This is a genomic window from Mesorhizobium sp. P2_B11, from assembly GCF_056404855.1.
Genome location: NZ_JBFUDF010000009.1, coordinates 1 through 53,842 on the forward strand (window position 1 = coordinate 1; position 53,842 = coordinate 53,842).

Below are 53,842 nucleotides of genomic sequence, written 5' to 3' on the forward strand. Positions count from 1 at the left end.
GAGCGCTTCCATCGTTCGCTCAAGGCCGAGACCCTGCAGGGACCACCCTTCGAAGATCTCGCCGAGGCCCAGGACGCATTCGACCAGTGGCGCCACGTCTACAACGCCCAGCGTCCCCACGATGCGCTTACCGGCGGCGTGCCGCTCGATCGCTATCAGGTCTCGCCGCGTCAGTATCGCGAAACGGTCGAGCCGTTCGAATACGCCAAGGACGATCTCATCTGCCGTGTCGAGCAGCAAGGCTTCGTCTCGATCCTCGGTCGCAAAACCCACGTGTGCAAAGCCTTCGCGGGAAAGTCCGTCGCCTTCAGGCCTACCGCCACAGACGACGTCTTCGACGCATGGTTCAGACATCAGAAAATAGAAACAATCGACCTCAACACTCTGGCTCGATAGCATGCAAAACTGTTCGCGATGTCCTCGCACACCTGTTCGCGATGTCTCCGGTCCAAACACCCACAAGGGGGAGGGACGCTGCCGCGCGCTACCCGTTCTTTGGCGTCGAAACGTCGGCGGTTTATTTGGATCAACGCCTACCAAATCTCCCTCCCCCTTGTGGGGAGGGATTAAGGGTGGGGGTAAGTGCCGCGCAAACGCTTCAGGGTTTGTCGGCTGCTTCGGCTAGACGCTTGACGGGTCTAGCGCCGGCTGCCCCTTGCGGCGGGCGACGATCGCTTTGAAATCGGCGGTCCGGAACGCATCGCGCAACACGTCGAAGGACGGCAGCACGAAATAGGCGCGCTGGAACTTGTCGATCTCGTAGCCGGTGCGCATCACCGTTTCGAGGTCGAAGGGCACGTGGTGCGCATCCGGGCTCGCGACGGCGAACTGCAATTCGGTGAAGGACGACATCAGCCCGGCGCCGAAAGCTTTCAGCGGCTGGCCCTTCTCCTGCATCAGCCCGTATTCGGCGGTGTACCAGTAGAGCCGGGTGATCATCTCGTCGCCCCCCAGCGCAATCACGCTCTCGGCCTTCTCGCCATACATCTGCATGAAATCGGCAAACACCGGCTGCGTCAGGATCGGCACATGGCCGAAGAAGTCGTGGAACATGTCCGGCTCGACGATGTAGTCGAGCTCTTCCTTGGTGCGCAGCCAGTTGGTCACCGGAAAGCGCCGGTTGGCGAGATGGTCGAAGAAGGGTGCCGCCGGAATGAGGCCGGGCACTGCAACAATTTCCCAGCCGGTCAGCTTGCGCAATTTCTCGCTGACCGCGCCGAAATCCGGGATCCGGTCGAGCAGGCCAAGCGCGGCGACGCCATCGAGATAGGAGTGATGCGCCAGCTTTTGGGTCAGCTTGGTCTGGCGGTCGCACAGCGTGCGCCACACCGACTGTTCCTCGGCGCTGTAGTCGTAGCCTTGCGCCACGGTGAAATCGGAACGGCACACCGAATAGTCGCCACGCAGGCCCTGCGCCGCGCAATCACGGGCATATTCGGCAACGCTCATCGTCGTCATGGTTCTTCTCCCCTGATCATGTGACTTCGAATCTGTTCGCCAAATCTAGCGGCAGCCGGCGAGGCAATTCAGCTTTGATGATAGCTTGGAGGTGGGATTTGAGGTAAAAGTCACCACACAAAAGCTGAAGGAGAGTGAAAATGCCTCAGTTTGACGATTTCGAGATCAAGATGCTCGACATCCTGCAACGCGACGGGCGCAAGCCCGTGTCAGAGCTCGCGCAGGAGATCGGCCTGTCGACGACGCCGTGCGCCCGCCGCTTCGAGGCGCTGCAGGAGGCCGGCATCATCAAGGGGTTTGCCGCCGTGCTCAGCCGCCGCGCCGTCGGCCTGATGGTAGAAGTGTTCATCGAAGTGCGGCTGGTCAGCCACAGCGACGGTTCGCCCGAAACCTTCATTGCCGCCGTGCAGCGCATGGACGAAGTGTCGTCCTGCTGGACGATGACCGGCGACCACGATTTCCTGCTGCATGTCATGGTGCCCTCGGTCGACGAGCTCAACGCCTTCGTCATGCACCGGCTGATGCGGCTTGCCGGCGTGCGCGATGTCCACACCCAACTGGTGCTGCAGAACATCAAAGGTCCAGGCCACGTGCCGCTCGCCCATCTCAGGCGCTGAGCGCGGGCGTCGCCATTTCTGCCGAAAAGCTGCACGCAAACTGCTGAACGGAGCCCAATTGCCGATCTGAAACGCCGGCTACGCCATGCGGACCGATTTACTGAGGTCCGTCATGAAAATCGTGCTGATCAATCCGCCGCACACGGCAATAGGCAGCCGCGTGCCCGACGACCATCTGCCGCCGCTTGGCCTCTTGGCAATTGGCGGCCCGCTGCTAGACGCCGGCCATGAAGTGCGCCTGGTCGATGCCGAGTTCGGGCCGATGCCGTTGGACACGCTTGTGCGCGACGCCTTGAGCAGCCAGCCCGACTGCATCCTGATAGGCCATTCCGGCTCGACCTCGGCGCATCCCACCGCGCTTGCCATAGCCCGCATGGTCAAGGCGCTGGAGCCCGCGACGCTGCTGATCTATGGCGGGGTGTTTCCGACCTATCACTGGCGCGACATACTGGCGACAGATGTTTTCGACTTCATCGTGCGCGGCGAGGGCGAGGCGACCATCGTTGCCCTGATCGAGGCGCTGGACAAGCGCCGGCCGCTGGCCGACGTCGCCGGCATCGCCTATCGCGATGATCTTGGCCGACCCTTCGCCACACAGCCGGCCGGCACCATCGCCACTCTCGATGAGTATCGTGTCGGCTGGGAGCTGATCGACCATAGCCGCTACAGCTATTGGGGCGGCAAGCGCGCCGTGGTCATGCAGTTTTCGCGCGGTTGTCCGCATTTGTGCAATTATTGCGGCCAGCGCGGTTTCTGGACCCGCTGGCGGCATCGCGATCCCAAGAAATTCGCGCAGGAGATTGCCTGGCTGCATCGCGAGCACGGAGTCGAGCTGATCAACCTCGCCGACGAGAACCCGACCGTGTCCAAGAAAGCATGGCGCGCCTTCCTCGACGCTTTGATCGCCGAAAACGTGCCGGTGCTGATCGTCGGTTCGACCCGCGCCGACGACATCGTGCGCGACGCCGACATTCTGCATCTCTACCGCAAGGCCGGCGTCATCCGCTGGCTGCTCGGCATGGAAAACACCGACGAACAGACGCTTCAATTGATCCGCAAGGGTGGCAGCACCTCATCCGACCGCGAGGCAATAAGACTGCTGCGCCAGCACGGCATATTGTCGATGGCGACCTGGGTGGCTGGCTTCGAGGACGAGACCTTTCGCGATTTGTGGCGCGGCTTCCGCCAGCTGCTTGCCTATGACCCCGATCAGATCCAGGCGCTTTACGTCACCCCGCACCGCTGGACACCGTTCTTCCGCATCGCCAAGGACCGCAAGGTCATCCAGACGGACGCCAGGCTGTGGGACTACAAACATCAGGTGCTGCAGATGACCCGGCTGAAACCGTGGATGCTGTTCTTCTCGGTCAAGCTGATCGAGGTCGCGGTGCAGTCGCGGCCGAAGGCGCTGGCGCGCATTCTTTTCCATCCCGATCCCGAGCAGCGCCATTCGATGCGCTGGTACACGAAAATGGGCCGCCGCGTCTGGTTCCGCGAGGTCTGGGGCTTCTTGGCGTGGGACCGCCGCCTGAAGGACGGCCCGACGCTCGCCGAATTTTGGGGCGCCCCGCAGGATGCTGAAGAGGAATCGATGGTCGTCGTGCGGCCAACGCGCAAGCCGGCCGAAGCGGCCGTCGTGATCTCGCCGGGCGTCTGACCGGCTTGCTGTCATTTTCATAGACATACGCAACGTATGCATATTGACATACGCAGCGTATGTACCCATCTCGAGTATACGGGGCGTATGTAAGCGGTCCGGAGCGCAGGCCGAGCTCGTCGGGAGCCTGCCTTGTCCAGATGGAGTGAACATGAACAAACGTGACGCGATCTTCCCTGCGGGACGGCAGGCTCTCTACGAGATCAACCGCTATTCGGCGGCAATCCGCTCTGGCGATCTCCTGTTCGTCTCCGGCCAGGTCGGCAGCCGCGAGGACGGGTCGCCGGAGCCGGTCTTCGAGAAGCAGGTCCAGCTCGCTTTCGAAAATCTCGCGGCGGTGCTGAAGGCCGCCGGCTGCACATTCGACGACATTGTCGACGTGACCACCTTCCACACCGATCCGGCTGCCCAGTGGGGCGCGATCGATGCCGTCCGGCTGAAGGTGTTCGGGGAGCCGCCCTACACCAACTGGACCGCGGTCGGCGTCAACTGGTTAGCCGGCTTCGATTTCGAAATAAAGGTCATTGCGCGCTTGCCCCAATCCGCCTGATAGACTGGCAGCCTGATCGGCGGGCCGCGGCCAGCAGTCGCTCAGGGCACGATCAGCGTGCCGGCGCCGTGTTCGGTGAACAGTTCCAGCAGCACCGAATGCGGCGTCTTGCCGTTGAGGATGACCACGCCTTCGACGCCGCGTTCGATCGCCTCGATGCAGGTCTCGACCTTGGGGATCATGCCGCCCGACACCGTCCCGTCCTTGATCAGCGCCTTGGCCTCGGCCACCGTCAGTTCGTCGATCAGCTTCTTGTTCTTGTCCAGCACGCCGGGCACGTCGGTCAGGAACAAAAGCCGCGTCGCCTGGCAGGCGCCGGCAATGGCGCCGGCAAACGTGTCGGCATTGATGTTGTAGGTGTGGCCGTCGCGTCCCGGTGCCACCGGCGCCAGCACCGGGATCATCTCCGAGCGAGCCAGAAGGTCGAGCAGCGTGCGGTCGACCTCGACCGGCTCGCCGACGAAGCCGAGATCGAGCACGCGCTCGATGTTGGAATCCGGATCGATCATGGTCTTGCGCGCCTTTTCGGCGAACACCATGTTGCCGTCCTTGCCGCACAGGCCGATCGCCCATTCGCCTTCGGCGTTGATCAGCGCTACGATCTCCTTGTTGATCGAGCCGGCCAGCACCATCTCGACGATCTCGACCGTCTTCTGGTCGGTGACGCGCAGGCCGCCTTCGAACTTGGATTCGATGCCCATCTTGGCCAGCATGGCGCCGATCTGCGGGCCGCCGCCATGGACGACGATCGGGTTGACGCCGGACTGTTTCAGCAGCGCGATGTCGCGGGCAAAAGCCTTGCCGAGCTCGATATCGCCCATGGCATGGCCGCCATACTTCACCACGACGGTCTTGTGCTCGTAGCGCTGCATATAGGGCAGGGCCCGCGAAAGCAGTGCGGCCTGCATTTCGGCGGTGGCGGTGATCTCCGTCATCGGCTTGGTTCCCTGGATGTGGGTAAGGACGGCGGCGTCTTAGCGGGAATTGGCGCAGGCCGCAAACGGCTTTGCTGTCACAATCACGAAATCGCAAAGACGGCGCGATCTAGCCCGGCACTTTCAGCGGCGCCCGCCGCGTCAGCCAGCCCGAAATCTTTTCCATCTGCGCGGCCAGCGACAAAAGCGTCTCCTCGTCGCCGGGGCGGCCGACGGCCTGGATGCCGAGCGGCAGGCCGGCATCGGTGACATGGACAGGCAGCGCGATCGACGGCTGCCCGCTGACGTTCTGGATCGCTGGCCAGTGGGTGAACCACAGGCTCTTGTCCATCAATTGCCCGAGCAGTGGCTTGAGCTTCAGCAGCCGGGTGAGGTGCAGTTTGTCGAGCAGATTTTCGATCAGCTCGTCGGCGCCCTTCGGGTCCATGGCGCCGCAGGCGAGCGGCGGATGGGCAATGATCGGCATCAGCACGGCGTCATAGTGCGCGGTCTCGGTAATCAGCCGGCGCGAGACGGCGTTTAGCCGCTGCAGGCCGGCATAAATCTCGCCGGCCGAGACGATCTCGCCGAAGCGCGCAATGACACGCGTGGAACGCTCGATATCGCCCAGGACCGGGCGGCCGACGCGCAGCGCCTCGCCGCGCATCGTGCCGGCCACCGCCGAGGCGACGGTTTTGGCGAAATCAGCCATGAAATCGCGATCGACATAGGGCAGGTCGATCTCCTCCACCGTGTGGCCGCCTTCGCGCGCCAGCGCCACTGCAATGTCGAGCGCAGCGAGCGTCTCGGCCGATATCGGCAGTCCGAGCGGCGATTTCCGGTAGACGGCGAGCTTGAGCTTGCCTGGATCGCGCGCCGCAGCGGCGGCAAAGGTCCCTTTCGGTGCCGGCGCGGCGTAGGGCGCCAGCAGGTCCGGTCCATGCGTCAGGTCGAGCAGCAGCGCGCAGTCGCGCACCGAGCGGGTGACGGCGTGGTCGACCACCATGCCGTACCAGGCTTCGCTGATCAGCGGCGTTTGCGGCACGCGGCCACGCGAGGGTTTCAGGCCGACCAGCCCGGTGCAGGCCGAGGGCACCCGGATCGAGCCGCCGCCATCCGAGGCATGCGCCGCAGGCACCACGCCGGCCGCCACCAGTGCCGCCGCACCGCCCGACGAACCGCCGCTGGTATGGCCTGTATTCCACGGATTGCGGGTGATGCCGAAGGCGGCCGATTCGGTCATCAGCCGCAGCCCTTGTTCGGGCGAGGTGCTGGTGGCGATAGGGATGAGGCCGGCCGCGAGATAGCGCTCGGTCATCACCGAATTGAAGTCGGCGGTGAAAGCCGGGATGCGGCTGCCGGTGTGCGTCGGCACGCCCTTGATGGCGATGCCGAGATCCTTCACCGCAAACGGCACGCCGGCCAAAGGCAGCTTGCGGTCGATGGACTTCGCCCGTGTCCGCGCCGCATCGTAGAGCGGTTCGGCAATGGCGTTGATGTCGGGGCGGGTGGCCTCGGCGCGCGCGATCGCTGCGGCGACCAGGTCCTGTGGCGAGATTTCGCCCTTGTGCACCAGCTCTGCCAGGCCGGTTGCATCGTTGTCCCACAGCATCCGTTCGGCCGACATTGCTGTTCCCCTTTCCGCGAGAGGCTAACGACAGCCGATTTCCTTGGCAACCGACCGACGATTACTGGCGGTCCAGCCGGGATGACGTTTGCGTGGAGAACAACATTTCTGCCTTTGCAAATAAACCGCAATCGCCTAGCTTGTGCACATGACGCCGCAGGATATCTCAACCCTGATTGTCCGGACCTCAATGAAGGACCGGACTGCGTTCGATCTGCTTTACCGGCAAACCAGCGCGAAACTTTTCGGCGTGTGCCTTCGTGTATTGAAGGATCGCGGAGATGCGGAAGAAGCGCTGCAAGAGGTCTTCGTCAAAGTATGGACGAAGGCGGATCGTTTCGCCGTTTCGGATCTCAGCCCAATCTCCTGGCTGGTGGCCATAGCCCGCAATCATGCGATTGATCGCATCCGGTCGCGGCGCAAGCCTGCTGCCGATATCGATGCCGCGCTCGACGTGGCGGACCCGGGGCCGGGGCCGGAGGCTATGGTTGTTGCGGGCGGTGAATCCGAGCGCATCTACCAGTGCCTCGAAGAGTTGGAACAAGACCGGGCGCAAGCCGTCCGGGGTGCCTATTTGAACGGCGAGAGTTACGCCGAGCTGGCGGACCGTCACAAGGTTCCGCTCAACACGATGCGGACATGGCTGCGACGCAGCCTGTTGAAACTTAGAGAATGTCTGGAAAGATGACCCTGGCAGAAGAAAATGGACCGGAACGTGGAGGCGACGACCTGCTCGCAGCCGAATACGTTCTCGGCGTTCTGGCAGCGGACGAACGCCAGATAGCTTCCGGACGTATCGACGCGGAGACCGGCTTTGCCCGTCTCGTCGATTCCTGGCACGTTCACCTTTCGCCGTTCGACGCCGCCTATGCGGAAGTCGAGCCGCCGGCCACCATCAAGCCGGCTATCGATCGCCGGCTGTTCTCGTCCACCGCAGCGTCGACCACCGCGGCGCCGAGCGGCAGCCTGTGGGCGAGCCTCGCCTTCTGGCGCGGCCTCACCGCGGCGGCTCTCGCAGCGCTGGTGCTCTACACTGCCGTGCCGCTATTCAGGGCTCCGCCGGTTGTTGCGCCGCAGGAGCGCCTGGTCGCCTCGCTGGCTGCAGATGGAAGCGACGTCAAATACCTCGTAGTCTACGACGCCGCGCGCAAGGATGTCGGCCTGTCTCTGGTTTCGGGCGAACGCGCCGCCGGCAAGGACTTCGAGCTGTGGATGATCGAAGGCAAGAATGCGCCGGTCTCGATGGGCGTCATTCCCGCCGGCCAGGTCGCGCATATCCCGGTTACCCCGGCCGTGCAGCAGAAGCTGGCGCAAGGTGCCGTGCTCGCCGTCAGCGTCGAGCCGACGGGCGGTTCGACAACCGGACAGCCGACCGGACCGGTCGTTGCCGCGGGCGACCTGAAGGGCATCTGAAAGATCTCAAGGTCATGGCCTGACTAAGAAGAACAGCGGAAGTATATCTTCCGCTGTTTTCGTTTTGGCTGCGGTGATGAAAATTAAAATTCGACCTCCGCAGAAATTCAATTCGTCGACAAAATAAAGAATAATTTTTGCCGGTGCGAGGAAACTCAAGCAGTTCTATTCCGTATCTCCTCATGTTCCCGAAAGAGGAACCAATAACCCGAGGAGTCCGAACACTATGCGTAAACTCGCCACCCTTTTGCTCGCCGGTACCATTGCCGCCTCCGCCCTCGCCGCCGCTGCCTATGCCGAAAATCCGATGGTTGGCGGCGCCGCCATGTTCGCCAACAAGAACATCGTTGAGAACGCCGTCAATTCGAAGGACCACACGACCCTGGTCGCGGCCGTTAAGGCTGCCGGCCTGGTCGAGACGCTGCAAGGCGCCGGACCGTTCACCGTCTTCGCGCCGACCAATGAGGCCTTCGCCGCCCTTCCGGCCGGCACGGTCGAGATGCTGGTCAAGCCCGAGAACAAGGACAAGCTCACCAAGATCCTGACCTGCCATGTCATCGGTGCCAAGGCGATGGGCGCGGATGTCGCCGCAATGGCCAAGGCCGACGGCGGCGCCCACAAGGTCAAGACGGTCGGCGGCTGCGAGCTGACGCTCAAGGCCGAAGGCGGCAAGGTCACCGTCACCGACGAGAACGGCAATGTCGCCAATGTGACGATCGCCGATGTCGAGCAGTCCAACGGCGTCATCCACGTCATCGACAAGGTTCTGCTGCCGAAGATGTAACAAAGCGCCTGCCGCCGACGAACAGTTGGTCAAGGCTCCTGCAGATTGCGCGGCTCGCGCCCCCGTGGGCCGCGCAAACGACCGAGCGCTCCATCCCGTCCGCAGCAAGTGCGGAGCCGGTGTGGAGCGTTCGTTTGCAGGGCCACCGTCACCGGCTTTTGATTTTCCAGTGGCGGCCAGATCTGGCAAAACGACCTGCAGGAGGATTTCTGTCATGAACCGTCGCGATTTACTTCTCAGCGGCGTCGCCTTTGCGGCGGTTGCCGGCGCTGCGGCAACGCTGCGGATGGGCGGGCCTCAAGCCGCCAAAGCTGCCGAAACTTTCGAGGTCACCAAGACCGACGCCGAGTGGCACGCCATCCTGTCGGACGAAGCCTTCAACGTGCTGCGCAAGGAAGGCACCGAATATCCCGGCACCAGCCCGCTGCTCAATGAGCACCGCAAGGGCATCTTTGCTTGCGCCGGCTGCGACCTGCCGGTCTATTCCTCGGAGACCAAGTTCGATTCCGGCACCGGCTGGCCGAGCTTCTGGCAGGAGATTGCCAACGCCGTCGGCAAGACCGAGGACCGTTCGCTCGGCATGACCCGCACCGAGGTCCACTGCCGCCGCTGCGGCGGCCATCTCGGCCATGTCTTCGACGACGGCCCGGCGCCGACCGGCCTGCGCCACTGCATCAACGGCGTCGCCCTGACCTTCAAGCCAGCCGCAGCCTGAGCGTCCAGCGTCTCTTGGTGATGTCGGGTATTTGGGAGGCGGCGTGACAACCGCCTCTTACCTATGAAATGGGGCCAAAACTCTTAAAATCAAGAATTGGCAGACGGCTTTTTATGCGTAGATTCCGCAGCCCTTAACGAGAGGGCAAGGACCTATGCAACCAACTGAAGAACGCGCTCGCCGAGGCGAGCGCACATCGACCGATCGTGCTGAGGCAGACCGGTCGCAAATTTCTCATCCCGTGGTGATCGTCGGAGGCGGGCCGACCGGACTGATGCTGGCCGGCGAGCTTTCCCTGGCCGGCGTCGATGCCGCTATCGTGGAGCGGCGCGTTGGACAAGAGCTCGACGGGCTGCGCTCCGGCGGCCTGCACGCACGAACCATCGAGATCTTCGACCAGCGCGGCATTGCCGACCGGTTTCTGGCGCAAGGGCGGACTGCCCAGGTCGCGGGCTTTGCCGGCGTTTCGCTTGATATCAGCGACTTTCCCACCCGCCACAATTACGGGCTCGCTTTGTGGCAGAAGCATATCGAGCGCATCCTTACCGACTGGGTCGAGGAGCTTGGCGTCACGATCTACCGTCGCTGCGAGGTCACGGCTTTCGTGCAGGATGAGAGCGGCGTCGATGTCGCGCTCAGCGATGGCCGCTCGCTTCGCGCCGATTACCTCGTCGGTTGCGACGGCGGCAGAAGCCTCGTGCGCAAGGCATCGGGCATCGAGTTCCCGGGTTCGGATCCGACGACCAGCAACCTGATTGGCGAGGTCGAGGTAGCAGAGGAGCCGAATTGGGGCATCCACCGCGATGCAACAGGCATTCATGGTCTCAGCAAACTGGACGACGGGACCGTGCGGGTGATGGTGACCGAGCGCGAGGTCGGGGCTGTCGCGCCGCCCACGTTGCGCGATCTGAGCTACGCGCTCATTGCCGTCTTCGGCACCGATTATGGCGTCCACAATCCGGCATCGCTGTCCCGCTTCACCGATATGGTCCGGCAGGCAGCGTCATACCGCAAGGGACGGGTGCTGCTGGCGGGCGACGCTGCCCACGTGCATCCGCCGGACGGCGGACAGGGCATGCAGCTTGGCGTGCAGGACGCTGTCAATCTGGGCTGGAAGCTCGCCCAGGTGGTCAGGAAAACAGCGCCGGAAAGCCTGCTCGATACCTACCAGGCCGAGCGCCACCCGGTTGCCGCGCGCGTGTTGAAAAACACCATGGCGGCGGTCGTGCTGCGCCGTGAAGACGAGCGCATAAAGGCGCTGCGAGACATGGTGTCCGGGCTCCTTGCCATGGAGGAGCCGCGCAAGTGCTTTGCCGGCATGATGTCCGGTCTGGACATCCACTACGACCTTGGCGAGGGGCATCCGCTGCTGGGGCGTCGCATGCCGGATCTCGACCTCGTCACCGCTGATGGCCCACAGCGGGTCTTTGCGCTGCTGCACGGTGCGCGGCCGCTGCTGCTCAACTTTGGAAAACCTGGCGCTTTCGACATCGGCCCATGGGCGGATCGGGTTCGCTCGGTCGACGCTCGATATGATGGTGCATGGGAGCTGCCGGTGCTGGGTGCGGTCGAAGCTCCCGGCGCCGTACTGGTTCGGCCCGACGGTTATGTGGCCTGGGTCGGTGGTCCGCCATCGGAAAGGCTGACCGACGCGCTGACCAGATGGTTCGGGCCGCCTGCGGCGTCGTGAAATCTCGGTAGCGGTCGATGCTTAAGCGTGACCCCGGAAATCGGGGGTTGATTTCCGGGGTCACACATGAGGGCGCCAAGCGGGGGAACCGGCGCGCTCAATGGCCTCCGCCGCCACCGCCCGCAGGCGGCGCCGGCTTGGAGATGACCATGGTGAAAACAGCCATGATCGCGAACAGGGCGGTCAGCATGGTGAACACGTCCATGAACGACAGCAGCGACGCCTGCTGCTGGACCATGCCCGACAGTTTGGAGATCGCCGCCTTGCTGGCGTCGAGCCCGGGCGTCTGCTGGAAGTCGAGCGTCATGTTCTGCAGCTTCTGCTGGGCCGCGGCACTGCCCCATTCGACATGCTCGGCCAGCCTTGCGTAGTGGAAGGCGCTGCGATCGATCAGCACGGTGTTGATGACGGCCAGGCCGACGGCGCCGCCGAGGTTGCGGGTCAGGTTGAACAGGCCCGACGCGTTCTTCAGCCGATCCGGCGGCAAGGTGCCGAGCGCGATGTTGTTGATCGGCACCATGCACAGCATCATCGAACAGCCGCGCAGGATCTGCGGGATGAGCAGTTCATAGAAATCCCAGTCGGCCGTCAGATGCGTCATCCACCAGGTGCCGGCGGCAAAGCCGAGCAGCCCGATCATCATCATGACGCGCAAATCCATCTTGCTCGACAGGATGCCGGAAATAGGCGCGGTGACGAACATCGCCAGGCCGCTGACGAACAGCGCTTCGCCGATCATCAAGGAATCGTAGCCGCGGATGCGCCCGAGGAACACCGGATAGAGATAGGTCAGGCCGTAGAGGCCGATGCCGATGACGAAGGAGAACAGCGAGCCGAAGGCGAAATTGATGTTGGTGAAGGCTGTGAGATCGACGATCGGCTCCTCGGCGGTGAAGGCGCGCCAGAAGAACAGCACCGCGCCGACAACCATGATGATGGCGCAGATGAAGACGGCCTGTTCCTGCAGCCAGTCATGGTTCGGACCTTCCTCGAGCACATACTCCATACAGCCGAGGAAAGCCGCCATGCCGGCAAGGCCCCACCAGTCGAACTTGCTGAACAGGCCGAGATTGGGCTTGTCGAAGTCGATCAGCGTCCAGGTCGTGGCCGTCACCAGAATGCCGGGGATAACATTGATCAGGAACAGCCAGTGCCACGACAGGGCATGGCTGATATAGCCGCCGACAGTCGGGCCGATGGTCGGCGCGAGCGTCGCCACCAGGCCGATCATCGGCGACACCATGGCGCGGCGCGACGGCGGGAAGATGGTGAAGGCAGCGGCGAAGACGCTCGGGATCATGCCGCCGCCGATAAAGCCCTGGATGGCGCGGTAGACGATCATCTGGTCGATGTTGGTGGCGGTCGCGGCCAGCGCGCTCGCCGCCGTGAAGCCGGCCGCCGCACCCGCAAACAGCACCCGCGTCGACAGCATCCGGCTGAGGAAGCCCGACAGCGGGATCATCACCACTTCGGCGATCAGATAGGCGGTCTGCACCCACGGGATTTCGTCGGAACTGGCGCTCAAGCCTGCCTGGATCTCGGCCAGCGAGGCCGAGACGATCTGGATGTCGAGGATCGCCATGAACATGCCGAACACCATCGCCAGGAAGGCGATGAGGCGGCGCGTCGAGATGGTCGTCGGCACCGCCGGCATGGCAGGCGCCGGCGCCGCTCCTGCTGTTAGGGTTGCGGTTGCCATGGCGTTATCCCCTTGCGCCCGCTCAGTTCGTCGCGGCCGGAGCCGTGCGGCTGTCGACGGCGACGACGACGCTCAAGCCCGCGCGCAGCCTGCCTGCCTTCAAAACATCGGCCGGCACTTCGATGCGAACCGGCACGCGCTGCACCACCTTGGTGAAATTGCCGGTGGCGTTTTCCGGCGGCAGCAGCGAGAACACCGCGCCCGAAGCCGGCGCCAGCGATGACACCGTGCCTTCGAAGTCATGGCCGTCCGTGGCGTCGACCGAGACCCGCACCTTCTCGCCGGCCACCAGCTTGGCCAGCTGCGTCTCCTTGAAGTTGGCAACGATGTAGAGCTTGTCCATCGGCACCACGACGGCGAGCTTCTGGCCGGGACTGACGAGGTCGCCCTGCTCGACCGAGCGGTTGCCGACGACGCCGTCATAAGGCGCCTTGAGCACGGTGAAGGACAGATCGCGCGCGGCCTTGTCGCGGCTCAGCTGCAGCGAGGCCAGCGTGCTGGCGGATTCGGCGCGCTGCGCCTCGAACACGCCGATATTGGCCTGTGCGGCGGCGATCTGCGCATCGGCGCCGACAAGCGCTGCATTGGCCTGGTCGAGGGCGGTCTGGGCGTCGTCGAGCTGTGCCTGCGTGCCGACACGCGTCTTGACCAATTGCGCGGCGCGCTGCTGGGCACGCACCGCGTTGTCGGCGGCTGCCTGGTCGGCGACCTTCTGCGCCTGCGCCTGTTGCAGCGAAGCCTGCGCCGCCTTGGTCTGCGCGTCGATGCGATCGAGCGTCTTGGCCAGCGTGGCGATCTGCGCCTCGGCCTGGGCGACGGCAATCTTGTAGTCGCCGGCGTCGATGGTCACCAGCGGGTCGCCGGCCTTGACCTGCTGGTTCTCTGCGACGTTGACCTGGTCGACATAGCCGGAAATCTTCGGCGACACGAATGACATGTCGGCCTGGACATAGGCGTCGTCGGTCGAGATCAGGAACCGGCCGTCGGTCCAGTAGTTATAGCCATACCAGGCGCCGGCGCTGAGCAGCGCGAGCCCGATAATCGGCAGCATCAGCGAACGCGCCGACCGCTTCTTCTTGGCCGGCGCCTCGGCCGGAACCTCAGTAGTGGGCCTCGGAAGCGCTTCCGGCGCTTCGATCGCCGGCGAGACCTTGGCGGTGGGGAAGGGCCGGACTTCGGCGGTCGTGGTTGGGGTGTTCGAGGACATGATATCTCGCTACTGTCGCTATATAAGGAAATCGTGTTATACTGAACCGTTCGGTTCGATCTGGACGTTGACATAGCGTTAAAGTGGGCCCATATCAAGGGCAATCGAACCGCTCGGTTCGAATTATTTTGCGAGGTGTGACTTTTATGGCCGACACGTTAGCCGATGCCGAAAATGATCTGTGCGATGTGCTGGACAGCGCGCGTCGCGGCCGCCCGGCTGCGGGCCAGGATCCGGTCAAGCGGAGCCAGATCATCGAGGGTGCGCGGCGTGTGTTCATCGACAAGGGCTTCGAAGCGGCGTCGATGAACGACATCACCCGCGAGGCCGGCGTTTCGAAGGGCACGATCTATGTCTACTTCGCCAACAAGGAAGAGCTGTTCGAGGCGCTGATCGAGGAAGAGCGCGGCACCATCTTCAAGAATATGTATGACGTGCTCGACCGCACTGACGATTTGCGCCAGACAATGGTGAAGTTCGGCAAGGTGCTGTCGGTGAAGATCACCTCGGCCAAGGTGATCCAGGCGCAACGCACGGTAATCGGCGCTTCCGACAGGATACCCGACATGGGTGCGCGTTTTTACGAACGCGGTCCCAAACGCGGCCACGACAAGATGGTCGAGTTCCTCAATGCCGCCATCGACCGTGGCCTGCTCAAGGTCGACGACGTCGATCTTGCCGCCTATCAGTTCACCGAACTGTGCCTGGCCGGACTGTTTCGCCAGTGCATCTTCGCCTACCGCACCAAGGCGCCGAGCCAGGACGAGATCGACCACATCGTTCGGTCGGGCGTCAGCCTGTTCCTGAAGTTTTACGGCACCGAAAAGCTTGCCGAGGAAGAAAGCCACCAGTTGATCGCGCTGGAGGCGAAGGCCAAGGCAACGGCCTAACCGACCTCTCAGCCGCCATTGGCGGCCAGCACGATCGCCGCGCGCAGTTCGTCGAGACCCTCGCCCTTTTCCGACGATGTGGCGAGCACGAACGGAAACGCCGCCGGCCGCTTCTTGATCTTGGCAAGCGTCTCTTCGATCAGCCGCGGCACGCCCGCCGCCTTGATCTTGTCGGTCTTGGTCAGCACGATCTGGTAGGAAACCGCCGCCTTGTCGAGCAGCGACAGCACCTCATCGTCCTTGGCCTTGATGCCATGGCGGGCATCGATCAGCACATAGACCCGCTTCAGCGTCACGCGGCCCTTGAGATAGTCGAAGACCAGCTTGGTCCAGTCGTCGACCTTTTCCTTCGGCGCGCTGGCATAGCCGTAGCCCGGCATGTCGACCAGAGCCATTGGCGGCAGGTCGGTGCCTTCGCCGGAAAACCCGCCCGGCACGAAATAGTTGAGTTCCTGCGTGCGCCCGGGCGTGTTGGAGGTGCGCGCCAGCCCGTTATGGCCGACCAGCGCATTGATCAGCGATGACTTGCCGACATTCGAACGCCCCGCGAAAGCGATTTCCGGTGGTCCCTCCGGCGGCAGGAATTTCATCGCCGGCACGCCGCGGATGAAGATCCACCCTTTGGTGAACAGCTCGACGCCGATAACCGTATTGCCCAACGCGTTCAAACCGCTGCCTCCAGCCTGGAAATATCGGCGCCCCGGATGGCGTTGAGGTTACGGCCGATCTTGTCCACCGGCCAATTCCACCACGCCACGGAAAGCAGTCGCCGCACCGTCCTGTCGTCGAAGCGCATCTTCACCACCTTTGCCGCGTTGCCGGCGACGATCGCATAGGCCGGCACGTCATGTGTCACCACCGATTTCGCCGCCACGATGGCGCCATGGCCGATCGACACGCCGGGCATGATCACCGCATCCATGCCGATCCATACATCATTGCCGACCATCGTGTCGCCGCGCACTTCCTGCGACCACGTTTTCGGATCGAAGCCCTGTTCCCAGCCATGGCCGAAAATGTTGAACGGATAGGTCGAGAAGCCGGACATCGCATGGTTGGCGCCGTTCATGATGAAACGCGCGCCCTCGGCGATGGCGCAGAACTTGCCGATAATGAGCTTGTCGCCGATGAAGGGGTAGTGATGCAGCACGCACCGCTCGGCGAATTTGTCCGGCCCGTCCGGATCGTCATAATAGGTGAAGTCGCCGATCTCGATGTTGGGTGCGGTGACCAGCGGCTTCAGGAAGCCGACCCGGCTGTGCATCGGGATCGGGTGCTTGATGTCTGGGTTGGGTCCGTCCATGGCGAGGTCCGTCGAAGAGTGGCAGCCGGGCGCAGGCGCAATCCGCGTGCGCCGTTCAAAATAGCGTGATCCGCCCTATAGCACCAATCGCCCGATGAGCGAGTCTTGACTGGCTTCGACGGTCACTTGGTGCCGCGGCAAATCACGATCGGATCGGACATCGAGCGGTCGAAACCGGCACCCTGATAGACTTGGACGTTCGCGGCCCCGGGCGGCAACAGGAAGCTGCCTTCGACGATCTTCTGGTCGCCGGTCGCCATGTGCAAAGCCCAGCTGAAGCTGCAGAATTGCGGCGGCGCCTTGGGTTCGACATGGCTGCAGTTCAATTGCGCCCCGCCCAGCATCGCGGCCCCGCCGCAGCTGACAGCCTCCTTGGCGGCGGCCGGAAATGCGCATGCCGAAAGCACAGCCACAGCTGCGATCCGAAGCCAATTCATCGTCATTTCCAAACCGACGGGTGCCGGTCCTCCTGTTGCGCCAGCGCAATGGGACATTTGCTCCAGGCGGCCTAAGCCATCTTGCGCAGGAGGTCCAGCAGGATTATGTGCATGATGATAATAAGCATGCTCACAAAAAGTTGCTAGCCGACTCCGATATCCCCCAATGTCCCCCTCACCCACCATCAGCTTCGTGCTGCACGATGTCGCGCGCCTGCCTCGCAAGCGGTTTGAGCAGCGTTCGCGCGCATCCTCTGTGACCCGCATCAAACCCAATCTGTTCGAGGCTCGGCTCAAGCCGGCCGTCGACCGGGAGAAAACCCATGGCTGAATCGACATCACCCAAAAAACCGGCGGAAGACACCGCGGATCGGCCGCGCGAGGTCATCCGGCTGGACAGCGAGCGCGAACAGCGGCGCGCCGGCACCGTTATCGATGATGGCGAGCTGGAGACGCCGGTTGCGCTCGAGCCGGCAGCACTCGAGGCACCAACCAGGGAGCCGCAGCCGCAGCTGGCCCCGGTCATTGCCGCGCCGCCGGCGCCGGTCAAGCCTAAGCGCAGCCTGACGCGTCCGGTCCTGTTTGCCCTGCTGCCGATCGCGCTGATCGTCGGCGGCTACTATTACGTCATCGGCGGCCAGGTCATGTCCACCGACAATGCCTACATCCAGGCGCAGTCGCTCGGCGTCTCCACCGATGTCTCCGGCACGGTTGATGAGATCGACGTGCATAAGAACCAGGCGGTGAAGAAGGGCGACGTGCTCTTTCGCCTGCGACCGGCCTCGTTCGAGACAGCACTTGCCGCCGCCCAGGCGCAACTCGGCACCGTGCGCAACCAGGTGCTGACCTTGCAGGCAAGCTACCAGCAGTCGCTGTCGCAGATCGACCAGGCGCAGGCCGACATCCCCTATTACGAGGCCGCGTTCCAGCGTCAGCAGGATCTGCTCAAGACCTCGACCGCCTCCAAGGCGAGTTTCGACAGCGCCCAGCACGACCTCGTCGCCGCCCGCCAGAAAGTGTCGGTCGCCAAGGCGACGGCGCAGGCGACGCTCGCCCAGCTTGGCGGCGACGCCAACCAGCCGGTGGAGAAGAACCCTTTCTACCTGCAGGCGCAGTCCGCCGTCGACGACGCCGAGCGCAACCTCGCCGATGCAACCGTCAAGGCGCCGTTCGACGGCATCGTCACCAATGTCGATGCGCTGCAGGTCGGCAAGTATCTGCCGGCATCGCAGCCGGCCTTCAGCTTGATTTCGGCGACCGATCTGTGGATCGAGGCCGAGCCGAAGGAAACCGAACTGACCTATGTCAGGCCGGGGCAGACGGCGACGATCAGCGTCGACACCTATCCGGGCGCTGTCTGGCACGGCACAGTCGCCTCGATAAGCCCAGCTTCGTCGTCGAGCTTCTCGCTGCTGCCGGCGCAAAACACCACCGGCAACTGGGTCAAGGTCGTGCAGCGCATCCCGATGCGGGTGACGGTAGACGATCTCGCCGGCAAGCCACCGCTGCGCGGCGGCATGAGCGTCGTCGTCGACGTCGACACCGGCCATGCGCGCGGCCTGCCCGATTTCGTCACCAACCTCATCAACCGGTTCGAGCAGAAGTCATGACCAGCACTGCTGCGACAGGTGCCACGCCGGTGGTCGCCAATCGCGGCGCCATCACCGCTTGCGTGATCCTGGCCGTCATCATGCAGGCGCTGGACACCACCATCGCCAATGTCGCGCTGCCCTACATACAGGGCAGCGTCTCGGCCAGCGCCGACCAGATCAACTGGGTGCTGACCTCCTACATCGTCGCCGCCGCGGTGATGACGCCGCCTTCCGGCTATCTCGCCAACCGCTTCGGCCGCAAGCGCATCCTGTTGACCTCGATCACCGGTTTCGTCGTCGCCTCCGTGCTGTGCGGCTTTGCCCAATCGCTGCCGCAGATCGTCGGCTTCCGGCTGCTGCAAGGCCTGTTCGGCGCCGCCCTTGTGCCGCTGTCGCAAAGCATCCTGCTCGACATCTACAGTGTCGAGGAGCGCGGCTCGGCGATGGCGCTGTTCGGCGTTTCGGTCATGGTCGGCCCGGTGCTCGGCCCCGTCATCGGCGGCTGGCTGACAGAGAATGTCAGCTGGCGCTGGGTGTTCTACATCAACGTGCCGATCGGCTTGCTGGCCTTTGCCGGCGTGTCGATGTTCGTCATGGAGAGCAAGACTGACCTCAAGGCGCGGCTCGACTGGCTGGGCTTCGGCGCACTCAGCATCACCATTGCGGCGCTGCAGATGTTCCTCGACCGTGGCGAGCAGCTCAACTGGTTCTCCTCCTCCGAGATCATCGTCGAGGCGCTGATCTGCGCTTCGGCTTTCTACATCTTCCTTGTCCACACCTTCACCGCCCGCAACAGCTTCGTGAACCCGCGGCTGTTCCTCGACCGCAACTTTGCCGTCGGCATGGTCTTCATCTTCATCATCGGCATCACCTATCTCGCCTCGCTGGCGCTGATGACGCCCTATCTGCAGACGCTGATGGGCTATCCCGTTGTGACGGCCGGCATCGTCATGGGCCCGCGCGGCCTCGGCACCATGGCCTGCATGTTCCTGGTCGGCAGGCTGGTCGGCAAGGTCGACACCCGCTGGCTGCTGTTCACCGGTCTCGCTGTCACCGCCTGGGCGATGTACGACATGACCGGCTGGACCCCCGACGTCTCGCAGTGGACGATCATCAGCACCGGCTTCATCCAGGGCGCGGGCCTCGGCTTCCTGTTCGTGCCGCTGACCACCATCACCTTCGCCACGCTGGCGCCGGAGCGCCGCGCCGAGGGCACCGGGCTCTACAATCTGTCGCGCAACATCGGCTCCAGCGTCGGCATCTCGGTCGTCACCGCGCTGTTGACGCAGAACGTGCAGATCAACCACGCCAACATCGCCACCTATGTCACGCCCTACAACCAGGCGTTCAGCAATCCGGCGATCGCGCAAGCGATGAATCCTTACACCGCCGCCGGCCGCGCCGCGCTCGACGGCGTCGTCACGCTGCAGGCAACGATCATCAGCTATGTCGACGACTTCAAGCTGATGATGATCCTGTCGCTCGTTGCCATCCCGCTGGTGCTCTTGCTGCGCAAGCCGGCAACACCGGCCAAGGTCGACCACAGCTCCGTCGTGGAGTGAAAAACAAACCGGGGCCCTGCGAAGGACAAGCAGGGCCCCGGTCGTGTCGAAGACGGCTTCCGCAACACATGGCGGGATGGCAAGCCGGGAAAAGCCGTAGCGACTTGCCGTGATCCCTTCGCCGGAAGCCGTTACTTCGGCAACAGCACCTTGTTGACGACGTGGATGACGCCGTTCGACTGGTTGACGTCGGCGATCGTCACCTTGGCGGCGCCGCCGGACTCGTCGACGATGTAGAGCGAGCCGCCCTTGACCTCGGCGGTCAGCGTGTCGCCGGAAACGGTCTTCATTTCATACTTGCCGCCCATCGCCTTGGCCTTGGCCATCATATCCCTGGCCGAAATCTTGCCGGCAACGACATGCGCGGTCAGGATCTTGGTCAGCTTGTCCTTGTTCTCCGGCTTCACCAGCGTGGCGACGGTGCCGGCCGGCAGCTTCTTGAAGGCGGAATCGGTCGGCGCGAAGACCGTGAACGGACCGGCGCTCTGCAACGTGTCGACAAGACCGGCTGCCTTGACGGCTGCCACCAGCGTCTTGTGGATCGGCGAGTTGACGGCGTTCTGGACGATGTTCTTCGTGGTCGACATTGCGGCGCCGCCGACGGCGGGATTGGCGAATGTGTAGACGGTCGTGGCGGTGAGACCGGAAGCCGCGAGGACGGCCGAGATGCAGAGAGCTTTGAGGATGGACTGTGCCATTGGGGAAACCCTTCCATTGCGACAATTGTTGATTCGATTGTCGGGGAGAGTTACGCGGTGGCCGAGGGAAAGTTTCGAAAACGATCGTAAAAAATATAATAATAACAAATACTTACAGGATAGGTTGGCTACCCGGCACCAATGCCCCCGCGACCTAAGTCACGAGGGTGCGGCTCCAGCGAAGCAATTTTCGAATGAAGGGTGATCCGTCCTGAACGTCCCAGGGGATACAGGATGAGACACGCCCTTCACGTGCTTCAAGTTTCGCCCTTCACGGGAACGTGATGCACGTGTCGCCCAATAAAAAAGCCCCGGTCTGACCGGGGCTTTTTTTGACTTTATAGGCGCGCCGGCTACTCGGCCGGCGATGGTTTCTTTCGAAACAGCGCCGCCAGATTGTCCCACAATTCGATCTTGGCGCCCTGGCGCTTCATGATCACGCCCTGCTGCAGGATCGACAGCGTGTTGTTCCAGGCCCAGTAGATGACCAGACCGGCCGGGAAACTGCCCATCATGAAGGTGAAGATCACCGGCATCCAGGTGAAGATCTGCGCCTGCGTCGGATCCGGCGGCGTCGGGTTCATGCGCATCTGGAGGAACATGGTGATGCCCATGACCACCGCCCAGGCGCCCATATGCGGCAGGAATGCCGGCGGCGCAAAAGGCAGCAGGCCGAACAGGTTGAAGATCGAGGTCGGATCGGGCGCGGCCAGATCCTGGATCCAGCCGAAGAACGGCGCGTGCCGCATCTCGATGGTGATGTAGAGCACCTTGTAGAGCGAGAAGAACACCGGGATCTGCAGCGCCACCGGCCAGCAGCCGGCGAGCGGATTGATCTTCTCGGTCTTGTACAGCTCCATCATCGCCTGTTGCTGCTTCATCTTGTCGTCCGCGTATTTCTCGCGGATCTCGAGCATCTTGGGCTGCACCTTCTTCATGTTCGCCATCGACGCGTAGGATTTGTTGGCGAGCGGGAAGAAGATGGTTTTGACGACGACGGTGGTCGCAAGAATGGCCAGGCCGAAATTGCCGAAGAATTTGTAGAGCGTGTCGATCAGGTAGAACATCGGTTTGGTGATCCAGATGAACCATCCCCAATCGATCAGCCGGTCGAACAGCCTGATCTGGCGGTCCTGGGCGTAGGCATTGATCTTGTTGACTTCCTTGGCGCCGGCAAAGATCTCGGTCTCCACCGTCGCCGACTGGCCGGCGGCAATGGTGATCGGGTCGGTGAGGAAGTCCGACTGGTAGCGCGGGCGGCCATTGTCGTAATAGGCATAGTGCGGCTGGAACGGCTGCTTCTCGGTCGGCACCAGGGTGACCGCCCAGTACTTGTCGGTGATGCCAAGCCAGCCATCGGTCGACTTGCTCGGCGTGTAGAGCTTGTTCTTCTCGATGTCGGCGTATTTGTGCTCCTGCAGGCCTTCCGTGCCGGTGACGCCGATCAGGCCTTCATGCAGCACATAGGAACTGGCAACGGCCGGCTTGTCGAAGCGGATGACGCGGCCGTAATTCGACAGCGTGACAGGAGCCGAGCCCGAATTCTGAACCGCGTCGGAAACGGTGAACATGTAGTCGTTGTCGACCGAAATGGTGCGCTTGAAGGTCAGGCCCTTGTCGTTGGTGAAGGTCAGCGTCACCGGCGTCGCCGGCGTCAGCGTCGCATTGCCGTCGACGCTCCAGACGGTCTCCGGACCCGGCACCGCGCCGGTCGTGTCGCTGCCGACAAAGCCGATCTCGGCATAATAGCCGGTGGGCAGCGCCTGCGGGTTGAGCAACTGGATCTGCGGCGAGGTCTTGTCGACCGTCTCGGTGTAGTGCTTGAGCTTGAGGTCGTCGAGGCGGCCGCCGGTCAGGTTGATCGTGCCCGACAGGCTCGGCGTGTCGATCTTGACGCGGGCGGTCTTGGCCACTTCCTGCGCGCGGCCTTCCGGCGTCGTGACGTAGGTGCCGGGTGCGTTCGGGATGGCGCCTGGCGCTGCGGGCGCCGTCGTGCCGCCGGGATTAGCGGCCTCGGCCGCCTTCTTCTGCTCCGCCGCCCGTTGCTCTTCGATGCGCGTGGCTTCGGCTTGCCGCTCGCTGCGCGGCAGCACGTAGAAATATTGCCACAGCCCAAGGATCAGCACCGACAAGACGATGGTGATGTAGAAGTTCCGGTTGTTTTCCATCGAAAGCCCTTGGCCTATCGTGTTCCGCTGAGACGGCGGGAGAGCTCGGCCTTCAACTGGCCGAACGGAATGGTAAGCACGTCTTCACGCCCGACGATGACATAGTCATTGCCGGGCGCCATGTCACTTGCGGCATGGGTGCGCACGGCTTCTTTCAGCCGCCGCCGGATCCGGTTGCGGACAACCGCATTGCCGACTTTCTTGGTGACGGTGAAGCCGACGCGCGGCGACAGACCGTCATTGCGGTCGAGAACTTCAACGAGAAAAAGCCGCCCGCGCCGCTTTTCACCGCGGCGGACGGCCAGAAATTCCGCACGTTTCAGAAGCCGCTTGGGGTTTGGTCCCACTGGCTTGCCGGTTGCGGGCAACGATCTCGTCTTCCGTTCAGGCGCTGAGCCGCTTGCGGCCGCGGTTGCGGCGAGCTGCGACGACGCCGCGACCACCCTTGGTGGCCATGCGAGCACGGAAACCGTGCCGGCGCTTGCGGACGAGTTTGGACGGTTGGTAGGTACGCTTCATTTGTTTTAATACCGCGGGGTGCGGCCCTTCTTGATTCTGTCACTGTGTAACAGGAGCTTTGCCGGGCCGGCATTGGCGCGATCGAAACCGCGCCGGGACGAATGGCCCGAGCGTGAGCGGCTTATAGAAAGAAGGGTTTTGCGAGTCAATCCAGCGCGAACTATGAGTTCGTCGCGGCGCGAACGACAGTTCGTCGCGGCGCGAACGAGCAGTTCGAGACGGTTTTATTGCTGGTACCATCGTCCACCGAAGGATGAAATTGGCAAAAAAGCCGCAATCGCCTAATCTCAACCGATCAAGCGTTTGTGAAGACAGGCCTTAATGAGCGAACTTGCCTCAGCCGATGATGGGACCGGCCCGGTGAAAGCCGACGCCAGCCCGGCGTCCGCTCGCCCGGCTCCAAGCCGTTCGGTGCCCTTGGCGCGCGGCCTGTCAACAAAACTGCTCTTGCTCACCATCGTCTTCGTGCTCCTGGCCGAAGTCCTCATTTTCCTGCCCTGGATCGCCAGCTACCGCCTGGCCTGGCTGAAGGAACGGCTGAGCACTGCTGCCGCGGTGTCGATCGTATTGGTGCAGGGCGAGCCCAATTCGCTCTCCCGCGCCGCCCAGAACGACGTGCTGATGGCGATCGGTGCCAAGGCGATCGCGGTGCGCGACGGTGGCGTCTCGCGCCTTCTGGTGGTGGCCGAAATGCCGCCGCAGGTCGACGAGCATATCGACATCGCCAATGTCGGCATGATCGAGGGCATGACCGGGGCGCTCGACACGCTGTTCTTCGGCGGTAAGCGCATGCTGAGAGTCTTTGGCCCGGTCGGCGAAAGCGACAAGGAATTCGAGCTGATCATGCCCGACCATTCCTTGCGCAACGCCATGCTGCGCTATTCGCGCAATGTCGCCTTCGTCTCGCTGCTGATCTCGCTGTTCACCGCCATGCTGGTCTATGCCGCGATCGACCTGATCATGATCGGCCCGATCCGCACCATGACGCGCTCGATGCTGTCCTTCTCCGAGGCGCCTGACGATCCCGGGCGCATCATCCACCCGGCGGCTCGATCCGACGAGATCGGCGTTGCCGAACGCGAACTGTCGCAGATGCAGGAACGGCTGCAAAAGATGCTGTCGGAGCAGAAGCATCTCGCCGACCTCGGCCTCGCTGTTTCCAAGATCAACCACGACATGCGCAACATCCTGGCTTCCGCGCAGCTGATGTCGGACCGTCTGCGCCTGGTCAAGGACCCGACCGTGCAGGCCTTCGCGCCAAAACTGTTGCGCGCGCTCGACCGCGCCGTCTCCTATTCCGAAGGCGTGCTGGCCTATGGCCGCACCCAGGAGCCGGCGCCCTCGCGCCGCCGGTTGCGGCTGCGCCAGCTGGTCGAGGACGTCCACGGCCTGCTCGACATCGAGGACGGCATCGAATTCGTCAACGCCGTCGAGCTCGCCTTCGAGGTTGACGCCGATTCCGACCAGCTGTTTCGCGTGCTCACCAATCTCTGCCGCAACGCGGTGCAGGCGATGGCGGCGGACGCCGAAAGCGCGCTGGTGCGCCGGCTCGCCGTGTCGGCCGAGCGCATGGGCAGCGTCAGCCGCATCATCGTCACCGACACCGGCCCCGGCCTGCCGCCCAAGGCGCGCGAAAACCTGTTCGCGGCGTTTCGCGGTTCGGCCCGCAGCGGCGGCACCGGCCTTGGCCTGGCCATCGCGCATGAACTGATCCGCGCTCATGGCGGCACGGTGGAGCTGGTCGAATCGATCGGCGGCCGCACCACCTTCGCCGTCACCATCCCCGACCAGCCGGTCCGCCTCGACCAGGCCCGCAACGGCCTGCGCCGCCCGGCGTGAGCTGAAACTCAACACACCTCGATCAGCCTGCGACAAAACTTTTGCCGGATCGGCTTGCTTTTCGGAAATTCAGTCGTTAGGGAACACGTCTCGTCGCGGCCGGTCGCCAGGACCGGATCGCGGGGCTATGAAAATCATGGCCTGTTGCGCGCCCGTAGCTCAGCTGGATAGAGCACCAGACTACGAATCTGGGGGTCAGGAGTTCGAATCTCTTCGGGCGCGCCAATTAATCAACATGTTAGCCGAACCGCAAAGTGCGCGAAGGCCGAACTCGCCAAAGAACCGTCGGCTGCGCGTTATTGTGCCTCGCAACTGCCCGGCAGTCTTGGATAGAAGCATTCCGTCTCGACCCCATCCTGGGCATGGCTTGCGTTATCGGGGGCGACCTTAGTGTTGAGGAAACGCGTTGCGAAGTCGCCCGTCGCAGGAAATTCGACTGGCTTCGGGCGCGCCAACTGTCCCTGGTCGAGCGCCTTGAAGCCGGCTGGAAGTTTGAACGAGAAGCCGAAACACCCCTCCGCCGGGCAATCGAGATCCTTGACCGCCCAGGTCCGGCAAACCGCGTCCGCTTCCTTGGCCAGACCCGGATCGGCCACGAGCAACGGATCCTTGCCTGGATCCGCGGCCGCGAGTTTCGAACCGCAGGTCCCGTCCGCCTGCCAGCCGCAAAAGCTCGCCGGGCCGCAGAGGCCATTCGTCGGTTCCCGCGGATCAAGTTCAGACACGCCGTTGAAATTGGTCTCGACAGTCAGCACGCCGTTGGAGACGCCTTTGACGGTAAACCACTTCCCCTCGGACGAGGGGTCTGGACTGAACATGATCGGCGCGGTCGCCAGGCTTGCACGCACGGGCTTCACGCTTGCCGTATCGAAGCCGTCGCCGACGTAGATCTGGTACTTCTGGGCCGTGGTCGGCTTGGCATAGAGGAAGAACATGTAATAGGTCTGATCGGGCGCGAAGACATTCACGTCCCGCGTCTGCGGCATCGTTGTGTAATTCTCGGTATTCTGTGTGTCCTTGGAGATGGACGTATCGACGTAATAGAGCCCGTCGTTCACGGTCAGCGTCTCGCGCTGGTACATGTTCTGGCCACCCATGCGCATGAAAGGCCAGCGACACGCGGCCGTATTGGCGTTTCCGGCGCAGCCATTGGTCTGCCAATGGCCCAGTTCGGCGGCTGTTAGATACTGTCGGAAAAGTGGCACTCCATAGCAGGCGCCGTTCGAGCACTCGCTCGACCACTCACCCCCCTGGCCGAGAACGGGCGAGTCTCCGCAGCGGCCGAACGGCTGACCAGCAACGGGCGGAGCATTCTGCGAGCACTCCGGCGCGATGACCGTCGCCACATAATCATAAGGGCTTGTCTTCGCGGTCGAGGGCGCCGGATCCGGCGGCAGTGGCTTTTGCGGACACACCAGCGAGGGACTGACCCTCAGGTTCGATTTGCATTCCGAGGTTTCGAGCTTGGCGTTGAAATATTGGTCCTCGTTGATCGAGATCGTTTCCCCGCCGGGCTTCGTGCTCACGAGCCCCGTCAGCGAGCCATCGTCGTCGGTGAGTTCCGTCTGGCGGTCGATCCCGCTCCAGCCGTCGAACATGGTCGGCGTCCACGTGCAGTAGAAATTCTTCACCGCGTTCGGGCCCGAGGTCGCCGTGAGATAGGTGCCTCCCTGACCGAAATCCTGGTTCTCCTTCACGCCATCGGGCACCCGGAACAGGGGATCGAATACGAAATGACGGATGTCGACGTTGCTGAAATACAGGTTCGTCGAATGGAACGCAGGCGGGTAGAAGAAACCGTTGTTCTGTTTCCAGGCGATGGCCGCGTTCGGCAAATAGCATTGGCCGTTCGCCGGATCCTTCGTCACGCCCGCAACAACGCCCGAGCCGTACATGCAGCCCGGATCCGTCGCCGGGCCTGTCACGGCGCAGTTTGATTTCGTGATGTCGAGGAAGGCGTTGGAATCCTGATACGCGGGACCATCGTAGATGTTGAAGAGGCGCTGGCCGGCGTCGAAATTGACCAGCGGTATGGAGATACCGTCCTTCGCGCTGAGGCAATGGTCGCTCGGTGCAATGCCGGCCTCCTGCCAGTCGCAACGTAGCTTCGAACGGGCGTTGAATGGCCCGGCGTCCAGCGCATAGGCATGGGCGTCGTCTTGTGGCTGGGAATGACCTATGAAAACGCTTTTGCGCGCGAGCGCCCAATAGCCCCGAATCACGGACGCATGCGTGTAATCGCCGCCGGTGATGAAGGTCAGGCCGCCGTTCTGAACGTCCGACAGCACGCTGTTGATGACGAGATACCACTGGTTGCGCAGCCAGATGGCCGCGACATTGTGCTGGGCCCAATGGAACGTCGAGGTGAACTTGTCGATGACGGTCACGGCGCAATGTTCGGTGTGGCTCGGATCGCAGAAGTCGACGCCGTCGCAGTCGTAGGTTCCGTCATTATTCCTGTTGCATGCCGTTGCGTGCCGATTTCCGCCGACCGCATGCGGATAGTAGTGATCCTCGGCTTCATTGTCGTTCGGATCGGGCGCGAGACTGCGGACCGCGACGAGGCGGTTGGTGGGCGTGCTCGTGCCTTGCGAAGGCTTGACGACGCCCGAGCAATCCGGTGCGTCACCGGTGGTCTGGAAGGACATCATCGTCGAGGTGGCAAAATTGCCGACAAAGGCCTTGAGCGGTGTCGCGCCTCGAAAACTGCCGTCCTTTTGCAGGCCGGCATAACCCGACCACTTCATGTGCATGTGATCAGGGCTGTTGTCCATGGTCATCACGTCCGGCATGTCGCTGTTCCAGGCGGGAACGAACCAGTAGGCCGATCCACAAGCCGTGGCGCCCGCAGCCATATTGCCGATGAACTCGTTCCAGCCGTTTGCGATCCAGAAGACGGAGGGATAGGCGGAGTCTGTCAGGAAGGGGAACTTCGCGACGTCCTTGGCGTCTTCATTGGCGGCGAGGATGCCCGGGATCAACCGCGGATTTTGAGCATTGGCCACGGCGGCGCGCGCGAGAATGCCGAGATTGCCGTAAAACTTGTTATCGGTCTCGGTGCCGTCTTCGAGATAGAAGCCATGGCCGATCGACTTGTACCCCACATTACCCGCGAGCAGGACGCCCTGCGTGGAGTGAAGCACGATCCAGCGGGTCATCGATTCGTTGATCGACGAATCCTGCACGAAGGTTCCCGCCGGGGTCTGGCGGGCCATGTGGAAATGGACCGGATAATGCGCCATCCGTCCGCCCTGCCCGAGCTGCTTGAATTCGACTCCCTTGACGTGAACCGCCTTGAACCCCTGCCGGAACACGACTTGGCCGCCAAGCGAATAACACGGTCCTTTCAGGTCCTGCGCGACACAGGGGTTCTCCGGGGTCGAGATCGGAAATTCGTCGCCCGGCGCGTCGCCTCCCGAGACGATCCGGATGCTGCGGTTCAGGATGGCGACGGCGGCTCGGGTCTCGACGCCGTTCTTGACGAGATCGGGATCCAGATCGAGTCGTCCCTGCGACAGCGCCAGCCTGTCGGTGAGCATGTAGCGCTCGCCGTTGTGAGGCCAGGCAGCGCCATGATCGACCCGGATATTCTCGAGCCACTTCCCCGCTGGACCGGGGCCCGTACTGGCCTCTTTTACAACGAAGGCTTCGGAATGACCGGGCAGATAATCGGTCGTCGTGACGACGATCTGATCGCCGGCTTCGACATGCAGGTTCTCCGGATGGTCGTTGCTCGGGCCCGCGACGACGAGCGGATCATCCGACCCCGCGCCACCGCCTGCCGCCACCGACCCGTCCAGCCGGGTCCAACTCGGATGGGTCAGTTGCGGATTGGAGCAGCCAAGCGAGTTGCAGGAGCCTTTCGCACCCCAGAGTTCGAGGCTTCCGCCATAGGAGACGGCGAGGACCTTGTAGCCGAAATACCCGACCTGCTTGCCCTTGTCGTCGCAGGGCGCCTCGCTCGACCAGACCGAGCCGTCGGAGCATTTGCCGTCGCCGTGCAGCGGCCCGTAGCGGTAGAAGAAGTCCGGGACGTCGCCCGGCAGAACAAGCTTCGTCTTGCCATTGTCGCTCCAGACGGAGGCGGGAATGCCGCACGGGCCGGTCTCGGAATTCTCGACCGTCCGGCACAGGGCACCGAGTGCCGGACTACCCGCCGTGTTCCTGTCGGCGCCATAGAGATGGATCGTCAGGACGCCGCCATAGATCCCGTAGGGTTGTCTCGATGACCCTGCGACCACCGTCCCGCCATTCTCGACGAGCATCGATTGAGCCCAGAAGTGGGTGGTCGTGGGTTTGACCACCTGATCGAGTTCGTCGAAGACGAGCCGACCCTTGTCCAGAATATTCACGTCCCCGAAGAAATATGTCTGATCGGGTTTGACGTGGCATTCGCCGTCGACCAGAAGGTCGGGCGGACTGTTCGCGGTGCCCGCGCTCCGCAGAAATCCGCTGGAGCATGTGGCCGGAGTGGCCTGCCGCACCTGCCCCGCGATTTCGGCCGACAAAGCTGGCAAGGGTGAAAGCGCCAGGAGCAAAAGGGCGCCGAAAGAGCGGCACAGGCGCAGCGTAGCCCCGTTGCCTCTATGGTTGATATGCATCGCGCACCCACCCTTCCTTGGTCGTCGAGCGCAGTGAATTTCCGGGCCGTGAGTATTGTCCGCCTCTCGCCAGGCATACGACTTCATGCTCAGCAGAACGGTGCCCGCTGCACTCCAAATTCACTTGGCGATTGAGTATATCGTGTACCAATTGCAGAAAAACGCAAACAAGAAAGTGATTGAATTGTGTTGCGTGGCTGTGACGATCACCAGTCTGTCCGTGGTCAAGTTGGCGACCGCGCCAATTTTCGGTACAGAGCCTCATGGCTCTCTTTAAGCAATCCAGCTTTACCGCAACCGGCGTAAAGTCGCTGTGTTGGCGCGGCGATGAACTCGTCGATTGGGTCGGCGGCGGCCGTGCCTTCGCGACCGATGGTACGGAGCGGCCGGCGGCGGTACGATATGCGTACCGTTTCGACGCCGCGACGGCATCGCCGGATGGCCGCTTTGCCGTGATCTATGAGCGGCTGGGGACGAAAGGGCTTCTGCTCCGTAACGGTCGGATTCTTCGTGAGCTAGACCGCAGCTTCTACCAAGCCGAGGCGTATGAGTACCCCATTGTCCTGTTCAACGGTCCCGACGGCCGCGTCCTGCTTGCGCATTGCCCCAAGGACTACTGCCGCATCGACTTTGAGGACGCCGAGACCGGTCGATTGCTTAGCGAGCAGGCAGACCGCAAGCCATGGGATTTTTTCCATTCGCGCCTGGCGGTGAGTCCCAATGGCAAGCGGCTGCTCAGCGCCGGCTGGGTTTGGCATCCGGTGAGTCTTGTGGTGTCCTTCGACGTTGCACAGGCTCTTGCCGATGCGCGCCACCTCGACAAGGGTCAAGGCCTTCCCACGTCGTTCAACCCGGGATTGGTCGAGGAGAATTCGGCTTGCTGGCTCGACGATGACCGTTTCGCCGTGGCCGCTTCGGCGCAATACCAGGAGGATGACGTCGAGGACAACGGTGAGCCGCGCCTGCGACCGCTTGGCGTGGCTGTCTACGACCTGATCCGAGGAGCCTGCCTCCAGTCACTCCAACTGGAGGAGCAAGCCGGAACTATACTCGCGCTCGGCAACGGCTTTGTTCTCTCGCTCTACAGGCATCCAAAGCTGATCGATCTTTCGACCGGCAAAGTCGTCCATGTCTGGACCGATTTGCGGTCAGGCCTTCAGGACAACAGCATTTTCTGGGGTCTTGACGACGACGCGAAGCCGCCGCCGATGGCCTTCGATCCCGCAACCAGCCGGTTCGCGATCGCTAATGGCGACACCGTCACCGTGATCGAGTTCGATCTTTCATAGCCTGCGCTCGGCGCCCGATATCGGTTCCGGCCCTTCACCAGAGGCCGGGGACCAATCTGTGCCGCAAGCGACGTGCGTAATCGTCGGTCCTGCGGCCGGACCGTCTTGTGAGCGGCGAGGCGGTGGCTCGCCGGCATGATCACGAGGAATTTGAATAGCTCAAGCCTACAAAGTCTTGGCGTCGCGCGAAGGAAGGGGCACCGTATGGCCGCAACCAGGCGGTTGCCCAACACCCCAATCAGCGGAGAGAACAATGTCCAAGCAAGCCAGACCAAGCATTGTGTTCGCGCATGGCCTCTGGGCCGATGGCTCATGCTTCAGCAAGCTGATCCCGACGCTCCAGGCCGAGGGATATGACGTTATGGCCGCGCAGCACGGCCTCGATTCGCTCGCCGGCGATGTCGCCGCCGTAAAACTCTGCCTAGGCCGGGTAGGAAGCCCGGCAATCCTGGTCGGACACTCCTATGGCGGCACGCTCATCACCCACGCCGGGGCCGATCCGCGCGTGGCAGGGCTGGTTTACATCGCGGCGCTGGCGCCGGATGCCGACGAGACTTCGCAAAGCCTGCAGGCCAAATTTCCGGCGACCGATGTTTTCCAGCACATCGACGTGTCGGAGGGGCGCATTTGGCTGAAGGCCAGCGGCATCGATTGCTTTGCCGGAGGCCTGCCTGACGCCGAGAAGAAGCTCGTTTACGCGACACAGGCGGTGGCGGTGCCGGACCTGTTCACCCAGAAGGTGGAAGGCACCGCCTGGAAGACGAAGCCGAGTTGGTATATCGTCGCCGGCAACGACCGCACCGTGCACCCCGAGCTACAACGCTTTGTCGCCAAGCGCATGGGAGCCACGGTTGTCGAGGCCGCCAGCAGCCATGTCCCCATGCTCTCGCAACCTGCTTTGGTGCTCGACGTCATCCGCAAGGCGGCGACCGCCGTCCAGAATGCCTGAGGGCTGACAGGATCGGCCGGCGCAGAAGGAGCGGCGGTCTCTCTGCGCTGCTGCGGGCCGGCTTTCGATTGTGATGTGGTAGATGGTCAGGTTTGAGCTTGCGCTGCTCATTCCGGCCGCCTTTGGCCGGCGGAGCTTCAAGCAAGAACTTCCAAAGAATTGGAACAGATGCAGCCGACTGCCGTTTGCCTTCTTTCGCCCATCTGAAAGGAAGTCCAAATGGCCACCCCTGCCGAACTCGAAGCCAAGTTCTGGAAGTCGTTGAAATCCGACATGACAATGATGATCGGCCTCGATGGGTCGAAGGTCATCCCGCGGCCGATGACGGCCCAGATTGAGGATCGGAAAGGACCGATCTGGTTCTTCACGGCCACAGACACCGAGCTTGTCGAGGGCCTGAAAGATGGGAGCGGCGCGACCGCTACTTTCACATCGAAGGGTCACGACCTGTTCGCCACGGTGCAGGGAAAGCTCTTTCTGGACAACAACCCAGTGGTCATCGATCGGCTTTGGAATCGGTTTGTCGCTGCCTGGTTTGAAGGCGGGAAAGACGACCCAAAGCTGGCACTGCTGCGGTTCGACCCAGAGGAAGCCGAGATCTGGCTCGACAGTTCAAGCATCACGGCAGGCATCAAGATGCTGCTCGGTTTCGATCCGAAAGAGGAATACAAGGACAAGGTCGCCAAAGTATCCCTTTGAGGGGACGCAACTCTGGCAATGCGGGGCTGTTGAGCGATGGACACCAGGTCCTCGTTGATCGATACCGAAGCGGCCAATCGTGCGTTGGCCACGTCAGAGGCGAGCAAGGCCGCCATCAGGGCGGAGGAGGGGGACCGTGGTCGCGATGCGGCCTGGCCGTCGCAAATACCGGCACTCGGCTGGAAGGACATCTTCTGGCGGCTCTGGGAAGAGTTCAACAAGGACCGGGTCTTGCTGGTCGCGGCCGGCGCTACCTTCTATCTGCTGCTGGCGCTGTTTCCGGCGCTGGCCGCCTTCATCTCGATCTACGGGTTTGTCGCCGACCCCATCACGGTCGCGGACCATGTCGCCTATCTCGGCGGATTGTTGCCGTCAGGCGGGTTGGATATTATTCGCGGGCAGTTGCAGGCTTTGGCCAGTCAGAAACCGGGAGCGCTCGGGACAGGTTTCTTCGTCGGCCTTGCGATCGCGCTGTGGAGCGCCAACAGCGGCATGAAGGCGCTCTTCGATGCGATGAATATCGCCTATGAGGAGAGCGAGAAGCGCAGCTTCATCACGCTCAATCTGATGTCGATCCTGTTCACGATGGGAGCCTTGGTGATCGGGATAGCCCTGTTGCTGACGGTTGGCGTTGTCCCGGCACTGTTGCGCTTTTTCTACCTCGACGCCTGGACGGAAACCCTTGTTGCGGTATCTCGCTGGCCGATCCTGGTAGGAATCATGCTGACGGGCATTTCCTTGCTCTACCGCTTCGGGCCCAGCCGCGAACATGCGAAGTGGCGATGGCTGAGTTGGGGTGCCTTGATTGCGACCGCCGTCTGGATCGCCGCATCGTGGCTGTTCTCCTTCTACCTGCAGCATTTTGCCAACTACAACGCCACCTACGGCTCTTTGGGCGCAGTCGTTGGCTTGATGATGTGGACATGGATTTCCGTGGTCATCCTCATCGCCGGCGCCGCGATCAATGCCGAGATGGAACATCAGACGGCAATCGACTCGACCACCGGTCCCGCTCTGCCAATGGGAAAGCGCGGTGCGGTGGTTGCCGATACGCTGGGCAAAACAGCTGATTAGGTCCTGGATCGCTTATCCGGCAAAGAGTCGATTCGACCTACGAGAGGCGTGGCATCTCCCTCCGTTCCCGATTGGTATTCGGTCGGTCCCTACCCGATCAGCCGTCCCCCAGCCGAGGAAGGGGCGCTATGCAGATGCTGATCAAATACCCCTCTAGGGCAAAAATAAAATTCGCTACTAGCGAATTTTATTTTCAGCCAGCCGCGAATCAGATAGCTACCTAGCGTCGAATTGAAAAAGGATAACCTTCATTCTCTGAAGTCTCTAGGGACTTCGCGGGGGGTGAAAACCCCCTACATAATATCCGGCGCGCGCGAGTGGCGGGCGACGGGGGCGGCACCGCGAAGGGCGGTGCCGCCCGTACATGCAGGTGATGCGCTCCTGCCTACTTCTCTACGACCTCGAAGGAGCCGCCACAATTCCGTGGCGGTTGGTCAAGAGGAGGCCTTTATGAAAGGCAATGTCGACCAGGAGCGGCGACGGGCGAAACGGAAGGGACCTAACTGGGCTAAATGCTTGGTGGGCCCAACCAGTGTCCAAGTGCTGTTTGCAGCCTTTGTCGGGATCACAAACGTGATTGCGGCGTTGGTGAAGCTATACAACACGCTCCGGGACTAGCCCGTTGCCCTGCATTGTACCTCGGCAAGGAGCACGAGATGTTAAATGAGGCTCTACGGCTGATTCGGGTTTTTCACGATATGAAACAAGCCGACGCTGCAAAGGCCCTAGGTGTATCGCCGTCTTACCTTTCGGAAGTGGAAACGGGCAAGAAGAAGCCAACTTTGGAGTTGGTCGACAAATATGCGGAAACGTTTCACATCCCCGCGTCTTCAATCCTGTATTTTTCGGAAAACATGGGGCAGGCGCGGATCGTCGAAACTGCCCGTACGGCTGTGGCTGGCAAGATCATAAAGCTTATGCAATTTCTCGAGGCGAGGGCCGGCAATTCGGATGTCGAATAGGCGAGCAACGCACACCATAGAGCAGTCCAGCCTATTCCGTCTTACTAGGCGGCGGCGGTTAGCGCAGCTGATTGGGTTGAGTGACGCACAACTCCGTCATGTGACGAAGTATGCGGACAATCTCTATCGAGAATTTGATCAGCCCAAGAAAAACGGTACGGGCATTCGACATATTGAGGATCCAGATAAACTGCTTAAGCATGCTCAAGCGAAGCTGGCAAAATTATTGTGCCGGATCACTCCGCCTGACTATCTATTTTGCCCAGTTAAGCGGCGCTGCTATGTGACGAATGCTGCACAACACAGAAACCAACGTGTTGTTCGCTCTCTCGATTTGCATAAGTTTTTTCCGAGCACCACTTCCAAACGAGTGTTCTGGTTTTTCAATTCCATAATGCAGTGTGATCGAGATATGGCTGGGACTCTTACCCGTCTCGCCACATATAAGGAACACCTTCCAACCGGAAGTCCGCTCAGTCCTATCATGGCCTACTTTGCTCACCTCGATATGTGGAGTGAGATATCGGCGATTTGTCGGCGCGAGGGCCTAACTCTAACGGTATACATAGACGATGTGACCGTCTCAGGAGCGGCCGTTCGGGATCGCGTCCTCTGGGCGATCAAGCAAGTCATTGCCAGAGCAGGTCTGCGATACCACAAGGAAAAAGCCTATTTTGATCGCGCTGCAGAGGTGACTGGTGTTTTTGTAGAAAGGGGCAAGATTTCGGTTCCTCACAAGCAATTTAAAAAGCTTCGGCTTGGCCTCGAAGCCGCCAAAACGCCTGGATTGCGCCAATCTAAAGAGGCACAGGAGAAGCTTGACGGTCTGAAGGGTCAGCTTGCTCAGATCCAAAAAGTTGCGCATCGCTTGGGCAGTGCTGCCTGATCCGAATAACGTTTCACTGCGCAAGACCCGGCCCCTTTTCAAGCCTCAATCGGCCGTGCCCCAGCCAGATACCGCTCATTGTCGAACGGTTCGGCCTGGTTGCTGTCGGGGCTCCACATATGGCGGTGGGTAGCCGTCAGATTGCCGAGATAGACATGCAGTGCGCCGGAGCGGGCGTTGCCGGTGTTGGCGACCGCATGCACCGTATCAGGGGTCATGTGCACCACGGCGGGGGCTGCGATATCCTGCCGTTCGGGCGCATCGATCTCGCTGCCGTCGACGGGATAAATGAAGTTGGTCTCGCTGCCCTTGTAGATGCCGATCAGCGCATCCATCAAATGGTTGTGCGCGGGATACTGCAGGCCGGGCGACAGTGTGATGTGGTAGATGGTCAAGTCAGGGCTCGCATGCAGCAGCACCTCATCGTCTTCCTCTTCGTGGGCGAGCACGCCCGATGCGTGGAAACGGTCGGTGTGTTCGCGCAGAACCGCCTTGACCCGTTCGAAGGCATCAGGACCTTTGGCTGCGTTGACGATATCGGCGGTGACGGCGTAGAGAGGCGAGTTGGCGGCAAGAGGCATTGTCAGTTATCTCCATTAGGAAGCTCAACTGATACAACTGAGATGCTCAGGCTAGCGAATGCCGGTTGAACCGTCAACCGGATGGCCCCAACGGGCAAGCGGACCAAGGCGGGAAAACCAGATGGGCAGGCAGACATGACCCCTCCGAAATCAGCGTCACCGACCGCCACCAAAGCGCCGTCGACCGCAGACATTTTGCGCAGCGAGGAGGCTTACGAGCAGCTGAAGAGCGACATCGTCGCCTGCGTGCTGCGTCCCGGCGAAAGCCTGACCGAAAAGCAGATCGGCGACCGCTACCAGATCAGGAAGGCGACGATCCGCTCCGCACTCGCCCGGCTGACGCAGGAAGGGCTGATCAAGAGCGAGCCGCGCCGCGGCTATGTCATCGCACCGCTTAGCCTGCGCGACGTCAACGAGATCTTCGACGTCCGCAGCCTGATCGAGCCGGAAGTGTTCAGGGTGGCGGCCGCCAACATCACCGAGCGCGGGCTCGATGACATCAGGCAGGCGGCGCAAAAGGTGCTCAAGCCGGAAACGCTGCGCAGCCATGTCGCGTTTCTTGCCGCCGACCGCGCCTTTCGCCTGGCGCTGGCCGAGCTCTCGGGCAATCTGCGGCTGGCCCGCCTGCTTGACCAGATCCTCGACCAGTCGGAGCGCGTTCTCCATCTCGGTTTCAAATCGCGCGACTTCACGCAAACGATCATCGGCCAGCAGAAGGAGCTCGTCCTTGCCTGCGAAGTGGCCGAGATCTCTGCAATCGCAAAGCTTGCCCGTTCGCAGTGCCTGTTGCTCAAGAAGCAGGTGCTCGAGGCCCTGCTCGCCGGCTCCAAGCTGCAGGACGCCAATCTGCAAAGCTTCGCCTGAGGCCTGCGCTCACCGGCCGACGCCATACTCATTCGTCAATGAAGCGGATCTCCGCGTCGGCAAGGCAATAGGGCGCGTAGCGGAAATCTCTGATGTGGCTGACCTTTCCGTCCTGCCAGTCGACCAGCATGAAGCCGCGCACGGCATCGTCTCCCGCTTGCGGGTTGCGGATCAGGATCGCCGCCCTGCCGTCGACGAAGCCCAGTGACAGCGCCCAGTCGCTGACGCGGTCGTAATTGCCGAAATAGTTGGAAACCTGCGCCTTGCCGCGCATGCGGGTGCGGTTGACGACTTCTAGCTGGATATCCTCGGCGATCAGCGCGCGCACGGCGTCGAAGTCGCGCGCGTTGAACAGGTCGACATAGCGGCGCAGGCGCCGCTCGTCGTCGGCGTCGAGCTTTGGGACCGTCGCCTGTTCGTCCTGTAGAGCCAACAGCCGCAGCTGCGCCCGCCCACGATGCAGCGCCGCCTTGGTGGCGGCCAGCGTCGCGCCGGAGACCTCGCAGGTTTCGTGCAGGCTGAGGCCAAGCACGTCGACCAGGATCACGGCGCTGCGCTGCGCCGTCGCAAGCTGCATGAAGCTGCGCAGGCTGGCGGCGGTGGCGAGCCTGGCATCGGCGCTTGCGGAGGGGTCTTCGATCGTCGTCATGTCGGCCTCGCTCATGCGCGCCTGCTCTCGCTGGCGCCGGCGCAGATGGTCCTGCGCGGCATTGTGGGCGATGCGGAACAGCCATTGCTCGGGCCGCTCGACAGAGGCGTCGCCGTCAATGGCCTGCAGCGCCTTGATCAGTGTCTCCTGGACGATGTCTTCGCCATCGATCACCGAGCCGGCCATGCGGGCGCAATAGCGGTGCAGCTTCGGCCGCAAATCGCCGAGCATCCCCTCCAGGGCCACGCGGTCGAGTCTTGCTGTGTTCATCCTGTCCATTCCCAAAATGCCGGTCTTGGCACTCAAGCCGGCACGTCCTCGCCGGCCAGCATACGATAATTGCCGACGATCTTTGCCGGCGATCGGGCAAGCGGCGTCGAGCGTCGCCCGGCATGATCGGCGCTGAAAGCCTTGAAGGCGGCAAGACCGGTCAGGCCGTCGCCGTCCTGGCTGACAAGATGGACGAACTCGCCATTCTCCAGTTCCAGCACGAGGTAGCGCACCGATTTCGGCTTGGTTTCGTCGAGCGCCTCGAACACCTTTGCAACCAGCATACGGTTCTGCGCGATGCTTTCATCCTTCACGCCGTAGCGGATGAGATTGTAGTCCATTGTCGTCTCCTGTTTTCCAGTCTGCACGGAGAAGACGTTCTGCAGTGGCGAAAAGATTCTCCGCCGCCGCGAATCTTTTTGATCGTTGGGATCGTCTTTCCCCCGTGGACGGCTGCGCGGCAGCCATCGAGGAGCAGGAGAGACCCATCATGCACATCCAGTTTGCCGAGTTGCCGGTGTTCGACCAGGATCGCGCCAAGGCGTTCTATACTGAACACCTTGCCTGCCAGATCATAGCCGACCAGCCCATGGGTGACAGTGGCTGGCGGTGGATCGAACTGGCGTTCCCCTTCGCCGTCACCAATTTGCATTTCGTCAGGCGCGCCGATGAGGCGCCAAGCGCCGACCCGGTGATGGTTCTGGTCGACGACGATGTCGAGGCAACGATCGCCGCATTGAAGGCGCGCGGCGTCGAAATCATCACCGAGCCGCAGCAGGCGCCCTGGCAGCCGGGCCGCACTGTCGCCGAGTTCCGCGACAGCGAGGGCAACCGCATGGTTGTCGCCAGCAAATGAGCGGGACCATCGCAAAACCGAACCTTGGCATGAGAGCAACAGGAGAGATGGACATGACCCCCCAATCGTCGACGCTGAAAGTACCGGGCGCCAGCCTCTATTACGAGATGCGCGGCTCCGGCCCCGTGCTGTTGATCATCCCCGGCGGACCGCAGGATGCCGGCGTCTTCGCCGATGTCGCGCGCCACCTCGCCGACCGCTACACGGTGGTCGCGTATGACCCGCGCGGCAATTCGCGCAGCACCTTCGCCGGGCAACCGAAGGAACAGGATCTCGATGTCCATGGCGACGATGCCGCCCGGTTGATAGAGGCGCTCGGCGCCGGGCCGGCCTATGTGTTCGGCACCAGCGGCGGCGCCCAGATCGGCCTCAACCTCGCCGCCCGTCATCCCGGCCGGGTGCGTGCGCTGGTGGCGCATGAGCCGCCCAGCATGATGCTGCTCGAAGACCCGGCGCCGGCGCTGGCCGGCATGCGCGACCTGCACGACACCTATCGCAGCCACGGCGTCGAGGCGGCGATGCAGAAATTCTTCAGCGAAAACGGCCTGTCGGAAGAGCTGGACGGCGACGAAGCCGGGCCGCAGGACGGGCTACCTTCGTTCGAACCGTCGCCCGAAGACGCCGAGACCCTTGCCAGGGTCAGCGGCAATTTCGAATACTGGCTGGCGCACGGCGTCATGCCGCTGTCGCTCTACCGCCCGGATGTCGAGGCGTTGCGCGGCCGCCCGGTCGTGGTCGGCATCGGCGAAGAGTCCATCGGCCAGCCGATCGACGGCATGGGCAAGGCGCTGGCCGACAGGCTCGGCAGCAAGCGCGCCGCCTTCCCCGGCGATCATATGGGCTTTGCGCCCTATCCCGATCGCTTCGCCGAGACCTTGCACCTTGCGCTCAGCGGCGCGTGAGAATGTCGGCTCAATAGGAAAGGGCGTCCGCATGCATGATGCGGACGCCCTTCTCCATAAAATTAACCGGCTAACATTGCTGTGTCAGACGGCTTCCCAGCCGTCCTTGCCGCCGGCGCGGAAGATGGCGTCGATGACCTTCTGGTTGAGCACGGACTCCTCCAGCGTGAAGACTCGCTCTTTGCCGCCTGCGGCCGCTTTGGCAAAGGTCTCGACCTCACGCCGATATTGCTGCGTACCCGGAAAGCGGAACACCTGCGCCTCGGTGTGGTTCTGGTTGTGCAGTTCGATGCGGTGATGGTCGTAGAGCCCGGCATTGAACGGCGAGAACACTTCGATGAAGCCTTTCTCGCCGTGAAACACCATCACCTGCCGCGCCGCCATCTGCGTCGACAGATAGAAGGACAGTTCGAAGTCGCCGAAATCGGCGCGGATCGAGGAGTAGATGTCGGTGCCGAATGTCTTGTCGCGCTCGATCGTCGCCTGCACCCGCAACGGTTCCTTGTCGGTGCAAAAGCGTGTCGACACCGTCGGGTAGACGCCGATATCAGGCAGCGCGCCGCCGCCGAGATCGAGCTGGTTGCGCATATTGGTGGGGTCGACATTGTAGTAGGAGAAGGCTCCCTGCACATGGCGCAGCCGGCCGATGGCGCCGCTGGCGATGAGGTCGCGCACCTTGATCCATTGCGGGTGGTAGATGACCATGAACGCTTCGCAGACCAGTACTTTCTTCTGGTCGCGCAGTTTGATCAGCGGGGCGATATCCTTGGCGTCGAGCGCTAGCGGCTTCTCCACCAGCACATGTTTTCCCGCTTCGATGGCCTTGGCCGTCCATTCGACATGCTGTGAGGTCGGCAGCGGAATGTAGACGCCGTCGACATCCTTGGAGGCCAAGAGTTCCTCATAGGAGCCGAAAGCATGGCGGGCGCCGAACCGGTCGCCCAGGGCCTTGGCTTTCGACAGGTCGCGGCTGGCGATCGCCGACAGCACGCCATTCTCGGCCTCGACGATTGCCGGCAACAATTGCTCGCGGCCGATCTTGGCCGTCGACAAAACACCCCATCGGAACATCAGGCTTCTCCATTCGATTTGCAGGCGAGGAGGTTTGCCCTAATTCAGGAGAAAAGCCAATGAAAGAGAAGCTCCCTTCCTCGCCCCACGCAGTGGGGGTCCGAAGGACGGGCGAGACCCGTGGCTCGCCCCGGCACGGTGGCCCGGCGAAGCCGGGACGGAGAGCCGGAGCTCGCCAAAGAGGCAGCCGTTGCGTGAACTGCGCTGAGCCTTCGAGGGCTTTGCCGTCGCGACCGTCGTCCCCTCTCTCCGTCCGCTTCGCGGACACCTCTCCCCCACATTCGTGGGGGCGAGGAAACCAGGCCGCGCTATCCCTTCTTCCCCGTCAGCGTCATGTCGAAATCGACGATGTTCGAATAGATCGGCGTGCCGACATCCATGCCGTAGCGCGAGCGCAGCACCTTGCCGGTGACGTGGAATTTGATGGTGCCGCCCTTCAGCCCGCCGAGCTCGGCGGTGAACTTTTCCGCAAACGTCTTGCCCCGCGCTGTCAGCCGGCCGCTGACCAGCGCCGTGGTGTCGCTGGTGCGGGTCACGCTGGTCGAGCGAAACTGGATTTCGGGGCTGTTGGCCACGTCGAACACCGCGTCGGAGCGCAGGAAGGCGTCGATGCGGCCCTGGCCTGTACCGACGCTGTCGGGATAGATGGTGAAATTGACCTGGGAGCGCCCGACATCGCTGTTGTCGATGCGGATCGATCCCTTGAAGCGGCCGAAGGCGCCGTTGAGCCCGCCGCCGCCAACCTTGCCGATGGAAAAGCGGATCGAAGAGCTGGCCGGGTTGACCGTGTAGCTGCCGGCGGCGTCGTTAAGGTCGACCGCGGCCAACACAGGCATGGCAAGGCAAGCGGCGACAGCCGCCAATCCTAGGATACGCGCATACATGGGTTTTGTCCTTCTGGGGCAGGCAAAGTCCTGCGTCTTTCCTCCATGAACGAATACGCGGCGCGCCCTATTCCATGTCGGGCGCTGACGAAGGCGTGATCATGCGCGTAAACACGCTGTCGCGCAGCCAAAAATGATGGCGCAACGCCGCCGCGATATGGAGCACGACCAGCGCAATGCCGGCATAAGCGAGATACCAGTGGACGGCTGCCCAGAAGTTTTCCGCGGTGTCGGACAGGCCGAGCGGCAGGTTCGGCATCACGAACAGGTTGAACGGCATCGAGGGGATCTCCAGCATCGACACCGAAACCAGTGCCCAGCCGGACAGCGGCAGCGCGAGCTGGAAAGCATAGAGCGCCAGATGCGCCAGCGGCGCAGTGCGACGCTCCAGGCCTCCGACCGAGGCTGGCAGGGCAGGTGCGGCATTGCCGAGCCGCCAGGCAATGCGCAGGATGATGAGGCCGAGCAGCAGAAAACCGAAGGATTTGTGCAGCTGGATGAGCTCGAAGGCAGTGCGCTGGCTGGTCAATTGCACCATGACGAAGCCGAGCGCGAACTGGCCAATGAAGATGATGCCGATCAGCCAATGAAGGATGATTGCCACCCAGCCGTAGCGGGTTGTGGTGTTGGTGATGGATGCCTGCATGGCAGATAAACGAATGCCGGGCAGGTTTTCATCCGGCGCCTTACCCTGCCTACAAGGGGGAGAGGGTGAGTTACCCACCCACCTTGAAGAAATCCACAAACGCCCGCAGCGCCGGGCGCATTTGCCTGCGGCTGGGATAGTAGACGAAGAAGCCTTCAAAGGGCGGGCACCAGTCCTCCAGCACGCGGATCAGCCTTCCGTCGGCGAGCGGGCCCCGCACATAAGGCTCGAAGACGAAGGCGAGGCCGGCGCCGTCGATGGCCGCCTGGGCGATCAGATGGTCCTCGTCGAGGATCAACGGCCCTTGTGCGGCAAACTCGATCTCCTCGCCGTCTTTCTCGAACTCCCAGCGGTAGAGTATGCCGCTGGAGAAGCGGAAGCGGATGCAGCGGTGGTCGGCGAGCTCGCGCGGGTGACGCGGCTTCGGCATTTTTTCGAAATAGGACGGTGCACCGACGACGGCGCCGCGAATGTCCGGCCCGATGCGCACCGCGATCATGTCGCGTTGCAGGCTCTCGCCGAGCCGCACGCCAGCGTCGAAGCCGCCCTCCACCACATCGGTGAAGCGGTCCTCGATGACGATCTCCAGCACGATGTCGGGATAGGCCGCGGCAAAGCCGCCGAGCCGCGGCGTCAGCGTCAGATGCGCGGCCGTGCGCGGCACGGTCAGCCGAAGGTTCCCGGCCGGCCGGTCGCGCGACTCGACCGCCGTTTCCAGCGCCAGATCGATCTCCGACAGCGCCGGCCGCAGCCGATCGAGAAGCTGGGCGCCTTCCTCCGTCGGGGCGACACTGCGGGTACTGCGCGCCAGCAACCGCACGCCAAGCCTCGCCTCCAGGCTCGACACGGCGTGGCTGACCGCCGAAGGCGCGATTCCGAGCTCGCGGGCCGCCCCCCGGAAGCTGGCGCATTGGGCGACGGTGGCGAGCACGGCAAGTTGGGATAGGTTCGTTCGGTTCATTGATCTATTTTATAGCACAAGGCGTGCGAAAAGCGGACGATTATCGAACGTAAGGCAACGAGCTATCTCCTGCCCATCGCAACAAGGAGATGCGCCATGAAAACCCGCAAACTAGGCACCGAACTCGAAGTCTTCCCCGTTGGCCTCGGCTGCATGGGCATGAGCTTCGGCTATGGCGGCCAGCCGGAAGCCGAAGCGATCGCCACCTTGCGCCGGGCCGTCGAGATCGGCGTGACCTTCTTCGACACGGCGGAAGTCTACGGCCCTTTTGAGAACGAGATCCTGCTCGGCAAGGCATTGAAGCCGGTGCGTGACAAGGTGACCATCGCCACCAAATTCGGCTTCAAGATTTCCGAGCAAGGTTCAGGCATGGAGCGCATGGTCGGTGTCGACAGCCGCCCCGAGCACGTCAAGGCGGTGGCGGAAGCCTCGCTGAAGCGGCTGGGTACCGATGTCATCGACCTCTACTACCAGCACCGTGTCGACCCCAACGTGCCGATCGAGGACACGGTCGGCGCCATGGCCGAACTGGTGCGCGAAGGCAAGGTGCGGGCGCTCGGCCTGTCGGAAGTTAGCGGCGCGACCCTGCGCCGGGCGCATGCCGTGCATCCGATCGCCGCCGTGCAGAGCGAATATTCGCTGTGGACCCGCGATCCCGAAGACGAGGTGCTCTCCGTCTGCCGCGAACTCGGCATCGGCTTCGTCCCCTACAGCCCGCTCGGCCGCGGCCTGCTCACCGGCACCATCGCCAAGCCGGATGCCCTGGGCGACGACGACTGGCGCCGCACCTTGCCGCGCTTCCAGGCCGACGCCATGGCGGCCAACGCCAAGGTCATTGCCACGCTGGAGAAACTGGCGGCGCAAAAGGGCGTGACCTCGGCCCAGCTGGCGCTGGCCTGGGTGCTGCACCAGGGCGACTTCATCGTGCCGATCCCCGGTGCGCGCAAGATACGCCATCTCGAGCAGAACACGGCGGCGGCGGGGATCGAGCTCAATGCGGCTGAAGTTGCCGCGATTGGCGATGCGCTGTCGCCGGACAAGGTGATGGGCAAGCGCTATACGGAGGAATTGTTGGCGCTGGTGAATGGGTGAGGGTCCTCGTAGGGCGCTACCCCCACCCCGTCTCGCAATCTCCGCTTCGCTACGACTGCGAGCCGACCCTCCCCACAAGGGGGAGGGTAAGAGGTCACCACGGCACCACCGTAATCTCCGGCCAGCACGCCCGCGCCCGCGCACCCTTGGCCTCATGGGTCCGCCGATTATCCGTCACCCGGTTCGGCGTAATCCGAAATGAAAACACATCATCCAGCCCAAACGGCGCGACCAGCTCCAGCTGCCCGCCAGCATCGAACCGCACCCCGACCGCATGCGTCTTCGAGGCAAAATGACTGACGGATTCGCTGGAGCTCGTATAGCGCGGGCAGGGCTGGCCGAACTTCTCAGGATACCACAGATGCACCCGCGCCTGGTTGCGGACCTCGACCGGCAGCGCCAGCCCTTCGAAATGGCCCGCCGCGCTAAGAATGACAGCATCCTCGGCCTCGTAGGACAGGTCGCTGTCATCGAAGTAGAAGAGATCGACGTCCTTGATGCCGTAGCCCGACGGCTTGCCGGTCAGGTGGTTCCAGACGCTGTTGTAGAGCGCGCCGGAAACCATCAGCCAATCCGGCAGGTTGAGCGTGCGTGCCCGCGCCAGTGCGTCGCGAACCAGCGGGTCGGCCGACACGATGGCGAAGAACGCTTTGCGCTGAGTTTCGAATGGAAGGCCGGAATAGCGCAGATGGTCCATCCCCCTTTGGAGGGCGATTCGCCACCTGCCGGCAATCCCTCACTGGCCGCTGGACGTTGACCAGCAGGCCGGTTCCTCGAGCTCAGGCCACTCTTCACCATCGGCAAAGCCTTCGATCGCATCGAGTAGTCCCGTAACCTCGTCGAAGAACAGAACCATGCCACAAGGAAGCCGGTCTGGCCCGACATACGCTGTCTTTGGCGGACTGAACACCCGACTCGCAAACCGCAATTCAGGGGGAACGGATGAGGGAATGACTTCGGTCATGAACCCTACAGGATTGCGATCGCGATCTTTGACTTTGAGCCTATTGACCGTGTCGGACGAAATGCCTCTCGAACGACAAAACTCCTGAACGAAAAACATTTCGAGTGGAGTCAAATACGTCATGCCGGTCACTGGCGCTTGTACATCACATCCGTGCGGATGACGTATTTGCGCCCCGACAGCACCTCGTCGCCGCGATGCTCAATCGGATGGTAGAACGCCAGCGCCATGCCTTTCATGGGCTTCACCGTCAGGCGGTTGCCCTCATAACCCGGGATCCCTCCGCGAAACGAGGTTCCGCCGCCCTCAAAGTCATCCGAGAGGTAGATCATGAAGGTGAATTGGCTGTGTTCGTCGGCGGTGCGTACGAACGTGCCGTCATGGTGCCAGTCGAATTTTTGACCGGGGCCGTAGCGATAGAAGCGGAAGCGCTCGTTAAAACCCTTGAGCCGCCATTCGCCGAGGCCGCGATAGAGCACCGGCCGGGCGCGTGCGAAAAGCAGGTCGGCAAGATCCTCGTCGTCGAAAATGATGCGGTCGTTGTTGCGCAGCTCCTTCATCAACAGCGCATTGCCGCGGTTGTTGATGCGCGCCTCCTCGAAACCGCGCCGTTCGCTGTCGGCGATCAGATCGGCGCATTCCTGGTCGTCCAGAAAACCGTCGATCGTGCCGATATGCGTTGCCAGCCAGGTGATGGAAAGCTTGTGGTCCATCGTCGTGTCCATTTTGGGAGCATTTGCAACGAGCCCATCCCGACCGTTGTCGGGACGGGTCCGCCTCACGTCCTCAGCACGCCGCCCGTCTGCTTGCCGACATTGTCGACGATGCGCTTTGCCAGCGCCTCGAAATCCTCGTCGGTCAACGTCTTTTCCACCGGCTGGATCGAGACCTCGATGGCGATCGACTTCTTGGCGGCGCCGAGCGATGCACCTTCGAAGACGTCGAACACCGAGACGCCGGTGACCAGCTTCTTGTCGGCGGCGAGTGCCGCGCGCACCAGCGTGCCGGCTTCTACCGTCTTGTCGACGACGAAGGCAAAATCGCGCTTCACCGCCTGGAAGGCGGAGAGCTCCAGCTTCGGCTTGGTTTTCGTCGGCTTGGCCTTCGGCTCCGGCACGGCGTCGATATAGACCTCGAAGCCGCAGATCGGTCCGGAAACGTCGAGCGCCTCCAACGTCTTCGGATGGAATTCGCCGAACGTGCCGAGTACGGTCTTCGGGCCGAGCTTGATCGTGCCGGAGCGGCCGGGATGATACCAGGCCGGGCCACCGGGCTCGATCTGCAGCCGGTCGACCGGCGCGCCGCAGGCTTCAAGCGCTGCAATCGCATCGGCCTTGGCGTCAAACACGCCGACCGCACCGGAATTGCCGGCCCAGCTGCGGCCGGAGCCGTCGAGCTTGGCGGTGCCACGGCGCACGCCGGCGGCAACGCGCCGCTGCTGCTCCGGCTGGTCGCCTTCATAGGTGCCCGAGACTTCGAACAGCGCGACATCGCCAATGCCCTTGTCGGCATTGCGCTGCGCGGCCGACATCAGCCCGGGCAGCAGCGAGGGCCGCATGTCGGACATGTCGGCGGCGATCGGGTTGGCGAGTTTCAGCGCCGTTTGGCCGCCGCCGAACAGTTCGGCGTGCCTGGCCGGGATGAACGACCAGGTGACCGCCTCCATCATGCCGCGCACGGCGAGCGAACGCTTGGCCGTGCGGGTGCGGACCTGCAGAGTGGTCAGGATTTTGGAATTGACAGCATCATGCGCGCCGAGCGGCTGCGGCGCGATGTTGTCGACGCCGTGGATGCGCATGACTTCCTCGACCAGGTCGGCCTTGCCGTCGACATCGGGGCGCCAGGACGGCACCGCGACATCGACGACGTCGCCCGAGCCCTGCGGCTTGAAGCCAAGCCGGCTCAGAATGTCGAGACTTTCCGCCTTCGGCACTTCGATGCCGGTCAGCCGCTTCACTTCCGACAGCGGGAAGGAGACGATCTTGGGCGTGTGGCCAGCGTATCCGACCACCTCCGTTTCCGTCGGCTCGCCGCCGCAGAACTCCAGCACCAGCTTGGTTGCCAGTTCGACGCCCGGCACCATGAATTCAGGGTCGACGCCGCGCTCGAAGCGGTAGCGCGCATCGGTGATGATGCCGAGCGTGCGGCCGGTGCGGGCTGTGGTGATCGGGTCCCAAAGCGCGGATTCGATCAGCACATCGGTGGTGTTTTCATCGCAGCCCGAATGCTCGCCGCCCATGACGCCGGCGATCGATTCGACGCCATTGTCGTCGGCGATGGCGCACATCTCAGGCGTCAGCGTGTATTGGCGTCCGTCCAGCGCCATGACCTTTTCGCCATCTTTGGCGCGGCGCACGACAAGATTGCCGGCGACCTTCTTGGCGTCGAACACATGCAGCGGCCGGCCGCGGTCGAAGGTGACGTAGTTGGTGATGTCGACCAGCGCGCTGATCGGCCTGAGGCCGATGGCGATCAGACGCTGCTGCAGCCATTTCGGCGAAGGGCCGTTCTTGACGCCGCGCACCAGCCGCAGCGCGAAGCCGGGGCAAAGCTCCGGCGCCTCGATCGTCACCTTGACCGGCGTCTCGCCTTTGCCCTTGATCGCCTCGACCGGCGCGGTCTTGAGCCGGCCAAGCCCGCTTGCCGCGAGATCGCGGGCAACGCCGTAAATGCTGGTTGCATCCGGCCGGTTCGGCGTCAGATTGATCTCGATGACCGGATCGTCGAGATGCGCGTAAGCCGCGAAGCTGGTGCCGACCGGCGCATCGGCCGGCAGGTCGATGATGCCGTTATGCTCGTCCGACAGTTCCAGCTCGCGCTCCGAGCACATCATGCCGTGGCTCTCGACGCCGCGGATCTTGCCGACGGTCAGCGTCACGTCGATGCCCGGCACATAGGTGCCGGGCGCGGCGAAGGCGCCGATCAGGCCGGCCCGCGCATTCGGCGCGCCGCACACAACCTGGACAGGGGCCTTGCCGTCGCCGGTGTCGACCGTCAGCACCCGCAGCCGGTCGGCGTCGGGATGCTGCACCGCCGTCAGCACCTTGGCGATGACGAAGGGCCTAAGGCTGGCCTTGTCGTCGACATGCTCGACTTCGAGGCCGATCGAGGTCAGCCGCTCGACGATTTCGTCGAGCGTGGCGTCGGTCTCCAGATGATCCTTGAGCCAGGAGAGGGTGAGTTTCATCACTGTGTTCCGTTTTGTCTTTGCCCGTCGGGCCATTGTCCATCATGTCTGGGCACGCTTGTCTTCAAATGGCGCGGCAAGTCGTCCGGCATGTGCAGGAAGGGCAGCTGTTCGCTGACATAGGCATGCAGTGTCGGCGTGAAATCGGCCGGCGCGTCCATGGCGCCGAGCATGAAATAGATGTGGTCCTCAAGCCGCTCGTCGACATAGGCGATCGGCGAACCGCATATGCCGCAGAACGAGCGCGTCACCGGGCCGTTCTCGTACATTTTCAGCGCCTTGCCGGTGAAAGCCACCTGCTCGGTCAGAAAGCCGACAAAGGCCGACACCGGCGCGCCGCTGGCCCGCCGGCAATCGCCGCAATGGCAATAGCTGACATGGTGCGGTTCGGCCGAGGCCTCGAACCGCACCGCGCCGCAGCGGCAGCCGCCAGTGTGCGGCGCCGTCATGCGGAGAGACCTCCGAACAGCGTCGGCATGTCGAGCGGCCTGAAACCGTAATGCGACAGCCAGCGCACATCGGCGTCGAAGAAGGCGCGCAAATCCGGCATGCCGTATTTCAGCATGGCGATGCGGTCGATGCCCATTCCCCAGGCAAAGCCCTGATACTCGTCGGGGTCGAGCCCGCCGGCGCGCAGCACATTGGGGTGCACCATGCCGCAGCCGAGGATCTCCATCCAGTCGGTGCCTTCGCCGAAGCGCACTTCGCCGGGCCGCGAGCGGTCGCACTGGATGTCGACTTCGAGGCTTGGCTCGGTGAACGGGAAGAAGGACGGGCGGAAGCGCATCTTCACCTGCGGCACCTCGAAGAACGCCTTGCAGAACTCTTCCAGCACCCACTTCATGTTGGCGACATTGGCCGACTTGTCGATCACCAGCCCCTCGACCTGATGGAACATCGGCGAGTGCGTGGCGTCCGAATCCTGCCGGTAGGTTTTGCCCGGGATGACAATGCGGATCGGCGGCTTCTGCTTCTCCATGGTGCGGATCTGCACGGGCGAGGTGTGCGTGCGCAACAGCTTGCGCTCGCCCTTCTCGTCCGGTTGGAAGAAAAACGTGTCATGCATTTCGCGCGCCGGGTGCCCCTCGGGGAAATTCAGCGCGGTGAAATTGTAGTAGTCGCTCTCGACGTCGGGGCCTTCGGCGATGGCGAAGCCGAGATCGCCGAAGATCGCCGCGATCTCGTCGATGACCTGACTGATCGGATGGATGCGGCCGCGCTCGGCCGGCGACTGCCGCACCGGCAGCGTCACGTCGACCGTCTCGGCGGCGAGCCGGGCGGTGACCGCCACGTCCTTCAGCTCGGCCTTGCGCGCCGTCAGCGCTTCGGTGACGCGGTTCTTCAGGCCGTTGATCGCCGGGCCTTTGACTTGCCGCTCCTCGGCGCTCATCGCGCCCAGCGTCTTCAGCATTTCGGAGACCGAGCCCTTCTTGCCGAGGGCTGCAACGCGCACCGCTTCGATCGACGCCTCGTCGCCGGCCGACGCGATGTCGGCCATCAGGGAGTTTTCGAGAGTATCCATGTCACTCATGTTCCGGATCCGATTGGAGCAATTCCAGGAAAGGTGTGAAACGGTTTTCCGTCCGGAATTGCGTAAAACAAAGACGCTCTAGGCATAAGAAAAACCCGCGCCAGCCGTGCCAGCGCGGGTTCCCCAAATCAAGTGTTGAATAGCTTGGGAAGCGCTGGTCTTAGGCGACAGCGCTTTCAAAAGCATTCGGCGTGGTGTTCTTCAGATATTCGAGCGCGACCTTGGCCTTGGCGACCAGGGCGGCGAAAGCCTGCGGCTCATGGATGGCCATGTCGGACAGGATCTTGCGATCGATCTCGATGCCGGCCTTGTTGAGGCCATCGATGAAGCGGCCATAGGTCAGGCCATGCTCGTGGGTCGCGGCGTTGATGCGCTGGATCCACAGCGCGCGGAACGAGCGCTTGCGGTTCTTGCGGTCGCGGTAAGCGTACTGCAGCGACTTTTCCACCGCCTGCTTGGCGATGCGGATGGTGTTCTTGCGGCGGCCGTAGAAGCCCTTGGCGGCTTTCAGAACCTTCTTATGCTTGGCGTGCGAGGTGACGCCTCTTTTTACGCGTGCCATGTCATGATCTCCTTAAAACGTGTCCAGACCGAATGCCTTAGAGGCCGTTCGGCAGAAAATTCTTGATGACCTTCTTGCCATCCGGTTCAGCCAGAACCATCGTGCCGCGGGCATTTCGAATGAACTTGTTGGAACGCTTGATCATGCCGTGACGCTTGCCGGCCGCAGCCGACAGGACTTTACCCGTACCTGTGATCTTGAACCGCTTCTTGGCGGCCGATTTGGTCTTCATCTTGGGCATTTTGCTACTCCGTATTGGTGGCGCACAATCGCGCTTCTTGTTCGCTTCGGGCGGACCAAAAGCCCGAAAAGCAAATGAAACCGCCACGGCATGCCCTGCCGGGCGGTTTTTTGGAACGCGGTCCTATACGTCAAAGCAGGCGCGCGTGCAACACCCGAAGGGCTGCGACGCTCTGTCCGCAATCAAGGTAGGCGGAACAGTACAGGGAGAATACCCGACTGCTGGGCGCCGTCGATGGTCTCGAACACCGGCAGCGCCACCAGAAACACCAGCCCGTCGAGCAAGGTGGTCAGCAAAAGCCGCGGCTTGAAGCTGCCGGTATCGCCTTCCTGGTAGAGCGAAAGCTTGGGAAAGAAGCGCGGCACTCGTGCCAGATAGGCCTGGTAAGGGGCGCCGAGCACTTGCTTGAGATATTTCTCTTCGCGCAGGATGACGATGTGGAAGGCGCCGGCGCACAAAAGCGCAAACAGGATGATGCCGGAGAACGAGCCGATCTGGGCGCCTACGCCGGCGGCGGCAATGGTCGAGAACACGTAGAGCGGGTTGCGGGTGATCGAATAGGGTCCGCCGGTGACCACTTCGGAGGATTTGCGGCCGCCAATATAAAGCGTCGACCACAAGCGCCCGACGACGCCGAGGAAGATCAACAGCACGCCGAACATCTCGATCGTCTCGTGCACCGGGGTCTCCGGCGGAAAAGTCGACTGGCCGAACAGCAGGGCGGCAAACAGCACCACCACCAGCACGGCAAGCACCATCCTGCGCATGTGCTGGTAGCCGCCCAGCTCCTTGACGGGCGCAGGATTGATTTCATTGGCCATGTCGGGAATCCGATCGTGGAAAAGCTTTGCCGGCGATCACGGCGTCTGCCGAGAAAAACAGGCGTCCCGCCGATCGCCGGGACGCCGTGAGCTATGATTCAGGCGGATTTGGAGCGCTAAATCACGCCTCAACCGAACGTGATCTAGCGCGGCGCCAGCACCATCATCATCTGGCGGCCTTCGAGCTTCGGCTCGGCTTCGACCTTGGCGATGGTCGACACTTCCTCGCGCACCTTGTTCAGGAGCTGCATGCCGAGTTCCATATGCGCCATTTCGCGACCGCGGAAGCGCAGCGTCAGCTTGACCTTGTCGCCTTCCTCGAAGAAGCGCCGCACGGCCTTCATCTTGGTCTCGTAGTCATGGCTGTCGATGTTCGGGCGCATCTTGATCTCCTTGATCTCGATGACCTTCTGGTTCTTGCGCGCCTCGGCCGCCTTCTTCTGGTTGGCGTATTTCAACTTGCCGAGATCGAGGATTTTTACGACGGGCGGCACCGCATTGGGCGATATCTCGACCAGATCGAGCCCGGCCTCTTCGGCGAGCAGCAATGCGTCGTTGATGGAGACATCGCCTCGGTTCTGGCCTTCGGCGTCGATGAGCTGGACCCGGGGAACCCGGATATCACGGTTGGAGCGCGGGCCATCCTTGGTGGGCGCCGCTGCTTTGAAAGGTCTGCGAATGGTCGTGGTCTCCTTGGCCGTTTCGTTCAGGGTTTCAAATCTAGAAATGTTCAGGACGCGCCAATGTGGTGAGCGCGCGGGCGGAGTCAATAGCATAGCGCTGACAGAAAATCACCCTGAACGCTGGTCTGCACCAAACAAAGGATAGAGCGGGCACTTTCCGCCTCGCCTTTGCCTGTGCCAAAAGACCGGCGAGGAAAATCAGGCCCTACAACCAGGATTGGCCGACAGCCATGACCGCGACCATCCCAACCCTTCTGGATGTCCAGGGAATCAGCATCGCGGTGCGCCATCAGGCGGGCACGACGCCCGGCATCGTCTGGCTCGGCGGCTACAAGTCCGACATGCTCGGCACGAAGGCGCAGACGCTGTCAGACTGGGCAGCCCGTGAAGGTCGAGCCTTCCTCCGCCATGACTATTCCGGCCATGGCGAATCCGGCGGCGCCTTTGCCGACGGCACCATCTCGAAATGGCTCGGCGAGAGCCTCGCCGTCTTCCAGCGTTTCACCAAGGGAAAGCAGATCCTGGTAGGCTCGTCGATGGGCGCCTGGATTGCGCTGCGCATGGTGCAGGAATTGCGCAAGGCTGGCGACACAAGTGTCGTCGGCCTGGTGCTGCTCGCGCCGGCGCCGGATTTCACCACCGAACTGGTCGAGCCGGCGCTGACCGCGGCACAGAAGCGCGATCTCAAGACGAAGGGTTTTTTCGAGGAGCCGTCGGACTACTCCGCCGAGCCTTACATCTACACAAGTGCGCTGATCGAGGACGGCCGCAGCAATCGGGTCATGACCGGGCCGATCGACACCCATTGCCCGGTCCACATCCTGCAAGGCCTGGCTGATGCCGATGTGCCGGCAAGCCATGCGCTGAAGCTGGTGTCCCTGCTGCCAGCCGACGATGTCACGCTGTCGCTCATCCCCGACGGCGACCATCGCCTGTCGCGGCCGCAGGATCTCGACATGCTGCTGAGGGCCGTGGGCGACATGGTCGTGCGGGCGGGTTAGGCAACAATGCGCATTTCCATCCCGATATCCGCCTTTGTCGCGGCAATCGTCGGCTTCGGCGGCACGCTCGCCGTCGTCATTGCCGCCGCCAAGGCGGTTGGCGCCACCCAGGCCGAAACCGCAAGTTGGGTGACGGCGCTGTGCCTGGCAATGGCGATCGAGTGCCTGTGGCTGTCCTGGCGCAGGAAAATGCCTATCATCACTGCCTGGTCGACACCCGGTCTGGCGCTGATGGCGGCCTCGAGCGGCTTTACCATGGCCGATGCCGTCGGCGCCT

The 53,842-nt window shown here is 62.7% G+C and carries 55 protein-coding genes, 1 tRNA gene and 1 pseudogene (1 of these 57 cut by a window edge); 27 read left to right on the forward strand and 30 right to left on the reverse strand.

Annotated elements, in window-relative coordinates; genetic code table 11:
• The coding region (locus tag AC1DYJ_RS26820; protein WP_477426308.1) for an integrase core domain-containing protein at nucleotides 1-396 on the forward strand (396 nt) is incomplete at its 5' end.
• 225 nt (nucleotides 397-621) lie between these two features.
• Here AC1DYJ_RS26820 and phhA read toward each other — a convergent pair.
• Nucleotides 622-1,458 carry a phenylalanine 4-monooxygenase gene (phhA, locus tag AC1DYJ_RS26825; protein WP_477282658.1) on the reverse strand — a complete coding sequence of 279 codons (837 nt, stop codon included), beginning with the start codon at nucleotides 1,456-1,458 and terminating at the stop codon, nucleotides 622-624.
• A gap of 140 nt (nucleotides 1,459-1,598) precedes the next feature.
• Between phhA and AC1DYJ_RS26830 the strand changes: the two genes are divergently transcribed.
• The 3 genes from AC1DYJ_RS26830 to AC1DYJ_RS26840 all read left to right on the forward strand — a co-directional run bounded on the left by AC1DYJ_RS26830 (nucleotide 1,599) and on the right by AC1DYJ_RS26840 (nucleotide 4,282).
• Nucleotides 1,599-2,075 (forward strand): Lrp/AsnC family transcriptional regulator, encoded by a 477-nt coding sequence (locus AC1DYJ_RS26830; RefSeq protein WP_477232210.1) that lies wholly within the window; start codon nucleotides 1,599-1,601, stop codon nucleotides 2,073-2,075.
• A 112-nt stretch (nucleotides 2,076-2,187) separates the two neighbouring features.
• A complete protein-coding gene (gene bchE, locus AC1DYJ_RS26835; protein ID WP_477282660.1) occupies nucleotides 2,188-3,732 on the forward strand; it encodes a magnesium-protoporphyrin IX monomethyl ester anaerobic oxidative cyclase in 1,545 nt (514 codons plus the stop codon).
• Nucleotides 3,733-3,883: 151 nt separating this feature from the next.
• Entirely contained in the window at nucleotides 3,884-4,282 is a 399-nt protein-coding gene (locus AC1DYJ_RS26840) for a RidA family protein (RefSeq protein WP_477282662.1), read from the forward strand.
• A gap of 41 nt (nucleotides 4,283-4,323) precedes the next feature.
• Here AC1DYJ_RS26840 and argB read toward each other — a convergent pair whose 3' ends face one another.
• Nucleotides 4,324-5,217: an acetylglutamate kinase gene (gene argB / locus AC1DYJ_RS26845; RefSeq protein WP_112559011.1), complete on the reverse strand. Its 894-nt coding sequence runs from the start codon at nucleotides 5,215-5,217 to the stop codon at nucleotides 4,324-4,326.
• A gap of 109 nt (nucleotides 5,218-5,326) precedes the next feature.
• Nucleotides 5,327-6,823, reverse strand: a complete 1,497-nt coding sequence (locus AC1DYJ_RS26850) for an amidase (RefSeq protein WP_477282664.1) — start codon at nucleotides 6,821-6,823, stop codon at nucleotides 5,327-5,329.
• Nucleotides 6,824-6,971: 148 nt separating this feature from the next.
• Between AC1DYJ_RS26850 and AC1DYJ_RS26855 the strand changes: the two genes are divergently transcribed.
• The 5 genes from AC1DYJ_RS26855 to AC1DYJ_RS26875 all read left to right on the forward strand — a co-directional run bounded on the left by AC1DYJ_RS26855 (nucleotide 6,972) and on the right by AC1DYJ_RS26875 (nucleotide 11,425).
• Nucleotides 6,972-7,511, forward strand: a complete 540-nt coding sequence (locus AC1DYJ_RS26855) for a sigma-70 family RNA polymerase sigma factor (protein WP_477282666.1) — start codon at nucleotides 6,972-6,974, stop codon at nucleotides 7,509-7,511.
• Nucleotides 7,508-8,236 (forward strand): anti-sigma factor, encoded by a 729-nt coding sequence (locus tag AC1DYJ_RS26860; RefSeq protein ID WP_477282668.1) that lies wholly within the window; start codon nucleotides 7,508-7,510, stop codon nucleotides 8,234-8,236. Before AC1DYJ_RS26855 ends, AC1DYJ_RS26860 begins: the two co-directional genes overlap by 4 nt.
• Nucleotides 8,237-8,462: 226 nt before the next feature.
• Nucleotides 8,463-9,020 (forward strand): fasciclin domain-containing protein, encoded by a 558-nt coding sequence (locus AC1DYJ_RS26865; RefSeq protein ID WP_477282670.1) that lies wholly within the window; start codon nucleotides 8,463-8,465, stop codon nucleotides 9,018-9,020.
• A 214-nt stretch (nucleotides 9,021-9,234) separates the two neighbouring features.
• Nucleotides 9,235-9,735, forward strand: coding sequence for a peptide-methionine (R)-S-oxide reductase MsrB (msrB, locus tag AC1DYJ_RS26870; RefSeq protein WP_477282672.1), 501 nt, complete (start codon nucleotides 9,235-9,237; stop codon nucleotides 9,733-9,735).
• Nucleotides 9,736-9,889: 154 nt separating this feature from the next.
• Nucleotides 9,890-11,425, forward strand: coding sequence for an FAD-dependent monooxygenase (locus AC1DYJ_RS26875; protein WP_477282674.1), 1,536 nt, complete (start codon nucleotides 9,890-9,892; stop codon nucleotides 11,423-11,425).
• A 97-nt stretch (nucleotides 11,426-11,522) separates the two neighbouring features.
• Here the strand turns inward: AC1DYJ_RS26875 and AC1DYJ_RS26880 are convergent, their stop codons facing one another.
• A complete protein-coding gene (locus AC1DYJ_RS26880) occupies nucleotides 11,523-13,124 on the reverse strand; it encodes a DHA2 family efflux MFS transporter permease subunit (protein ID WP_477282676.1) in 1,602 nt (533 codons plus the stop codon).
• Nucleotides 13,125-13,146: 22 nt separating this feature from the next.
• On the reverse strand, nucleotides 13,147-14,331 hold the full coding sequence (locus AC1DYJ_RS26885) for an HlyD family secretion protein (RefSeq protein WP_477282678.1): 1,185 nt from the start codon (nucleotides 14,329-14,331) through the stop codon (nucleotides 13,147-13,149).
• Nucleotides 14,332-14,477: 146 nt separating this feature from the next.
• On the opposite strand from AC1DYJ_RS26885, the gene AC1DYJ_RS26890 reads away from it, so the two are divergent.
• Nucleotides 14,478-15,221, forward strand: coding sequence for a TetR/AcrR family transcriptional regulator (locus tag AC1DYJ_RS26890; RefSeq protein WP_477282680.1), 744 nt, complete (start codon nucleotides 14,478-14,480; stop codon nucleotides 15,219-15,221).
• An 8-nt stretch (nucleotides 15,222-15,229) separates the two neighbouring features.
• On the opposite strand, the gene yihA is transcribed toward AC1DYJ_RS26890, so the two are convergent.
• The 3 genes from yihA to AC1DYJ_RS26905 all read right to left on the reverse strand — a co-directional run bounded on the left by yihA (nucleotide 15,230) and on the right by AC1DYJ_RS26905 (nucleotide 16,967).
• The gene (gene yihA / locus AC1DYJ_RS26895) at nucleotides 15,230-15,889 is read right to left on the reverse strand and encodes a ribosome biogenesis GTP-binding protein YihA/YsxC (protein ID WP_477282682.1); all 660 of its coding nucleotides are present in this window, start codon (nucleotides 15,887-15,889) and stop codon (nucleotides 15,230-15,232) included.
• A complete protein-coding gene (locus AC1DYJ_RS26900) occupies nucleotides 15,886-16,524 on the reverse strand; it encodes a CatB-related O-acetyltransferase (protein WP_477282684.1) in 639 nt (212 codons plus the stop codon). Before AC1DYJ_RS26900 ends, yihA begins: the two co-directional genes overlap by 4 nt.
• Nucleotides 16,525-16,646: 122 nt before the next feature.
• Entirely contained in the window at nucleotides 16,647-16,967 is a 321-nt protein-coding gene (locus tag AC1DYJ_RS26905; protein WP_477283310.1) for a hypothetical protein, read from the reverse strand.
• Between the two features lie 160 nt (nucleotides 16,968-17,127).
• On the opposite strand from AC1DYJ_RS26905, the pseudogene AC1DYJ_RS26910 reads away from it, so the two are divergent.
• The 3 genes and pseudogenes from AC1DYJ_RS26910 to AC1DYJ_RS26920 all read left to right on the forward strand — a co-directional run.
• A pseudogene (locus tag AC1DYJ_RS26910) lies at nucleotides 17,128-17,226 on the forward strand (MarR family winged helix-turn-helix transcriptional regulator); the annotation flags it as partial.
• 58 nt (nucleotides 17,227-17,284) lie between these two features.
• Nucleotides 17,285-18,571, forward strand: a complete 1,287-nt coding sequence (locus AC1DYJ_RS26915) for an HlyD family secretion protein (RefSeq protein ID WP_477282686.1) — start codon at nucleotides 17,285-17,287, stop codon at nucleotides 18,569-18,571.
• Entirely contained in the window at nucleotides 18,568-20,115 is a 1,548-nt protein-coding gene (locus AC1DYJ_RS26920) for a DHA2 family efflux MFS transporter permease subunit (protein ID WP_477282688.1), read from the forward strand. Before AC1DYJ_RS26915 ends, AC1DYJ_RS26920 begins: the two co-directional genes overlap by 4 nt.
• 131 nt (nucleotides 20,116-20,246) lie before the next feature.
• Here AC1DYJ_RS26920 and AC1DYJ_RS26925 read toward each other — a convergent pair whose 3' ends face one another.
• The 4 genes from AC1DYJ_RS26925 to rpmH all read right to left on the reverse strand — a co-directional run bounded on the left by AC1DYJ_RS26925 (nucleotide 20,247) and on the right by rpmH (nucleotide 23,500).
• Complete coding sequence (locus tag AC1DYJ_RS26925; protein WP_477282690.1) at nucleotides 20,247-20,813, reverse strand: fasciclin domain-containing protein; 567 nt, start codon at nucleotides 20,811-20,813, stop codon at nucleotides 20,247-20,249.
• A 353-nt stretch (nucleotides 20,814-21,166) separates the two neighbouring features.
• Complete coding sequence (gene yidC / locus AC1DYJ_RS26930) at nucleotides 21,167-22,981, reverse strand: membrane protein insertase YidC (RefSeq protein WP_477282692.1); 1,815 nt, start codon at nucleotides 22,979-22,981, stop codon at nucleotides 21,167-21,169.
• 14 nt (nucleotides 22,982-22,995) lie between these two features.
• Nucleotides 22,996-23,349, reverse strand: coding sequence for a ribonuclease P protein component (gene rnpA / locus AC1DYJ_RS26935; RefSeq protein ID WP_112559842.1), 354 nt, complete (start codon nucleotides 23,347-23,349; stop codon nucleotides 22,996-22,998).
• A 16-nt stretch (nucleotides 23,350-23,365) separates the two neighbouring features.
• On the reverse strand, nucleotides 23,366-23,500 hold the full coding sequence (gene rpmH / locus AC1DYJ_RS26940; protein WP_008833937.1) for a 50S ribosomal protein L34: 135 nt from the start codon (nucleotides 23,498-23,500) through the stop codon (nucleotides 23,366-23,368).
• A 321-nt stretch (nucleotides 23,501-23,821) separates the two neighbouring features.
• On the opposite strand from rpmH, the gene AC1DYJ_RS26945 reads away from it, so the two are divergent.
• Together AC1DYJ_RS26945 and AC1DYJ_RS26950 are read left to right on the forward strand one after the other, a co-directional pair.
• A complete protein-coding gene (locus AC1DYJ_RS26945) occupies nucleotides 23,822-25,339 on the forward strand; it encodes an ATP-binding protein (RefSeq protein WP_477282694.1) in 1,518 nt (505 codons plus the stop codon).
• A gap of 148 nt (nucleotides 25,340-25,487) precedes the next feature.
• A tRNA-Arg gene (locus AC1DYJ_RS26950) sits at nucleotides 25,488-25,564 on the forward strand.
• 71 nt (nucleotides 25,565-25,635) lie between these two features.
• On the opposite strand, the gene AC1DYJ_RS26955 is transcribed toward AC1DYJ_RS26950, so the two are convergent.
• Nucleotides 25,636-29,940, reverse strand: a complete 4,305-nt coding sequence (locus AC1DYJ_RS26955; RefSeq protein WP_477282696.1) for a hypothetical protein — start codon at nucleotides 29,938-29,940, stop codon at nucleotides 25,636-25,638.
• 263 nt (nucleotides 29,941-30,203) lie between these two features.
• On the opposite strand from AC1DYJ_RS26955, the gene AC1DYJ_RS26960 reads away from it, so the two are divergent.
• From AC1DYJ_RS26960 to AC1DYJ_RS26985, 6 genes are all read left to right on the forward strand, one after another.
• Nucleotides 30,204-31,229, forward strand: a complete 1,026-nt coding sequence (locus tag AC1DYJ_RS26960) for a hypothetical protein (protein ID WP_477282698.1) — start codon at nucleotides 30,204-30,206, stop codon at nucleotides 31,227-31,229.
• Between the two features lie 253 nt (nucleotides 31,230-31,482).
• Nucleotides 31,483-32,178, forward strand: a complete 696-nt coding sequence (locus AC1DYJ_RS26965) for an alpha/beta fold hydrolase (RefSeq protein WP_477282700.1) — start codon at nucleotides 31,483-31,485, stop codon at nucleotides 32,176-32,178.
• Between the two features lie 219 nt (nucleotides 32,179-32,397).
• Nucleotides 32,398-32,877: a pyridoxamine 5'-phosphate oxidase family protein gene (locus tag AC1DYJ_RS26970; RefSeq protein ID WP_477282702.1), complete on the forward strand. Its 480-nt coding sequence runs from the start codon at nucleotides 32,398-32,400 to the stop codon at nucleotides 32,875-32,877.
• A gap of 36 nt (nucleotides 32,878-32,913) precedes the next feature.
• Complete coding sequence (locus AC1DYJ_RS26975) at nucleotides 32,914-33,951, forward strand: YihY/virulence factor BrkB family protein (RefSeq protein WP_477282704.1); 1,038 nt, start codon at nucleotides 32,914-32,916, stop codon at nucleotides 33,949-33,951.
• A 656-nt stretch (nucleotides 33,952-34,607) separates the two neighbouring features.
• Nucleotides 34,608-34,913, forward strand: coding sequence for a helix-turn-helix transcriptional regulator (locus AC1DYJ_RS26980; protein ID WP_477282706.1), 306 nt, complete (start codon nucleotides 34,608-34,610; stop codon nucleotides 34,911-34,913).
• Nucleotides 34,914-34,989: 76 nt separating this feature from the next.
• On the forward strand, nucleotides 34,990-35,799 hold the full coding sequence (locus tag AC1DYJ_RS26985) for a reverse transcriptase family protein (protein ID WP_477282708.1): 810 nt from the start codon (nucleotides 34,990-34,992) through the stop codon (nucleotides 35,797-35,799).
• Between the two features lie 38 nt (nucleotides 35,800-35,837).
• Here the strand turns inward: AC1DYJ_RS26985 and AC1DYJ_RS26990 are convergent, their stop codons facing one another.
• Nucleotides 35,838-36,380, reverse strand: coding sequence for an autotransporter (locus AC1DYJ_RS26990; protein WP_477282710.1), 543 nt, complete (start codon nucleotides 36,378-36,380; stop codon nucleotides 35,838-35,840).
• A 135-nt stretch (nucleotides 36,381-36,515) separates the two neighbouring features.
• Here AC1DYJ_RS26990 and AC1DYJ_RS26995 point away from each other — a divergent pair, with 135 nt between their 5' ends.
• Entirely contained in the window at nucleotides 36,516-37,244 is a 729-nt protein-coding gene (locus tag AC1DYJ_RS26995; RefSeq protein WP_477282712.1) for a GntR family transcriptional regulator, read from the forward strand.
• Between the two features lie 28 nt (nucleotides 37,245-37,272).
• On the opposite strand, the gene AC1DYJ_RS27000 is transcribed toward AC1DYJ_RS26995, so the two are convergent.
• Together AC1DYJ_RS27000 and AC1DYJ_RS27005 are read right to left on the reverse strand one after the other, a co-directional pair.
• Nucleotides 37,273-38,163, reverse strand: coding sequence for a sigma-70 family RNA polymerase sigma factor (locus tag AC1DYJ_RS27000; protein WP_477282714.1), 891 nt, complete (start codon nucleotides 38,161-38,163; stop codon nucleotides 37,273-37,275).
• 32 nt (nucleotides 38,164-38,195) lie between these two features.
• Nucleotides 38,196-38,504 (reverse strand): hypothetical protein, encoded by a 309-nt coding sequence (locus tag AC1DYJ_RS27005; RefSeq protein WP_477282716.1) that lies wholly within the window; start codon nucleotides 38,502-38,504, stop codon nucleotides 38,196-38,198.
• 149 nt (nucleotides 38,505-38,653) lie between these two features.
• On the opposite strand from AC1DYJ_RS27005, the gene AC1DYJ_RS27010 reads away from it, so the two are divergent.
• On the forward strand, nucleotides 38,654-39,019 hold the full coding sequence (locus AC1DYJ_RS27010; RefSeq protein WP_477282718.1) for a VOC family protein: 366 nt from the start codon (nucleotides 38,654-38,656) through the stop codon (nucleotides 39,017-39,019).
• A gap of 53 nt (nucleotides 39,020-39,072) precedes the next feature.
• Nucleotides 39,073-39,921 (forward strand): alpha/beta hydrolase, encoded by an 849-nt coding sequence (locus tag AC1DYJ_RS27015; RefSeq protein ID WP_477282719.1) that lies wholly within the window; start codon nucleotides 39,073-39,075, stop codon nucleotides 39,919-39,921.
• Between the two features lie 84 nt (nucleotides 39,922-40,005).
• On the opposite strand, the gene AC1DYJ_RS27020 is transcribed toward AC1DYJ_RS27015, so the two are convergent.
• The 4 genes from AC1DYJ_RS27020 to AC1DYJ_RS27035 form a co-directional block, all read right to left on the reverse strand.
• The gene (locus AC1DYJ_RS27020) at nucleotides 40,006-40,992 is read right to left on the reverse strand and encodes a Gfo/Idh/MocA family protein (protein ID WP_477282721.1); all 987 of its coding nucleotides are present in this window, start codon (nucleotides 40,990-40,992) and stop codon (nucleotides 40,006-40,008) included.
• 308 nt (nucleotides 40,993-41,300) lie between these two features.
• Nucleotides 41,301-41,876, reverse strand: a complete 576-nt coding sequence (locus tag AC1DYJ_RS27025; protein ID WP_477282723.1) for a YceI family protein — start codon at nucleotides 41,874-41,876, stop codon at nucleotides 41,301-41,303.
• A 67-nt stretch (nucleotides 41,877-41,943) separates the two neighbouring features.
• Nucleotides 41,944-42,522, reverse strand: coding sequence for a cytochrome b (locus tag AC1DYJ_RS27030; RefSeq protein WP_477282725.1), 579 nt, complete (start codon nucleotides 42,520-42,522; stop codon nucleotides 41,944-41,946).
• A gap of 70 nt (nucleotides 42,523-42,592) precedes the next feature.
• On the reverse strand, nucleotides 42,593-43,483 hold the full coding sequence (locus AC1DYJ_RS27035) for a LysR family transcriptional regulator (protein ID WP_477282727.1): 891 nt from the start codon (nucleotides 43,481-43,483) through the stop codon (nucleotides 42,593-42,595).
• A 96-nt stretch (nucleotides 43,484-43,579) separates the two neighbouring features.
• Here AC1DYJ_RS27035 and AC1DYJ_RS27040 point away from each other — a divergent pair, with 96 nt between their 5' ends.
• Nucleotides 43,580-44,575 carry an aldo/keto reductase gene (locus tag AC1DYJ_RS27040; protein WP_477282729.1) on the forward strand — a complete coding sequence of 332 codons (996 nt, stop codon included), beginning with the start codon at nucleotides 43,580-43,582 and terminating at the stop codon, nucleotides 44,573-44,575.
• Between the two features lie 94 nt (nucleotides 44,576-44,669).
• On the opposite strand, the gene AC1DYJ_RS27045 is transcribed toward AC1DYJ_RS27040, so the two are convergent.
• The 10 genes from AC1DYJ_RS27045 to infC form a co-directional block, all read right to left on the reverse strand.
• Nucleotides 44,670-45,272: a nucleotidyltransferase family protein gene (locus tag AC1DYJ_RS27045; RefSeq protein WP_477282730.1), complete on the reverse strand. Its 603-nt coding sequence runs from the start codon at nucleotides 45,270-45,272 to the stop codon at nucleotides 44,670-44,672.
• 39 nt (nucleotides 45,273-45,311) lie between these two features.
• Entirely contained in the window at nucleotides 45,312-45,671 is a 360-nt protein-coding gene (locus tag AC1DYJ_RS27050) for a hypothetical protein (protein WP_477282732.1), read from the reverse strand.
• The gene (locus tag AC1DYJ_RS27055; RefSeq protein WP_477282733.1) at nucleotides 45,668-46,252 is read right to left on the reverse strand and encodes a prolyl hydroxylase family protein; all 585 of its coding nucleotides are present in this window, start codon (nucleotides 46,250-46,252) and stop codon (nucleotides 45,668-45,670) included. The genes AC1DYJ_RS27050 and AC1DYJ_RS27055 overlap by 4 nt, the downstream gene beginning before the upstream one ends.
• Nucleotides 46,253-46,317: 65 nt before the next feature.
• Nucleotides 46,318-48,726 carry a phenylalanine--tRNA ligase subunit beta gene (gene pheT, locus AC1DYJ_RS27060; protein WP_477282735.1) on the reverse strand — a complete coding sequence of 803 codons (2,409 nt, stop codon included), beginning with the start codon at nucleotides 48,724-48,726 and terminating at the stop codon, nucleotides 46,318-46,320.
• Nucleotides 48,726-49,175, reverse strand: a complete 450-nt coding sequence (locus AC1DYJ_RS27065) for a GFA family protein (RefSeq protein WP_477282737.1) — start codon at nucleotides 49,173-49,175, stop codon at nucleotides 48,726-48,728. Before AC1DYJ_RS27065 ends, pheT begins: the two co-directional genes overlap by 1 nt.
• On the reverse strand, nucleotides 49,172-50,257 hold the full coding sequence (gene pheS / locus AC1DYJ_RS27070; RefSeq protein ID WP_112559870.1) for a phenylalanine--tRNA ligase subunit alpha: 1,086 nt from the start codon (nucleotides 50,255-50,257) through the stop codon (nucleotides 49,172-49,174). Before pheS ends, AC1DYJ_RS27065 begins: the two co-directional genes overlap by 4 nt.
• Before the next feature lie 160 nt (nucleotides 50,258-50,417).
• Entirely contained in the window at nucleotides 50,418-50,819 is a 402-nt protein-coding gene (gene rplT / locus AC1DYJ_RS27075; protein WP_006201247.1) for a 50S ribosomal protein L20, read from the reverse strand.
• A 37-nt stretch (nucleotides 50,820-50,856) separates the two neighbouring features.
• Nucleotides 50,857-51,060: a 50S ribosomal protein L35 gene (gene rpmI / locus AC1DYJ_RS27080; protein ID WP_006201248.1), complete on the reverse strand. Its 204-nt coding sequence runs from the start codon at nucleotides 51,058-51,060 to the stop codon at nucleotides 50,857-50,859.
• A 182-nt stretch (nucleotides 51,061-51,242) separates the two neighbouring features.
• Complete coding sequence (locus AC1DYJ_RS27085) at nucleotides 51,243-51,881, reverse strand: methyltransferase family protein (RefSeq protein ID WP_477282739.1); 639 nt, start codon at nucleotides 51,879-51,881, stop codon at nucleotides 51,243-51,245.
• A gap of 143 nt (nucleotides 51,882-52,024) precedes the next feature.
• Complete coding sequence (infC, locus tag AC1DYJ_RS27090) at nucleotides 52,025-52,561, reverse strand: translation initiation factor IF-3 (RefSeq protein ID WP_112559872.1); 537 nt, start codon at nucleotides 52,559-52,561, stop codon at nucleotides 52,025-52,027.
• A 233-nt stretch (nucleotides 52,562-52,794) separates the two neighbouring features.
• Here infC and AC1DYJ_RS27095 point away from each other — a divergent pair, with 233 nt between their 5' ends.
• Both AC1DYJ_RS27095 and AC1DYJ_RS27100 read left to right on the forward strand, forming a co-directional pair.
• On the forward strand, nucleotides 52,795-53,565 hold the full coding sequence (locus AC1DYJ_RS27095; RefSeq protein WP_477282741.1) for an alpha/beta hydrolase: 771 nt from the start codon (nucleotides 52,795-52,797) through the stop codon (nucleotides 53,563-53,565).
• Between the two features lie 6 nt (nucleotides 53,566-53,571).
• Nucleotides 53,572-53,842: the start of a benzoate/H(+) symporter BenE family transporter gene (locus AC1DYJ_RS27100; protein ID WP_477282743.1), read on the forward strand. Its footprint extends 872 nt past the window's final position; only the first 271 of its 1,143 coding nucleotides appear in the window; its start codon is at nucleotides 53,572-53,574; the stop codon falls past the right edge of the window.

What these genes read in the sequence shown, in the direction of transcription:
- AC1DYJ_RS26920 (WP_477282688.1), top strand. Translation starts at nt 18,568, where the DNA reads ATGACCAGCACTGCTGCGACAGGTGCCACGCCGGTGGTCGCCAATCGC.
- AC1DYJ_RS27000 (WP_477282714.1), bottom strand. Translation starts at nt 38,163, where the DNA reads ATGAACACAGCAAGACTCGACCGCGTGGCCCTGGAGGGGATGCTCGGC.
- AC1DYJ_RS27040 (WP_477282729.1), top strand. Translation starts at nt 43,580, where the DNA reads ATGAAAACCCGCAAACTAGGCACCGAACTCGAAGTCTTCCCCGTTGGC.
- AC1DYJ_RS26855 (WP_477282666.1), top strand. Translation starts at nt 6,972, where the DNA reads ATGACGCCGCAGGATATCTCAACCCTGATTGTCCGGACCTCAATGAAG.
- AC1DYJ_RS26885 (WP_477282678.1), bottom strand. Translation starts at nt 14,331, where the DNA reads ATGTCCTCGAACACCCCAACCACGACCGCCGAAGTCCGGCCCTTCCCC.
- AC1DYJ_RS27015 (WP_477282719.1), top strand. Translation starts at nt 39,073, where the DNA reads ATGACCCCCCAATCGTCGACGCTGAAAGTACCGGGCGCCAGCCTCTAT.
- bchE (WP_477282660.1), top strand. Translation starts at nt 2,188, where the DNA reads ATGAAAATCGTGCTGATCAATCCGCCGCACACGGCAATAGGCAGCCGC.
- AC1DYJ_RS26965 (WP_477282700.1), top strand. Translation starts at nt 31,483, where the DNA reads ATGTCCAAGCAAGCCAGACCAAGCATTGTGTTCGCGCATGGCCTCTGG.
- AC1DYJ_RS27045 (WP_477282730.1), bottom strand. Translation starts at nt 45,272, where the DNA reads ATGGACCATCTGCGCTATTCCGGCCTTCCATTCGAAACTCAGCGCAAA.
- AC1DYJ_RS27030 (WP_477282725.1), bottom strand. Translation starts at nt 42,522, where the DNA reads ATGCAGGCATCCATCACCAACACCACAACCCGCTACGGCTGGGTGGCA.
- yidC (WP_477282692.1), bottom strand. Translation starts at nt 22,981, where the DNA reads ATGGAAAACAACCGGAACTTCTACATCACCATCGTCTTGTCGGTGCTG.
- AC1DYJ_RS27025 (WP_477282723.1), bottom strand. Translation starts at nt 41,876, where the DNA reads ATGTATGCGCGTATCCTAGGATTGGCGGCTGTCGCCGCTTGCCTTGCC.
- AC1DYJ_RS26840 (WP_477282662.1), top strand. Translation starts at nt 3,884, where the DNA reads ATGAACAAACGTGACGCGATCTTCCCTGCGGGACGGCAGGCTCTCTAC.
- AC1DYJ_RS27005 (WP_477282716.1), bottom strand. Translation starts at nt 38,504, where the DNA reads ATGGACTACAATCTCATCCGCTACGGCGTGAAGGATGAAAGCATCGCG.
- AC1DYJ_RS26925 (WP_477282690.1), bottom strand. Translation starts at nt 20,813, where the DNA reads ATGGCACAGTCCATCCTCAAAGCTCTCTGCATCTCGGCCGTCCTCGCG.
- AC1DYJ_RS26830 (WP_477232210.1), top strand. Translation starts at nt 1,599, where the DNA reads ATGCCTCAGTTTGACGATTTCGAGATCAAGATGCTCGACATCCTGCAA.
- AC1DYJ_RS26875 (WP_477282674.1), top strand. Translation starts at nt 9,890, where the DNA reads ATGCAACCAACTGAAGAACGCGCTCGCCGAGGCGAGCGCACATCGACC.
- msrB (WP_477282672.1), top strand. Translation starts at nt 9,235, where the DNA reads ATGAACCGTCGCGATTTACTTCTCAGCGGCGTCGCCTTTGCGGCGGTT.
- AC1DYJ_RS26905 (WP_477283310.1), bottom strand. Translation starts at nt 16,967, where the DNA reads ATGACGATGAATTGGCTTCGGATCGCAGCTGTGGCTGTGCTTTCGGCA.
- AC1DYJ_RS26850 (WP_477282664.1), bottom strand. Translation starts at nt 6,823, where the DNA reads ATGTCGGCCGAACGGATGCTGTGGGACAACGATGCAACCGGCCTGGCA.
- rpmH (WP_008833937.1), bottom strand. Translation starts at nt 23,500, where the DNA reads ATGAAGCGTACCTACCAACCGTCCAAACTCGTCCGCAAGCGCCGGCAC.
- AC1DYJ_RS27085 (WP_477282739.1), bottom strand. Translation starts at nt 51,881, where the DNA reads ATGGCCAATGAAATCAATCCTGCGCCCGTCAAGGAGCTGGGCGGCTAC.
- AC1DYJ_RS26990 (WP_477282710.1), bottom strand. Translation starts at nt 36,380, where the DNA reads ATGCCTCTTGCCGCCAACTCGCCTCTCTACGCCGTCACCGCCGATATC.
- AC1DYJ_RS26865 (WP_477282670.1), top strand. Translation starts at nt 8,463, where the DNA reads ATGCGTAAACTCGCCACCCTTTTGCTCGCCGGTACCATTGCCGCCTCC.
- AC1DYJ_RS26960 (WP_477282698.1), top strand. Translation starts at nt 30,204, where the DNA reads ATGGCTCTCTTTAAGCAATCCAGCTTTACCGCAACCGGCGTAAAGTCG.
- AC1DYJ_RS26860 (WP_477282668.1), top strand. Translation starts at nt 7,508, where the DNA reads ATGACCCTGGCAGAAGAAAATGGACCGGAACGTGGAGGCGACGACCTG.
- AC1DYJ_RS26915 (WP_477282686.1), top strand. Translation starts at nt 17,285, where the DNA reads ATGGCTGAATCGACATCACCCAAAAAACCGGCGGAAGACACCGCGGAT.
- pheT (WP_477282735.1), bottom strand. Translation starts at nt 48,726, where the DNA reads ATGAAACTCACCCTCTCCTGGCTCAAGGATCATCTGGAGACCGACGCC.
- AC1DYJ_RS27035 (WP_477282727.1), bottom strand. Translation starts at nt 43,483, where the DNA reads ATGAACCGAACGAACCTATCCCAACTTGCCGTGCTCGCCACCGTCGCC.
- rpmI (WP_006201248.1), bottom strand. Translation starts at nt 51,060, where the DNA reads ATGCCCAAGATGAAGACCAAATCGGCCGCCAAGAAGCGGTTCAAGATC.
- AC1DYJ_RS26945 (WP_477282694.1), top strand. Translation starts at nt 23,822, where the DNA reads ATGAGCGAACTTGCCTCAGCCGATGATGGGACCGGCCCGGTGAAAGCC.
- argB (WP_112559011.1), bottom strand. Translation starts at nt 5,217, where the DNA reads ATGACGGAGATCACCGCCACCGCCGAAATGCAGGCCGCACTGCTTTCG.
- pheS (WP_112559870.1), bottom strand. Translation starts at nt 50,257, where the DNA reads ATGAGTGACATGGATACTCTCGAAAACTCCCTGATGGCCGACATCGCG.
- AC1DYJ_RS26900 (WP_477282684.1), bottom strand. Translation starts at nt 16,524, where the DNA reads ATGGACGGACCCAACCCAGACATCAAGCACCCGATCCCGATGCACAGC.
- AC1DYJ_RS26995 (WP_477282712.1), top strand. Translation starts at nt 36,516, where the DNA reads ATGACCCCTCCGAAATCAGCGTCACCGACCGCCACCAAAGCGCCGTCG.
- AC1DYJ_RS26975 (WP_477282704.1), top strand. Translation starts at nt 32,914, where the DNA reads ATGGACACCAGGTCCTCGTTGATCGATACCGAAGCGGCCAATCGTGCG.
- AC1DYJ_RS26880 (WP_477282676.1), bottom strand. Translation starts at nt 13,124, where the DNA reads ATGGCAACCGCAACCCTAACAGCAGGAGCGGCGCCGGCGCCTGCCATG.
- AC1DYJ_RS26970 (WP_477282702.1), top strand. Translation starts at nt 32,398, where the DNA reads ATGGCCACCCCTGCCGAACTCGAAGCCAAGTTCTGGAAGTCGTTGAAA.
- AC1DYJ_RS26890 (WP_477282680.1), top strand. Translation starts at nt 14,478, where the DNA reads ATGGCCGACACGTTAGCCGATGCCGAAAATGATCTGTGCGATGTGCTG.
- AC1DYJ_RS26955 (WP_477282696.1), bottom strand. Translation starts at nt 29,940, where the DNA reads ATGCATATCAACCATAGAGGCAACGGGGCTACGCTGCGCCTGTGCCGC.
- AC1DYJ_RS27095 (WP_477282741.1), top strand. Translation starts at nt 52,795, where the DNA reads ATGACCGCGACCATCCCAACCCTTCTGGATGTCCAGGGAATCAGCATC.
- AC1DYJ_RS27055 (WP_477282733.1), bottom strand. Translation starts at nt 46,252, where the DNA reads ATGGACCACAAGCTTTCCATCACCTGGCTGGCAACGCATATCGGCACG.
- AC1DYJ_RS26980 (WP_477282706.1), top strand. Translation starts at nt 34,608, where the DNA reads ATGTTAAATGAGGCTCTACGGCTGATTCGGGTTTTTCACGATATGAAA.
- phhA (WP_477282658.1), bottom strand. Translation starts at nt 1,458, where the DNA reads ATGACGACGATGAGCGTTGCCGAATATGCCCGTGATTGCGCGGCGCAG.
- rplT (WP_006201247.1), bottom strand. Translation starts at nt 50,819, where the DNA reads ATGGCACGCGTAAAAAGAGGCGTCACCTCGCACGCCAAGCATAAGAAG.
- AC1DYJ_RS27065 (WP_477282737.1), bottom strand. Translation starts at nt 49,175, where the DNA reads ATGACGGCGCCGCACACTGGCGGCTGCCGCTGCGGCGCGGTGCGGTTC.
- AC1DYJ_RS27020 (WP_477282721.1), bottom strand. Translation starts at nt 40,992, where the DNA reads ATGTTCCGATGGGGTGTTTTGTCGACGGCCAAGATCGGCCGCGAGCAA.
- AC1DYJ_RS27010 (WP_477282718.1), top strand. Translation starts at nt 38,654, where the DNA reads ATGCACATCCAGTTTGCCGAGTTGCCGGTGTTCGACCAGGATCGCGCC.